Raw genomic sequence first — 57,172 nt, forward strand, 5'->3', positions numbered from 1 at the left:
GCCGACAAAATCGCCCTCCACCACGGCTCCATCGACCGCTCCGAACGCGAAAAAACCGAAATCCGCCTCCGCTCCGGCGACATCCTCTGCGTCGTCTGCACCGGCAGCCTCGACCTCGGCGTCGACTTCTCCCCCGTCGAACAAGTCATCCAAATCGGCGGCCCCAAAGGCATCGCCCGCCTCCTCCAGCGCGCCGGGCGCAGCGGCCACCAGCCCGGTGCCACCAGCCGCATCTTCTGCGTCCCCGCCCACGCCATGGAACTCGTCGAATTCGCCGCCATCCGCGACGCCATCAGCCTCGGCCAAATCGAATCACGCGACCCCCTCACCGCCCCCCTCGACCTCCTCGCCCAGCACCTCGTCACCCTCGCCCTTGGCGGCGGTTTTACCGAACCCGAAACCCTCGCCGAAATCCGCAGCACCCACGCCTACCGCCACCTCAGCGACCGCGACTGGCAATGGACCCTCGACTTCGTCGTCCGCGGCGGCAACGCCCTGCGCGCCTACCCTCAATTCAAACGCGTCCAAAAAAACACCGACGGCCTCCACCTCGTCACCGAACCCCACATCGCCCGCTTCCACCGCATGTCCGTCGGCACCATCACCAGCGACGCCATGATCACCGTCAAACTCCAAAACGGTGCCTACCTCGGCAGCCTCGAAGAATCCTTCATCGCCCGGCTCAAACCCGGCGACCCCTTCTCCTTCGCCGGCCACCGCGTCGAACTCGTCCGCGTTCGCGACATGGCCGCCATCGTGCGCCGTTCCCAAAAAGCCTCCCGCCTCGTCCCCCAGTGGATGGGCGGACACATGCCCCTCTCCTCCCAGCTCGCCACCGCCGTCCGCGCCAAACTCGCCGAAGCCCGCCTCGGCCACTTCCACGGACCCGAAATGACCTCCGTCAAACCCGTCCTCGAACTCCAGGCCCGCGACTCCCTCATCCCCAATCCCGACGAACTCCTCATCGAATCCGCCCACACCCGCGAAGGCCACCACTACTTCATCTACCCCTTCGCCGGTCGACTCGCCCACGAAGGCCTCGCCTCCCTCACCGCCTTCCGCCTCAGCCGCGATGCCCCCCGTTCCATCACCCTCACCATGAACGACTACGGCTTCTGCATGACCACCCCCACCCCCGTCGAACTCGACCCATCCGGCTGGCAAAACCTCCTCTCACCCGACCACCTCCTTGATGACCTCCTCGCCTGCCTCAACTCCGGCGAACTCACCAAACGCAAATTCCGCGAAATCGCCCGCATCGCCGGCCTCATCTTTCAAGGCTACCCCGGAGCCAGCAAAAGCACCCGCCAGATCCAAGCCTCCAGCGGCCTCTTCTTCGACGTCTTCACCCGCTACGACCCCGACAACCTCCTCCTCAACCAGGCCCGCCGCGAAGTCCTCCAATACCAGCTCGACGAACACCGCCTTACCCAAACCCTGCGCGCCATCCAGACCATGAAAGTCATCCCCATCCCCACCGAACGCCTCACCCCCCTCTCCTTCCCCTTGTGGACCATGTGGATCCAAGGTCAAGTCAGCACCGAAGCCTGGTCCGACCGCGTCCGCCGCATGGCCGAACAACTCGAATCCACTTCATAAAACTCAATCTCAAATCTCAAATTTGAAATCTTTATCCATCACTTGGGCGAACGAAACCCTCCATCTTTTCCCCGAGCGCGCCCTCTGGTGGCCCCGCCAATCCACCCTCTTCATCACCGACCCCCACTTCGGCAAAGCCGCCACCTTCCGCCACGCCGGCATCCCCATCTGCGAATCCTCCCACGACGCCGACCTCCTCCGCCTCACTCACATCCTCAACCAAACCAACGCCCAACACCTCATCATCCTCGGCGACTTCCTCCACGCCCGCACCGGCAACAACCCCACCCCCCTTGCCGCCCTCCCCCAATGGCGCGCCACCTGTCCCGGCCTCCCCATCCCCCTCATCCCCGGCAATCACGACCGCCACGCCGGTCCCCCCGCCCAATCCCTCAACATCGAACTCGTCCACGGCCCCTGGCCCCTCCCTCCCTTCACCTGCTGCCACGAGCCCGAATCCCTCCCCGACCACTTCACCCTTGCCGGTCACCTCCATCCCGCCCATCGTCTCAGCACCAATAACAGCAGCCTCACCGCCCCCTGTTTTCATCTAAGTCAAAACCTCCTGATTCTCCCCGCCTTCGGCACCTTCACCGGCACCAGCCGCATCCACCCCAAACCCGGCGACAAGATCTACCTCGTCGGCCCCACCGAAGTCCTCCAAATCCCCACCCGCTAACTCCTTCCCAAGGAAAGGCGATCTCCAGATCGCCTCTATCTATCGGGCCACGGATGTCTCATCGGTCTCTCTTCATCAGTCCATCGGACCACCGACGTTCCGTCGGTCTCAGAGCCCCACTTCCCCAACGTGACAAAACCGTCGACCACCCCCCATTGACCGTAGCCCAGTCACCCCCTCATTAAAGGTTCGCCAACGCCAACCTTCCCCATACCATGGTCATCGACCTCAGCTCCAAGCTGCACCACCCGGTCTCCCGCCAGCTCTACAAAGCCGCCGCCCCCCTCGTCGAACGCAGCCTCCACATCCGCGGCTTCAACGACCTCTACGAACGCACCCGGCTATCCGTCAACGCCCAGCCCGACACCCCCGCCCCCTTCGCCTGGTTCACCGCAGCCCTCCAGCAACTCAAAGTCCGCTGCGACCTCGACACCCCAAAAAACTTCACCATCCCCCAAGGCCCCCTCATCGTCGTCTCCAACCACCCCTTCGGCCTCCTCGACCCCCTCATCCTCGGTCACTACCTCTCGCAGCACCGCCCCGACCTGCGCATCATGACCAACTTCCTCCTCAACGAACTCGAAGACATCCGGCCCCTCATCGTCCCCGTCGACCCCTTCCACCACCCCGACAGCCCCCAGCGCAACCTCCGCCCCATCAAAGAATGCCTGCGCCATCTCAAAAAAAACCACGGCGCCCTCGCCATCTTCCCCAGCGGCGAAGTCGCCCACTACCAACCCGGCCACGGCATCCAGGAATGCCCCTGGAGTGATCACGTCGGCGCCCTCGCCCGACGCTCCGAAGCCGCCGTTCTCCCCGTTTATTTCAAAGGCCGCAACAGCGTCCTTTTCCAAACCGCCGGCATCCTTCATCCCCGCCTGCGCACCAGCCTTCTCCTTCGCGAACTCTTCGACCGCAGCCGCCACCCTGTCACCATGCGCATCGGCCGCCCCATCCCCTACTCCCGACTCAAACACTTCGACAACGACACCTCCCTCACCCGCTACCTCCGCCTCCAAACCCTCGTCCTCGGCCAACCCAACCTCCCCAAAAAATCCGCCCCCTCCGTCGCCTTCTCAACCCCTTCTCCCTCACCCAACACCCCCAGCACCCTCACCCGCGAAGTCGCCGCCCTCCCCCCACCCCTCGCCCAGCAGGGCCACCTCGCCGTCCACATCGCCACCGCCTCACAAATCCCCCACCTCCTCCAGGAAATCGGTCGCTGCCGCGAACTCACCTTCCGCACCGTCGGCGAAGGCACCGGCAACGCCATTGACCTCGACCGCTTCGATCCCCACTACCTCCACCTCTTCCTCTGGGACCACCAAAACCAGACCCTCGCCGGAGCCTACCGCATCGGCCGCTGCGACCAACTCCTCCGCGCCCACGGCAAAAAAGGCCTCTACACCCACACCCTCTTCAAATACAAAAACGCCTTCACCGACGGACTCCACAACGCCCTCGAACTCGGTCGCTCCTTCATTCTCCCCACCTATCAACGCAACCCCGCCGCCCTCCCCCTCCTCTGGAAAGGCGTCTTCACCTGGATCTCCCAACATCCCCAATACCGACGCCTCTTCGGCCCCGTCACCATCAGCCAGGACTACCAGCAGCTCTCCAAACGCCTCATGGTCTCCTTCCTCACCCACCACCGCGCCGACCCCACCCTCACCCCCCACATCCGCCCAAGAAAACCCTTCCACAAAAAAGGCAGCAAAAAACTCCTGCGCGAATTCATCTCCGCCGACCTCCGCGAAGTCGACGATTTCTCCGCCGTCATCGCCAGTCTTGAAGCCGACGGCAAAGGCCTCCCCATCCTCCTCAAACACTACCTCCGTCTCAACGGCACCCTCCTCAGCTTCAACGTCGACAAATCCTTCTCCAACTGCCTCGACGGCCTCATCCACGTCGACCTCCTCAACGTCGAACCCCGCCTCATCACCAAATACCTCGGCCCCACCGCCGCCACCCAATACCTTGCTCATCATCAATCCCCCATCTAAGAACATCTGAGTTCGTCTGCGCCCATCTGAGTCAAAAGACCCACCAACCGAAACCAACGCCCTCCGCGTGACGAATCAAGAAAGTGACACCCATTCACCCATCTTGACCCCGTCACCACCACCATGACCACCCGCACCCTCGGCAAAACCGGCCCCACCGTCTCCACCCTCGGCCTCGGCTGCATGGGCATGACCGACCACTACGGCCCCGCCGACCGCACCACCAGCCTCGCCACCCTCCACGCCGCCATCGACGCCGGCATCACCCTGCTCGACACCGCCGACTTCTACGGCGCCGGCCACAACGAACTCCTCCTCCGCGAAATCCTCGCCACCACCCCACGCGAAAAACTCATCATCAGCGGCAAATTCGGCGCCATGCGCGACCCCTCCGGCGGCTGGGGCCCCATCGACGCCCGCCCCGCCTTCATGCGCCACTCCCTCGCCCAATCCCTCCAGCGCCTCAACATTGACCATATCGACATCTACCGCCCCGTCCGCCTCGACCCCAACGTCCCCATCGAAGAGACCATCACCGCCCTCGCCACCATGGTCAAAAAAGGCTACATCCGCCACATCGGCCTCTCCGAAGTCAGCGCCGACACCATCCGCCGCGCCCACGCCATCCATCCCATCTGCGACGTCCAGCTCGAATACTCCCTCCTCACCCGGGGTGCCGAAGACACCATCATCCCCACCTGCCGCGAACTCGGCATCGGCATCACCGCCTACGGCACCCTCTCCCGCGGCCTCCTCAGCGGCCACTTCGACCCCACCGCCCTCACACCGCGCGACTTCCGCAGCGTCAGCCCGAGATTCCGCGCCGCCAATCTCGAAAAAAACCTCCAGCTCGTCGAATCCCTCCGCCCCCTTGCCGAGCAACACAACGCCACCATCGCCCAGCTTGCCATCGCCTGGGTCCTCGCCAGCGGCGACGACATCATCCCCATCATCGGCGCCCGCACCCCCACCCAACTGCAAGAAATCCTCGGCTCCCTCACCCTCCCTCTAAGCTGGACCGACCTCCCCGACATCGAGCAAGCCATCCCCAAAAACGCCGCCTCCGGCGAACGCTACCCCCTCGCCATGCTCCGCGACATGGACAGCGAACGCCCCACTCCCCAGGGTTAGAATCACAAACACCTTCCCTAACAAAGGCACCTACACTCCCGCCAATCGTTCCTTGATCGCTTCCCTCACAATTTTCGAATACGAATTCTTGGCAGGAAGATTCTGCGGCGAAGAAAATGCCAGCGCGAGTTGATCATGCGTTGTCGTGAACGAAGATCCCTGCACCAGAGGAAAAGGGGAAACGCTCGACGATTCGTCTATGGAATAGTCTTGAAAGGTAATCGACCCCGGCTGCAACGCATACTCCGCAAGTTTGTTCCCCAACCGCTCATAAATTCTCCTTAGCACCGGAGTTGGACAGATAAAAAACAATCCCTTTTTGCATTGCTCTTCCACCCGCAGAAGATGCCCTTTGGTGATCAACTGCGGGAGAATGCGTTTGTTGACATTCTCCCAATTGAAGTTGGACGACTTCCCCTCCAACGGCGCCGCAAACCCCTCGATCCCACTCCCCTGATGCAGCGATTGTAACTCCCAACTCTGTCTCCGATAGCTTCCTGTCGTATCAATGGTTTGCACCTCAACCGCAACAAACTCCAGCAACTCTCCCCCACCATCAACATGGGCGATGATCCAATCAAAAGAGTAGGTTGAACCGCGCGACTGAACCTTAAGTTCCTTGCCCAGCCGCTGACCAAAAGGAATAGCGGCACCACCCGAAGGCAACCCACCGGTCAGATTCGTCACCATTGGAACAGTCGGCCCGAATGCCGTCAAACAAACCTGCCACAACACCTGATACTCATTCGCGTAAAGTCGCTGCGGACAACAAATGACAGCCGACTTGTCTTTAGAAGCCGAGGCCGTGCACAACCCTGATGCCATCCCGTCACTAAAATTTTTTCTGCATGGCAACGAAATGAAAGGGCACTTCCGACTTCGAACTGCAGCTCCGAACCCTTCAGCCGTTGGCGAGACACCAAAAAGCTCATTTACTTTAAGCGGCACAACTGCTTTTCCCCCTCACTTCAAGATGAGACTTCATCGTTTCGGCAATCGCCCTGGCCAACAACACCGGCACGGCATTGCCAACTTGCTCAAACTGAGATCCCCGGTTGCCCTTAAACCTGTAGTAGTCCGGGAAACTTTGAATCCGCGCCGCTTCACGCACAGAAAACGCACGCGCCTGGTCTGGATGGAAGACCGCCCCCCAATGAGGGTCGCACTTGGTCAACATCGTGCACGCCAGCGAATCCCAAGCCAGCCTTCCATACCGCTTGGTATGGTCAGACCTCCGGGCCTTTTTCATCCCTTCCGGCAACAACTCAAACGGAATATTGGTCCAGGCACCCCCGGCAGGGATATGCCTCAATCGCTCTAAATTGATTGGCGAAAGTTTGTTCGACGTATGATTGAACAACTTCTCAGTTCCCATTCGTAGTTCAGCCGCATACTTGCTGATCTCACGGCGTTTCCCATACGGCATCTCCTCAGCACCGCCACCCGCCTCAATCATCGGCAAATCCGAAATCGCATCCCTGAGCGTCACCGCAGGCTCCAGCATCAAAGAATCCAACGGTCTCAATCGGGTGGTCAGCGTTGAACCTCCGGTGAAGTTCGCCAGTGCCTCATGAAAATGAGTGGGCTCCGGGTGCACCAAACCGGGCGATAGCGACGCAAGAAAAATCAAACGGAAGCGATTCTGCGGCACACCAAAATGCGCCGCCAACATGATCCGACAACTCGTCTTATAACCCCGATCAGTCAGCTCCCGCAAAATCGTTTCTACCACACGCCCTCCGCCAAGCGAAAGCATCCCAGGCACGTTCTCAATCAACAGAGTTCTCGGAGCAAATTCGTCAACAAACCTCAGGTAATGCCGAAACATCGAGTTGCGGGGATCATCAAGTATCCGGTCCGGCGCATAAATGGAAAAGCCCTGACACGGTGGACCGCCCAAAATACAATCCAACTCTCCTTTCTGTAACCCAAGCTTGTGCCGCACACTCTCAGGGTCCTGGTTTTCAATCGGACCGTGCGTGGCCCAAGTATCCCGATGATTCAGTCGAAACGTTTCGACAGCGTTCTCGTTAAAATCATTGGAATATAGACAATTGAACCCCGCCTGGCGAAAGCCCTCGGTAATTCCACCGGCACCAGCAAACAGATCAATTGTATTCAAGTCTCCCATATCTAGATTTCAATCCTGACACGCCCTCGTCCAAAAACAATCGATTGTTGTTCATTTGAATACTTTTTACCGACATCTTTGACTTGGAACAAAGTGACACTATCTAAACGACATCCCGATTCACACCATAAAATTCACCGAGAATTGCCTACCCTTCCCCCACCCGCAACACCGCCCCCGTGTCCGCGCTCGTCACCATCGCCGCATAACGCTCCAACCACCCACCCCGCACCTTCGGCTCCGGCTTCTTCCACGCCAATCTCCTCCGCTCCAACTCCCCCTCCTCCACACACAGCCTAATTCCCCGCGCCGGAATATCGATCTCAATCAAATCCCCTGCTTCCACCAACGCAATCGGCCCGCCCGCCGCCGCCTCCGGCGACACATGACCAATCGCACCCCCACGCGTCGCTCCCGAGAACCGACCGTCCGTGATCAGCGCCACCGATTCCGCCAAACCCCGACCCGCAATCGCCGATGTCGGTGCCAGCATCTCCTGCATCCCCGGTCCCCCACGCGGCCCCTCATACCGAATGATGACCACATCCCCCGCCTTCACCTTCCCCACCAAAATCCCCACGCTTGCTTCTTCCTGCGACTCAAAAATCACCGCCGGACCCGTAAACTTCATCATCGTCTCAGCCACTCCCGCCGCCTTCACCACACAACCTTGCGGCGCCAGATTCCCAAACAACACCGCCAAACCACCCCTCGGCGAATGCGCATTCTCTATCGACCGGATCACATCCGCATCCCTCACCTCCGCCCCCTCAATCACCTCACCCAACGTCTTTCCCGACACGGTCTTCGCATTCAAATGCAACACCCCCTCCTTCCGACTCACCTCCCTCAAAATCGCCGAAATTCCCCCGGCCCGGTCGATGTCCTCCATGTGATATTTCCCCGAAGGTGCCACCTTGCATAAATGCGGCACCCGCTCCGCAATCGCGTTAAAATCCTCCATCGACAAGCGCACCCCCGCCTCGTGCGCCACCGCCAGCGAATGCAAAATCGTGTTCGATGATCCCCCATCGCCATGTCCAAAGCCAATGCGTTATCAAACGCCTCGCGGGTTAAGATATCCGAAGGCCGCACGTTCTCCCGCACCAATCTCACCACCGCCCGACCCGCCTCTTCAAACAATCGGTCCCGACCCGCATCCGTCGCTAAAATCGACCCGTTTCCCGGCAACGCCAACCCCAGCGCCTCGCACAAACAGTTCATCGAATTCGCCGTGAACATCCCCGAACACGAACCACAAGTCGGACACGCATTCATCTCAATCTCCCGCAGCTTCCCCTCATCGATTCTGTTCGCCGACAACTGCCCCACCGCCTCAAACACCGACGCCAGATCAAGCGCCTTCCCCGTCACCGGATCCACCCCCGCCTTCATCGGCCCCCCCGAAACAAACACCGCCGGAATGTTCACCCGCGCCACCGCCATCATCATGCCCGGCACAATCTTGTCGCAATTCGGAATGCACACCACCCCGTCAAAACAATGCGCCCGCAACATCGTCTCCACCGAATCCGCAATCAACTCACGCGACGCCAAAGAATACTTCATCCCCCCATGCCCCATCGCAATCCCATCATCCACGCCGATCGTGTTGAACTCAAACGGCACCCCGCCCGCTGCCCTCACCGCCGCCCTCACCTTCCTGCCCACCACGTCCAGGTGAGCATGACCAGGAATGATCTGCACAAACGAATTCGCAATCGCAATGAACGGCTTGTCAAAATCCTCATCCGACTCAATCACCCCCGTCGCACGCAACAAACTCCGATGCGGAGCCCGCTGACTCCCCTTCTTGATGGTATCACTGTTCAACTTTTTCATCCCCCATCCTCCCTGAAAATCGACCATAACAAAAATACCCATCTGGTCGCGATATGATACTTTTTCAGTATGGACTACTCCCTGCGCGAACTTGAATGTTTCACCGCCGTCGCCGAAGAACTTTCCTTCACCCGCGCCGCCCGTCGACTTAACCTTGCCCAACCTCCGCTATCCCGGCACATCCGCACCCTCGAAGAAAAACTCGGAACCCAACTCTTCGACCGCGAATCCCGCACCGTCACCATCACCACCGCCGGCAACCTCTTCTATGAAGAAACCCGCGGCATCCTCCCCCAACTCACCCGCGCCGCCGAACTCGCCCGCCGCGCCGCCCAAGGCGAAACCGCCCGCCTCCGACTCGGCTTCGTCAGCGCCGTGCTCAATGCCGACCTCGTCGACACCTTCCGCCGTTTCCGCGAGACCCACCCCAGCACCCAAATCATCCTCCACGACATCCCCCCCTCCGAACAACTCCGCGCCATCGCCCAGGGCAAACTCGACGGCGGTTTCATCGGCCTCCCTCCCAACACCCCCTCCCCCGGCATCCAGTTCATCACTTGGCACAAGGAACCCCTCATCGCCCTCGTCCCCTCAGGTCATCCCCTCACCACTCACAAACGCCTCGCCCTCGCCGACCTCGCCAAAGAAAACTTCATCGCCGTCGCCGCCTCCGCCGCCCCGGCCTTCAGCACCTTCGTTCAAGAAAAATGCCGCAAAGCCGGCTTCCGCCCACGCATCATCCTCGAATCCCCACGCGCCCAAGCCGTTGCCGTCATGGTCGCCGCCGGCTCCGGCATCGCCCTCCTCCCCCAATCCATCGCCCACCTCATGGGCCCCGCTGTCATCGCCATCCCCCTTAAAGAAAAACCCACCATCGCCCACGTCTTCGCCCATCGAACCGGAAAGGCCGCTCAGCCCATGCAGCACTTTCTCAAGGCGCTCGGTTAAATTTGTGCCATGACTTCATCCAACAAACAGCGCCGCCATGCCCAGTCACTACTCGACCGACCGCAAGATCAACTGCGACCAATTCGTCGACCTTCTGCAACGTTCCACCCTTGCAGAACGACGCCCTGTCGACGACCCGGCATGCATCCAAGCCATGCTTGATCACGCCGACTTGCTGTGCACCGCGTGGGACGACGACCGATTGATCGGCATCGCACGCTCCGTCACCGATTTCCACTTTTGCTGTTACCTATCGGATCTCGCCGTGGACAAAAACTATCAACGAACTGGCATCGGCAAACAACTCATCCGACTGACCATGTCAATGCTCGGTCCCAAAGCCAAGTTGATCCTGCTATCAGCCCCACAAGCCACCGGCTACTATCCCAAAATTGGCTTCCAATCTCATCCGTCCGCCTGGATCATCGAATCAACCCGACCCTTGTGATAAAACTCATGATCGAAGGGTCTTCCGGGCTTTTGGAGTGCGACGATCTTCGGCGCTTTGGACTCGCCTGGATGGCAACCGGTAAGAGATAGACCGTGTCCACATCTCACCAAACTTCAAAAGCAGTGCCGAGCACCGCACTCCACACCAGCCAGCGATCAAAACACCCATCCAGTTCCTCCTTGACCCTTTCACCTGCCCCCACAACCTTTCCGGGTCATGGCAGCCGCTCCACCAACTACCGCCCCAATCCTTACTCTTTCCGGCGGCACCCAGCTCAGCAAAACTCTGGAGCTCGACCAACCCTTTCATATCGGCTCCGCCCGCGGTGCCCAGTTCCGCATTCCTCACCCCTCCCTCCAACCCCAACACGCCACCCTCACTTGGAACGGACGCTTCACCCGCATCGAAAGCGCTGAACCCAACGCTCCCATCGTCCTCCACGGTCAGCCGCTCAAGGCTCCCACCAATCTCCGCAGCGGCGACATCATCCGCGTCGGTGATTTCGAATTCCATTACCACGCCCCCAAAACTTCTTCCGCCAACGCCGCCGACTCATCCTCCGGACTCACTGTTCCCCTGCGCGGCAAAACAGTCAGCGAGATCCCCCTCGAATCCGGCCTCACCTTCGGTAGCGGTTCGGAAGCCCACGTCCATCTCGACGACGACACCCTCCTCCCCATTCACGCCGTCCTCGAAAAGGCTCCCGATGGCTACACCCTGATCGACAAAGGTGGTTCCGGCCTCCTCGCCAACGGCCGCTACTTCGAACGCCACCCCCTGCTCATCGGCGACCGCATCGACTTCGGCCCGGAATACGCCTTCACCTGCGAAGGCTGGGCCCTCCGCCGCATCCCCCTGCAAAACGGCTGCGCCCTCACCGCTCAAAACATCCACGTCAAAAGCGCCGCCCGCCACCTCCTTCACAATGCCGGATTCGCCGCTGCCGCTGGAGAATTCATCGGCATCATCGGCCCTTCCGGTGCCGGCAAAACTACCCTTCTGCGCACCCTCTGCGGCCTCACCCCCCTCACCGAAGGAACCATCCAGCTCAATCAAACCCGCACCTCCAGCCTCGAAGATCCCGCCCGCTACTTCGGCTACGTCCCCCAAAAAGAAATCATCCACCTCGAACTCACCGGTCGCCAGGCCCTTCGCTACGCCGCCGCCCTCCGCCTCCCCGCCCGCGCCCCCCAACTCGAAATCGACAAACTGATTGCCCGCCTCGCCCGCCAGCTAGGTCTTAGCGACCACCTCGACACCCCGGCCAAACGACTTTCCGGCGGCCAGTTGAAACGGCTTAGCGTCGCCGTCGAAATGCTCAGCCGGCCCCCGCTGTTGCTCCTCGACGAACCCACTTCCGGACTCGACCCCGAATCCGAAGCCCAGCTGATGCGCCAGTTGCGCGACCTCACCGCCACCGGCTGCACGGTCATCTGCGCCACCCACTTGATGGAAAATGTCCATCTCATGGACAGCGTGGAGATCCTCAGCGCCTCCGTTCAGCATGGCGAAGCCGGCACCACCGTCTTTCGTGGTCGACCCAGCGCTGCGCGCGATTTTTTCAAAGCCAAAGACCTCACCGCCATCTATCCCCGACTTCAAGAGCGCAAACCCTCCCAGTGGCGCAGCGACTACGAAACCCACACCCAGCAATCCGCCACCGCCCCCAAACCTCCCGCTGAACCGGTTGCTCCCCCACCCCGACCCAGCCATCGCCGCCGCCCTGCCCTGCCCATCCTTTTGCACCGCCAGTGGGACATTCTTCGTTCCGACACCAAAAACCTCCTCCTTCTCCTCGGCCAGCCCCTATTGATCGGCCTCTTGCTCGCCCTCGCCGCAGGCACCTCCCCCGACCAAGTCGCCACCCAACTCTTCCTCGCCTGCATCGCCACCTTCTGGATGGCCTGTGGCAACGCCGCCCCTGAAATCGTTAGAGAAAGGGCCATCTTCGAACGCGAACGCTTCGCCGGGCTGCGCATCCACCATTACCTCAGCGCCAAATTCCTCTGGCTCAGCGCCACCTCCCTCGCCCAATCCCTCCTCTTATATACCATCCTCAAACTTTTCGGTGGCATCGCCGGCTCTGTCCTCTGGCAGCTCACCGCCCTCGCCGCCACCACCCTCGCCGCCACCGGCATCGGCCTGCTCATCTCCTCCTGGTCACGCAACGTTTTGCAAGCCGTCCTTCTCGTCCCGGTTTTCACCATCCCCCAAATTCTCTTTTCCGGTTATGTCTTCAAACTCGAAGACTGGCATGATCGACCCGCCCCCCGGGTCCTCAGCCGCACCTTCCCCGGCTTCGCCTCCCAACGGCTCGTCGACACCAGCCTTCTCTGGCAACAACCCATCGGCAACTACGACGAACTCGACCAGGCCGGTCATCTCACCTCCTACGAAAACCTCGCCACCGCCCTGCGCCCCACCCGTTCCTGGCTCGGAATCCAACCCGACGCCCCCTATCAATTTGAAGAATCCCAACTCTACAGTGCCGTCCGGGGCCTGCCCATGCGCACTCGCGAAGGCACTTGGAATCCCGAAAGTCCCGTCAAGTTCCGCCTCGGCGCCACTTATGCATGGAGCCATCCCGCCATCCACGCCATCATCATTCTGCTCCTCTGGACCACCCTCACCTGCCTCGGTTCCTACTTCTTCCTCCGTCAGCAAAGGGAATAAAATAGTAGAAGGTCCGTCCCGGGCCTTGCATTCATCCAACCCCCAAGGCTCGGGACGAGCCTTCTACTTTCAGAGGGACCGCGAAGTTGCACTTCGCTTCATGATTTATCCTTTATCCTTTCCTCAAAATCCCACCACCCGGCCCTTCCGCCCTTCAAACCACACCGACCCCTCGTAACCAACACCCCTCGCCACTGCCATCGCCTCCGCAAAATTCGCTCCCACTTCTTCCGGCTTGTGGGCATCCGAGTTGATCAACAACGGCACCCCCGCCTCAAAAGCCAGTTCCACAAACCCCACCGCCGGATACAACTCCTGGGCATCCTTACGCAATCCCGCGGTATTGATCTCATACGCGGTGCCCGTATCCGCCAGCGCCTGCACCACCGGCTCATAGAAGCGCCGCAAATCGCCCTCCGGTCGATGCCCGAACTTCTTCGGCAGATCCGGGTGCCCGACAAAATCAAACAATCGCGAGCGGATCATTTTCTCATACACCTCAAAATACCGCGACCACACCTCCTCCACCCCACACTCCGCAAACTTCGACAAATGTTTCGGATTGTCCACATCCCACCCCGGAGCCAGGTAATGCACACTGCCAATCAAGTAATCAAAATTCGCTTTCGTCGACAGTTCCTCAATCCACGCCTCCCCTCCCTCAAGAAAATCCACCTCCAGCCCTAACCGGATCGGCAAATCGGGAAATTCCGCCCTCGCCTCGTCCACCATTTCCAGATACCGGGGAAAATCCTCCCACCCCATGCGCCAGTCATCAAAATACTCCCGCATCGGACTATGATCCGACAGCCCCAGTTCCGGTAACCCCAACCGTTTCGCCGCCTCCGCATAATCGCGTGGAAGTCCCTCAGCATGATGGCAAAGCGGCGTATGGGTGTGGTAGTCCGGCGGCATAAAGTGAAAAAGTTTAAAAAAATCTTGAACGTCCAACCCTCATTCGGCTAGTTTGAGGCACATGATCAAGAAAATATCGCTTCTTTTAGGTTTGATCGCAGCCCTGCCTGCGAGCTCTTTCGCTTGGGTTGGTGGCCCCTTTGACGGAGGCACCCACGGTCAGCTTCTTGATGATCGCGGCATTTATCAGGCCGCTTTCCGCATGAAAAATGGTTCAGGTTTCATGCAGTTCGGCGTGAATGTTGATCTTGGTCCCTCGATCAACACGGCAACCACCGGTTCGAGCACCGCGCTTTCCACCACGATCGGCAGTTATCTCAACCGTTCCATCGTCTACTACAAAGGAGTTACTTTCTTTGGCAATGCCACCGGATTTGTTGATCATGCAACCAGAAGCGTTTCCGGTTTCACCAACGCACAGAGTGAAGTGACATTGAGCGCCAGCACCACGGGCGATGATGGAGATCTTTCCGCCACCAACTCAATCGTTTCCAACGGTCTTGGGTTGACCGCCAACATTGCCTGGACAGCTGATATAACGAGCACTCACCCCGAGTTGACGTTTGAGGGCACCGGAGAATTGGTCATTATTAACCCCTCCGCCGAACAGGTCATTTACCAGGGGATTGTCTCAATCATTGAAGATTACACTCCACCACCAAACTCTTCTCTTGGGGACCTTATTGGAGATCTCGTGAACCAACTTGGCACTCTTCAGGACGCAGTTCCCAGTGCCGACGGTGTCTATCAAAACAGTGAGAAAGTCGATATCACTGTTTACGGTGCTCGGAAATTTTTCCTCACCCGGCGCTAGTTTAGCTGTGCCTTCTTGATCGATCATTTATACCGCACAGGGAAACCTGTGCGGCATTTTTATACCTGTATCGTTACTTGTTAGAACCTCAATTCATGCGTTCGCCAAACAGAAAAGGGGTTACCCTCGTCGAAATCCTCATGGTTGTCACCCTCATTGGAGTTCTGGTGACCTTGGCAATTCCAAGTTACTCTTGGCTTCGTGAACGTGCCGGATTTGCCGGTTGCGTCTCGCGGATGCGCATTTTGCATATTGGATTCACCACCTACATGCAAGAGAATGACATGATCTGGCCGCAACTCCCCCAAGGTCCAGGGACCAAGTTCGCTGATGAAAGCGCAGAGTGGGAATTTTGGTATAACAAACTCAAGGATCATGGTGTTGATCGCACGCAATGGATTTGTCCAAGCGATCAATTTGCCAATTCAGGGAGCAAAGAAGACGAGAAGGACAAATACAAAAGTTCCTACGTTCCCACGGCTTTCGATGAATTTCCCAACACCGCTTTTCGCTGGAAACAGCCTTGGGTCATTGAGCGCGGCGGATTTCATTACAAGGACCAGGGAGCCAACCTGCTCATGCCTGATGGCACTATCACACAAGGTCCTGCAATTCCTTCAGGACTCTAACGGCTCAAAAATTTCGCCCGCAAAAACTCGTCCACCTTGCTCAGTGGCAGACAGTTGATGATGTCCTCCCGCGTCAGCCAGCCTTTTCTGGCGGCGCGGATGCCATAAAAAATGTCCTGCAATCCACGCGGGCTGTGGGCATCGGGATTGATGGAGCACTTCACGCCTTTCTCCTTCGCCAGCTTCCACCAACGCCAGTCCATGTCCAAGCGCCAGGGACTCGCATTCAGCTCAATGATCGTTCCCGTCGCTGCAGCCGCTTCAATCACCGCCGCGATGTCCACCGCATAGGGCGGACGTTGCAAAAGCAGACGCCCGCTGACATGACCAAGCATGGTCACATATGGATTCTCCATCGCCTTGATGATGCGTTTGGTCATCTCCGCTTCGGGCAGGGTGAACGACGCATGAACCGATGCCACCACGTAGTCCAATTGTGACAGCACCTCATCGTCAAAATCCAGGCTGCCGTCCTTCAAAATGTCCACTTCACTACCCGCGAAAATCTTGAAATGCCCCCCGTCATAAGTCGCATTCAACGCCCGAATCTCCTCCACCTGCTTCAACAAGCGCACCGCATCCAGTCCATTCGCCTGGAAAGAGGATTTGCTGTGATCCGCAATGCCCAAATACTGCAACCCCAGCTCCTGCGCCTCCTCCGCCATCGCTTCCAATGAAGCCACGCCATCACTCCAGGTGGTATGATTGTGAAACACCCCACGCAGATTACTCAGCTCCACCAACTTGGGCAAAGGCTGCTTTTCCGCCAGTTGAATCTCGCCGCTGTTCTCGCGCAGTTCCGGTTCAATCCACGACAGGCCTAGTGCGCGATAGATGTCCCCTTCTTCCATCACCTCCGGCTCCACCGTATTCGATCCCTCGACGGGCTTCAGCCCATACTCATTCAGCGAAAGCCCCCGATCCAAGGCTCGCTGACGCAAGGTCACATTGTGCTCCTTGCTGCCGGTGAAATACTGCAGTGCAAAAGGAAACTGCGCATTGCTCACCGCCCGCAGATCACACTGCAACCCATTTCTTAAGAGCACACTCGCCTTGGTTTCGCCCTGACCCAGTATCGATTGCACTTGCGGTATCCCCACAAAATCTTCGATCACCAATTTCGGTTCCCGCGTCGCCACCAAAAAATCCAGGTCATGCACCGTCTCCTTGCCGCGTCGGTAACTGCCAGCCACACTCACCCGCGTGATCTCCGGGTGCAGTCGAAGCATCCCCAAGATTTCCTCCGCCAAAGGCGCAACTTGATCGCCTCGAAACTCTTGAGCGTGCGTTTCACGAAATGCCAGCGACTCCAGTAGCTTCACCACCGTTTTTGACCCAAATCCGGCGAGCTTCGCCACTTCACCGCTCTCACAAACTCGCTTTAGATCCGCCACCGATGAAATCCCAAAAGTTTCATGCAACACCTTGATCTTCTTCGGCCCCAATCCCTGCACTTCAAACAACTCAAAAAAATCGTCACTAAATCCCTCCCGTAACTTGTCATAAAATCCCAGTCCTCCGGTGGTCGCCATCTCATGCAGCTTGTCCCGCAACGCCTCTCCCAAACCTTTGATGCCCGCCAGCTCATTCTTTTCCGCCAGTTGCATGATTGGCCCTGGAAAATTCTCCACCACCTCCGCTCCTGTCCGATACGCTCTAATCTTAAACGGATTCTCCTCCTTAAGTTCCATCAACAAGGCGATGCGTTCAAAGATGGTTACGGCTTCCGTGGCAGTCATATTAAAACTGTGAACGATGGTTAGATACTGTCCAACAACAAGTAACGTCGATTCCCACTCATTTGACCGATGATCGATCCGTTGCCATCTCATGGTCAAATCGAGTGATTCTTTTTGAGCGCCACCACCAAAATCGTTCAATATTATAGCAAAATCGTCATTTTCGAATTGGAATCCATTCTAAAAGTCCACATTCTCACGCGAAACTTCAATTTTCTATTGCGATTTCATGGATTAATGAGAGAATCAACCTCCCAACCCTCAATTTTCAGGAGGAACACCCAATATGACAGAAAAACTGGACGGCGCTCAGGCGCTTATCAAAACGCTCGACAAACTCGGCATTGAGTATGTTTTCGGTTACTCCGGCGGTGCCGCGATTCCGATTTTCGATGCCCTCGAAACCGTGAAGACGAACATGAAGTTCGTCCTCGTGCGCCACGAGCAGGGTGCAGTCCACATGGCCGACGGTTACGCCCGCGCCACCGGTCGTCCGGCCGCTGTTTTGGTGACCTCCGGCCCCGGTGCCGGCAATACCGTGACCGGCATCATGACCGCGCAGATGGATTCGGTGCCCATGATCATCATCACCGGTCAGGCCGTTTCATGGATGCTCGGCAAAGACGCTTTCCAGGAAGCCGACATCTTCAACATCACGGCTCCCGTGGTGAAGCACAGCTATCTGGTGAAGAACACCAACGACATTCCTCGTTTTGCCCGCGAAGCCTATCACATCGCCACCACCGGTCGTCCCGGCCCGGTGTTGATTGATATTCCGAAGGACATGAGCCAGGGACCCTTCACCGGTTCCATGGACGAGCCAATGGACCTTCCCGGTTACCACCCCGAAGAGTCTTTCAAGATCAACAAGAAGTCCGTCGAAGAAGCCGCCAAGCTCATTGCACTCTCCAAGCGTCCCGTGATTCTCGTGGGCCAGGGGGCCATGATCGCCCGTGCCGACAAAGAGTTGATGGAGCTTGCGGAAACCTTGAATGCCCCGGTGACATCCACCCTGCTCGGCAAAGGCGTGTTCCCTGAGACCCATCGCCTCAGCCTCGGCATGCTCGGCATGCACGGCACCGCTTATGCCAACAAAGCCATGTGCGAAACCGACTGTATCATCAACATCGGCTCCCGATTTGATGACCGCATCATCGGCAAAGCGACCGAGTTCGGCAAGAAAGCGAGCATCATTCACTTCGACATCGACGAGTCGGAAGCCAACAAAATGATCCAGGCGGACGTCTTCATCAAAGGCGATGCCAAAGCCGCTCTCAAAGAGTTGCTTCCTCTGATCACCCCTCTGGAGACCAAGGCTTGGAACGAACAGCTCGACGGCTACAAGAAGAAATTCCCGCTCTCCTACAAAAAGCAGGGTGGTCTGCGCATGCAGCAGGTCATCGACGAGCTTTACCAGCTCACCGAAGGCAAGGCCATCGTCTCCACCGACGTGGGTCAGCATCAGATGTGGGCCGCCCAGTTCTACAAAAACGACAAAAGCTTCCATTGGCTCAGCTCCGGCGGTGCCGGCACCATGGGCTTCGGTTTCCCCGCTGCCATTGGCGCTCAACTCGGTTGCCCGGATGCCACCGTGATCTCCATCAGCGGCGACGGCGGATTCCAAATGACCTTGTTTGAACTGGCGACCGCCGCCATTCTCAAACTGCCCATCAAGATCCTCGTGCTCAACAACCACTACCTTGGCATGGTGCGTCAGTGGCAGGAGTTGTTCTTCGAAAACCGCGAAAGCGGCGTGGATCTCATCGGCAACCCTGACTTCATCAAGCTTGCCGCCGCCTATGGCATCAAGGGTTTCCACATTGGCCGTCCCGCCGATGTCGGTCGCGTCCTCCAGCAGGCCCTCGACTACAATGACGGCCCCTGCCTCATCGAAGCCGAGTGCATCAAGCATGAAAACGTCTATCCCATGATCCCCGCCGGGGCCGCTTTGGAAGACATGCTCACCGAAGCTCCGAAATACAAAATGGACAAACCCACCGGTTCGACCTAGTCCCCCTTCACGCCGTTGCCACCCGGACAATCTGTGATAGAATTTTCATCATGAGCACCGCCACTCTTTTCGCTGAAGCACTTAGCCTCGCTGAAGATGACCGTGTGCGCCTGATTGAACTTCTGAACGAAAGTCTGGGTGCCCCCTCCCATACCGAGAACGCCAATGACATCGAAAAGACCCAGTCTGACGAAGCTCGGCAACGGTTCGAGGCATACTCAAGTGGCGAGATCGAGGCCGTGGACGGCAGGCAGTTGATGAATGATCTCCTCGCTCGTTATCATTGAGTAGATGTTAGTTCGCTACCTTCTTCCAGCGAAAATCGAGTTGCTACAGGCACAAGAGTATTATGACCACCAACAGCCGGGATTGGGCCGCGAATTTCTCCTCGAAATCGAAGCCGCAGTTCAAAGGATCATCCAGCACCCTCAAGCATGGCGCAAACTGACTCCTGAAATCCGCGGCTGTCCCATCGAGCGTTTTCCCTATCGAATCATCTACCACTCCAACCCAGACGAATTGCTCATTCTCTCCATCTTTCATCTCCACCGTCAGCCCAACAGCTGGAAGACCAACCTCTCCTAACTTCAACTTTTCACTCTCCCTCCCCATGTCCCGCGAAATCATTACCGCCGATAAGAAACCAGCCCCGAAAGCTGACATCATGAAAGTGCACACCCTCAGCATGTTCGTGAGCAACAAACCTGGTGTCCTCGGCCGCATCTGCCAGGTGTTCAGCCGCCGTGGATTTAACATCGACTCCCTCGTGGTCTCCCAAGGTCGCGACCCTGAATTCTCCCGCATGACCGTGGGCATCAGCGGCCATCCTGAAGGTCTTCATCAGATCATCATGCAGTGCAACAAACTGATCGACGTCATCCACTGTTTCGAGCACGACGACCGCGATTCCGTGACCCGCGAGATGATCCTCATCAAACTCCAGGCCGGCCCTGCCGATCGCACCGAAATCCTCCAGATCGTCAAACACTACAACGGCAAAACCGTGGACCTGCACGAAGAGTCCCTCATCGTCATGGTGCATGGCAACACCGACAAGGTGGACGCCGCCGTGCGCATGCTGAGCAAATTTGAGATCGTGGAAACCGTGCGCACCGGCAAAGTGGTGATGGCGCGCGGCACGACGGATACCTGATATTAAAAAGTAGAAGGCTCGGCCCGAGCCTTTCAGTGGATTTGAAAGGCCCGGGACGGGCCTTCTACTTTTTCCCCGCTCAATACCGTCGCAGCACCGTATCAACCGGTGCGCGACTGTCGTCTGGCAACGGCGAGTCCAAGGTATAATGCAACCCCCGGCTTTCATGTCGGCGCTCGGCGCAGTCAACAATCAGCGACGCCGTTTCAACCAGATTGCGCAGCTCCAGCACCTCGCTGCTGATCCGGAAGTTCCAGTAAAACTCCTGCACCTCGCGCTTCAAATTACGCAATCGCGCCGCCGCACGCTGCAACCGTTTCCGAGTGCGCACGATCGACACGTAGTCCCACATCAACCGGCGAATCTCATCCCAGTTGTGATAGATCACCACCAGCTCATCAATGTTCTGGGCATCGCCGCTCTGCCACACGGGGATCGCATATTCCTGCCCGTTGGTTTTGCCCATCGGAAACTTCAGCAACAACAGCTCCACCGCCCGATGAGCCACCACCACACACTCCAATAGTGAATTGCTGGCCAGCCGGTTCGCTCCATGCAATCCCGTGCAGCCGACCTCACCCACCGCACACAAACCGCGCAGCGACGTCGCCCCGTTCACATCCGTCCGCACGCCACCACACTGATAATGCGCTGCTGGAACCACCGGTATCGGCTCCCTTGTGATGTCGATGCCCACCGCCAGACAGGTCTGATAGATGTTCGGGAAATGTTTGATGACAAAATCCGCCGGTTTGGAAGTGATGTCCAAATACACACAAGGCGCCCCCGTGCGTTTGATCTCATGGTCAATCGCCCTCGCCACGATATCCCTCGGAGCCAGCGAACCACGTGGATCATACTTCTGCATGAACTCCTCCCCATTCCCATCCACCAAAACCGCTCCTTCACCCCGCATCGCCTCGGTGATCAGATACGAACGCTGCTTGGGATGATACAGACAGGTCGGATGAAACTGGATGAACTCCATGTTCGCAATCGCCGCCCCCGCCCGCCAGGCCATCGCCACGCCATCGCCCGTGGCCACTTTCGGATTCGTCGTATACAGATAAACCCGACCGCAACCGCCTGTGGCAAGAATGACCCGGTCACTGCGCAAGGTCAGCACCTCGCCACTGACCTCGTCCAGCACATACAATCCCAGCACCCGATCCTCCGCCACACCGCCGAGCTTCGCTGTGGTGATCAAATCAATCGCATAATGATGCTCCAATAAAGTGATGTTCTTTTCCGCACGCGCCGCCCGGATCAGCTTGTCGGTCACTTCCTTTCCCGTCGCATCGTGATGATGCAACACCCGCCTGCGGGTATGACCACCTTCCCTGGTCAAATCAAACTCCAGATGCGCCCCGGGTTCTTCGCGACGATCAAACTCCACGCCCATCGCCACCAGTTCATCAATGCGCGCCGGCCCCTCTTTCACAATCACCCGCACCGCGTCCTCCTTGCACAAGCCCGCCCCGGCAATCAGCGTGTCCTGCACGTGCTGATCAAACGAATCCTCTTCACTCTGCACACAGGCAATCCCCCCCTGCGCCCACGAGGAATTGGAATCCTCCACCTCACGCTTGGTCACCACGGCCACACGACCATGGCGGGCCGCCTTCAGCGCAGCCGACAATCCACCCGCACCACTACCCACGACAACAAAGTCGTATTCAATCATCGTCGTTTTTCGTGGTAAATGAGCCCCGATGCAAGCCTGCTCTTTCATCATCGCAAAAATCGCCAACCCGCACCCCCTCAACAACCTGCATTTCCCCCTGCTAAGCGCTTGCAATGCGGCGTGTGGAAGGCATTTTGCGCGTTCCCGTCATGGCCGCGCCCTCCCTCCTCATCTATCTCGATGGCAACATCGTTCCCGAATCTGAAGCCAAGATCAGTGTGTTCGACCACGGATTGCTTTATGGCGACGGAGTTTTTGAAGGCATCCGCTTTTACAACGGCCGCGTCTTTCGTCTCACTGAACATCTTGAGCGGCTCTACGAATCCTCGCGCTCCATCCTGTTGAACGTTCCATTGAATTTCGAGGAAATGGAAAAAGCCGTGCTCGACACCATCGCCGCCAACAATCTACGCGACGGATACATTCGCCTGTTGATCACCCGCGGCGTTGGCCCACTTGGCCTCAATCCCTACCAATGTCCCAAAGCCAGCGTCGTGGTCATCGCCTCCAGCATCTCGCTCTATCCGCAGGAAAAATATGACCTCGGTCTTACCATGGTCACCTGCGCCACACGTCGCCCCAGCCCGGCAGCCCTCAGTCCCCAGGTCAAATCGTTGAATTACCTCAACAACATCATGGCAAAAATCGAAGCCATCCAGGGTGGCGGTGAAGAAGGCGTGATGCTCAATGAACAAGGATTTGTGGCCGAATGCACCGGCGACAATATCTTTATTCTCAAACGTGGCGAGGTGCTCACTCCACCAATTGCCGCCGGCGGTCTGGATGGCATCACCCGCCGCGTCGCCATCGAACTGCTCGCCGAGCTGGGCGTGCCCCTTCGTGAAGTCAATCTGACCCGTCACGACATCTTCACCGCTGAAGAATGTTTCCTCACCGGCACCGCCGCCGAGGTGATTGCCGGCGTCATGCTCGATCGCCGCCCCATCGGAACCGGCAAGCCTGGACCTCTGACCAAACAGCTCGTTGAGAAATTCAAAGCCTTGGCCAACTCCACAGGCACCCCCATTACGTATCCTTAGATGTAATGATGAATTTCAAATACTGAATTTTGAGTTCCATTCAGAAATTCAGATCTCAAAGTTTAGAACTCCCTCGTTCCTATGAAGTGTGACATGTGCGACAGCGACGCCACGGTTTTTCTTACCCAGATCATTGATGGAAAGATGACCCAGGTGAACCTGTGCGACAAATGCTCCAAGGACAAGGGCGTCACCGATCCCACCGGATTCCAACTGGCGGATTTCCTCCTCGGAGCCGCTCAGAAAAAACCCAAACAAGTGTCCCACCAGCAGGACGACGAAGGACTGGCCTGCCCTTCCTGCGGATTCACCCGCGCCCATCTCAAAAAAATCGGACGCATGGGGTGCCCCGATTGCTACCGCGTTTTTGCCGACGATCTCGAAAGCATGCTGCGGGCCATGCACAAAGGCACCCGCCACATCGGCAAGGCTCCCGTTAAACAAGCCGTTGCTCCCCCTGAACCCTCTGCTCCCGCCAAGACAACGCCCTCATCCGAGGTGCGCACCCTCGTTGCCCCGCCCGTGCCGCCTCCCGCCAGTCCTGCCAATTTAAAACGAAAGCTTGCCGATCTCAAATCCGCCATCGACAAAGCCGTGGCCGATGAGCGTTACGAAGACGCCGCCAAATTGCGCGACCAGATGCGCGATATCGAGTCGAAGATTGCGTGATCCTTTCTGGGGAGCACACGCATCCTGCGTGTCGTATTTCGCATCTTGCGGAATACCCGAACGTCTGACTGCCCCAATGGGCAATCTATTCCCGAAACTCCTAGGCGCTTCGCGTCCGTGTTTTCGGCGGGACGCCAAAAACGACACGCAGGATGCGTGTGCTCCCCATTTTTAAAGCTCCCCCTACGCAAACAACTGCGTCACCGCCTTCGCCTTTACTAACTCGCGCGGCTGGTTGAGGTGATTGTAAACAATGGACTCCGGATCAATGCCAAACGCATGATAAATCGTCGCCAGCAACTCGCCGGGATGCACCGGATCTTCCAGCGGCGAGGACGCCGTTGCATCGGATTTGCCATGCACGTATCCACGCTTGATCCCCGCCCCCGCAATGATGCTGGTATAGCAATACGGCCAATGATCGCGCCCATCCGCGCTGTTGCCATTGCCACTGGTGCTCACGCCTTTTTCCGGGCTGCGACCAAATTCCCCCACCGCCACCACCAGCGTTTCCTCCAGCAATCCGCGGCTGTCGAGATCCTCAAACAACGCACTCAGCCCTTGGTCGAGCATCGGACCGCTCTGATCCTTCATGCGTTTGGTCAGTCCCACGTGATGGTCCCAAGAATGATTGTCCGAGTTGGCCACTTTCGGCCAGATGACCTCCACCACCCGCGTTCCGGCTTCGATCAAACGTCGCGCCAAAAGGCAGCTCTGCCCAAAGGTATTGCGACCATAACTGTCTCGCACGCGGTCGGTTTCGCGATCCAGCGCAAAAGCATCACGCGCACGACCACTGGCGATCAGGTTCAATGCCCGATCATAATAATCATCCAAACTCATGTCCTTCACCGCCGCTTCGATGATCGGCATCTGATCATTGATTGCATTGCGCAACCTCGCACGACGCTGCAAACGCACGCTGAACAAATCGGGGCGAAGCTGCAAATCATCGATCTTTATGCGCGTCATTTTGTCCATCTCCATGTCGTCGCCATCGGGATACAACGTGTAGGGATCAAAACTTTTGCCGAGGAATCCCGCCGTGCCGCCCTTACCAATGACGTTGCTCTCCTGCAACGGGCGCGGCATCATTACAAATGGCAGCATCGGTTCATCCATCGGCTTCAAGCGAATGATGTTGGAGCCAAAATTGGGAAAGTCTTTCGCGTTGGGCGGCTCCAGCTGACCGGACGGACTCACCTTGTCCGTCGTGTATCCGGTCATGATTTGGTAAATCGCCGCCGTGTGGTTAAACAACCCATTCGGCGTGTAGCTCATGCTCCGAATGGTGGTGAATTTGTCATTCACCTTGGCCAAGTTGGGCAAAATCTCGGTAAAATGCACGCCCGGGATCTTGGTGGGGATGCTCTTGAAGGCACTGCGCACCTTGTCCGGCACGTTCTCTTTCGGGTCCCACAAATCGATATGGCTCGGTCCACCTTGCAGGTAGATCATGATCATGTTCTTCGCCTTGCCCCAACCCGGTCCGCCCGCGTGACCCACACTGGCCGCCTGCGCCCGAAAAACCTGGTTCAACGTCATGCCGATCATGCCCGCGCCGCCGACGCGGAGAAAATCCCGACGGGAATTGCCCAGATGACGATCACAAAGGTCTTTGCCAATTTGGCCAGGAATGCGGAACATGGTGGTGAATCCTCCGATGGATGGATGAATGAATTATAGAGCGGAACAACGCCCGAGCTTGATTCTACAGGGTATGAAACGCCTGAAGAAAGGGAAAAATTTCATTCCGCTCAAATTTGCCTGTGCCTGTTACGGCTCGGCCACAAGGAACTGAATCTCCTTCGCCACATGTCCGTCCGCATAAAGGATGTTCACCCTCACATCGCGAAAATGATGAAAGCCTTCCTTGTCTCCGATCACCGGGATGCGCGTGCTGTTCCGAATGAAACCCATGAATTCCAAGCTCGCGACGTTCTGACCGTTGATCAGATGATTCCACATGTAGCTGGTTCCAGTGGTTTCGAAGAGGTTCTTGTGGTCCGCTTTGCAGCAAAAAACTTCATCCCCGTCCTCGGTGTAGGCGTCGTAGGTGTTGTCGATCACCGCGACATCGTCATCCTTGCTGGACCGTCCTGCTTCCAAGGTAGGGAGAAAATTGTTGTTCTCGGCTAAATGCAAGTTCACCGCCGCCCCCAATTGACGCAGGTTGCCGATGCAGTGTGAGGATCGCGCCTGATGCAGCACCCGCTGACTGACAGGAACCGCAAGCGCCGCCAGCACCCCGATGATGCTGACCACCACCAGAAGCTCCAGCAAGGTGAAGGCGTTGACGTAAGAACGGTAAATTTTCATACGCCACACACACTCGTCAATAAATCAAAATGCCCGGCCAGGAAGAGCCCGCAGCCGTTGTTGCATCTCTTCGAGCAGCGGTGCCAGATCGAGCTTGGTCTCCGCATTCGCCTCCTCGTAATAGGCCCCCAGGCCCTTTTCGACCAAATTCTGAAATACTTTTTCGTCCTCCGCTTTTAATCTTTCCATGTTCTGACCATCCACATCGTTGCGCCGCAAATCCGCCCGGGCCCGATCGACAATCCTCGCCCGTTCCTTGGCAGTCATCTGGTTGAACGCCTTCATGATCGACTTAAAATGCTCCTCGACCGTGCTCTCCAGGAAGAAGCTTTTTTCCTCCGACGTCAGTGAATTGAAGAACTGCTGATTGGCCTCATCATAATTTTCACGAAGAAGCCGACGCTGCTCGAAATCCAGCATGTTCACCTGCGCGACAATGTCTTTGAGGTGTTTCTCGCGGGTCGCGATATCGCCATCATCGACGTTTTCCCAAGGCGCATTCTCCATCAACGCCGCCACTTTCTCGGGCGTCGAAGTGTGCGCTTGCGTGAGTTTGACCACACCAGCAACCACCGTCCAGATGACGGCAATGGCGATGAGTCCGAAAATGAGGGGGCGTGAGTTCATTTCATGGCAGGGCAAAGCAAGGCAAAGCATGGCACGTGGACGCCCACGCGAACCAACAAATCATATCAACCAAGGTTACTTACGGATCAGGCGGCGCTTGAGGATGGAGGCAAAAGCTCCCGCCTCTTCGTTACCAAGCAGCAAATTTAACGTAAAGTAGACCGCTGCCGCAATGGAAATGGTTCCGCCTAGGTAGATGCCACGCATCCAAAGCGAAAATTGGTCCCAATCCGCCAAAACCGTAACCTTCGCCACCCAGCAAACGCCCGCCATGGCCGCCGCCGAGATGAGAAGCTTCATCATCGCGATGAACAACTGCTTGTCATGAAGTCCGCCCGCCGAACGACGCATAAAGAAAAACAGCAGGCAGAAATTCAGCGCCGCTGTGATGCTGGTGGAAAGCGCGAGGTATTCATGACCAAGCCGCCAGCGGATCACAAACAAATAGTTCAATCCCACGCTGAGCAACACACAGGCAAGGCTCACAAACATCGGAATGTAACGACGATCAATCGCATAAAACGCCGGCTGCAACACCTTCAACGCCGCATAAAACAACAAGCCCAAGGCATAAGCCTGCAAGGCAATGGCGCACATCGGAATCAGCATCGGGTTGGTGGCCGCAGCGCCGTGACCGTAAATGATCGACATGATCGGTTCCGCCAGCATGATCAACCCGACCGCACTGGGCAGGCTCAGCAGGGACACAAAACGCAAATTCTTTGACAAGGTGCCACGAAACTCTGCCGACACCCCATCGGTCGCCAGCCTCGCCAATGCCGGCAACGACACGGTGGCCAATCCGACCCCAAACAATCCAAGCGGGAGTTGCATCAACCGAAAGGCATTGTTCAAGGCCGTCACCGATCCGTCCAATTCCACGTAGGAGGCAAACATCGTATTAAACAGCACATTGACCTGCACCACGCTGCCACTGATGACTGCCGGGCCCATGATCTTGAGGATGTTCCGAACCCCGGAATCGCGCCAGTTGAAGTCCGGGAAAAAATGAAATCCAACTTTCTTCAGCGAGGGCAGCAGGATCAGCAACTGACACAGCCCGCCGATCAAGGTGCCGATGGCGAAACCGATGATCGCCACTCGCCCAAACTCAGGATCCAGCCACCAGCCAATCGCGCCGCCAGTGACCATGCTCCCCAAATTGAAAAAGGTCGACGACATCGCCGGCATGAAGAACACCTTGCGCGCGTTGAGCATCCCCATGACCAGTGCCGCCAGCGACACCAGCAGAATGAACGGATACATGATGCGAGCGAGCAGGATGGTGAAATGGTATTTCTCCGGATCGTCCGTATGCCACCCGTGGGCCAGCAGGTAAATGATGACCGGGGCAAAGATCACCCCCAGCAGACTGACCACGCTCATGAACACCGCCGTGAGGGTCGCCATCTTTCGCGCCAGTCCCCAGGCCGAGTCATCTCCTTCGGCCTTCATCTTTTTCGAAAACACCGTGACAAACGCCGTCGACAACGCGCCTTCCGCAAACAGGTCACGCAGCATGTTCGGCGCCTTGAAGGCCATGATGAAACAGTCGAGCCACTTCACATTGGCGGTGCCGCCGAACAAGGAATTCAGCACCACCTCCCGCACCAGCCCGAGGACGCGGCTGCACAGAATGGCGATGGTTACCAAGCCAAACGCTTTTGCGGTGGACCTGGCCTCCGCCTGATTGTCAGCCGGAATCGCGACGGGTTTTGCTTGGTCGGGTTCAGATTCAGGATCAGGGCGTGACATGGATGGGAAATTTCAGAGGGGAGCACACGCATCCTGCGTGTCGTTCTCCGCATCTTGCGGAGAACCCGGACGTTTGCACGTCATCTGTCGAACAAAAAAATCCACCGAGCTCATGTTGTTCGTCAAGATCACCTACTTGATCGTCGCAGCCCGACGCAACCGGTCCATCATCGCCACGCCAAGTCCGCGTTCAGGAAGCGGCTCAGAAATGATCTCATCGGCGCCGCATTCATCCAAAGCCCGCAACGCATAAAAAAAACGCACCGCTGCTTCAGGAAGTTTGCCTTTGCCGGGACTGAGAATCTGCATCTGCTTCCACTCCACCAAATCCGTGTAACCATCCTCCGGCTCGCCACGGTAGCTAAGCAACGCGTAGGTTTTGTCCGGATCAGGCAAAAAGTCGTTCGGCGAATCCAAAATACGCAACGGCGTGCGCGGTGCATAATGCGACGCCAGCATGCCAGGGGCTTCCGGTTTTTCGTCTGCCTTGAGCTTGTCGATCGAAACCGGCTTGCCATACGCCTTCAAATCTTCCGCCGTGATCGGACCAGGGCGCAAAATGATCAGACGTGGTTTGGGCGATGCCGCCTCCACTTTCACAATCGTGCTTTCCAATCCGAAATGGCACGCCCCACCGTCCACGATCAAAGGAATGCGGCCATCCAGCTCTGACAGCACCGCTGCCGCCGAAGTGGGGCTGATGGAGCCAAAACGATTGGCGCTCGGTGCCGCGAGCGGCTTTTCAAGCGTGCGGGCCACTCGGTTGAACACGAGATTTTGACTGGCCCGCACCGCTACTGTCGGCAACCCGGCGGTGACGATGTCCGGCACACATGCTTTTTTGGGAAGGATCAACGTCAACGGACCTGGCCAAAAACGCTCGATGAGACGTTTGACGGTCGGTGCAATGTCTTCAGGAATATCCGCGACCATGTCCAGATCCTTCTTGTGAGGCACATGAACGATCAGCGGATCAAAGGTCGGCCGTTCCTTGGCGGCGAAGATTTTGGCCACGGCATCGGCATTCAACGCATCGGCGGCCAGTCCGTAGACGGTCTCCGTTGGCAGGGCGACGACTTCTCCAGCCGCAAGCAATTTGACGGCATCGTTGACGGCGAGTTTGAGGAGGTCGGGGAGGTCGGTAGTGAGAGTTTCAGTGATCATGCTGCGGCTTTGGCGGCTTCCTGCAGGACGTGTTCGGGAGCAATGCCGCGCAGTTCGCAGATGCGAAGGATGGTTTCTTCAATGAGGTTGTTCGGGCAGGACGCCCCGGCGGTAATGCCGACAATGATGGGATCGGGACTGGCGAGTTTTTCTGAATAACTGGTCTTTTCCGCCTTTTGATGAAGGTCGAAATGGATGATCTCAGTGAAGCTTTTCAGACACTCCGCCGTGCGGATGAAAAAGGTGGGCAGCTCCTTTTCGCCGATCTCCACGAGATGCGCCGTGTTCGAGCTGTTGTAGCCGCCAACGACCATGAGGACGTCCATTGGCTTTTCCAGCATGTCAAAAAGCGAGTCCTGGCGTTCCTGGGTGGCTCCACAAATGGTGTCGAACACCTGGAAATTTTTCGGGGCCAGTTCCTCTCCATCGCGATCGATCACCGCCTGACGCACCTGTCGCTGAATTTCTTCGGTCTCCGACTTGAGCATGGTGGTCTGGTTCGCAACCCCCACGCGTTGGAGGTGCAGATCCGGATCAAATCCGTCCGAAACCGACTCCCCATTAAAACGCGCCAAAAATTCTTCCCGGTTTCCGCCTTCGCGAATGTAGCGGCAGACGTAGTCGACATCGTCCAGCGTCAGCACCACCAAATAATGTCCGTTGCCCTGATCGCCCAGCGCACGCGAAGCGGTCGCTCGGGTTTCTTCATGACTGGACTTGCCGTGAATGATGGAGGTGAAGGCTTGTTTGGCGTAGCTGCGAACGCGTTTCCAAACATTCATCACATCGCCACAGGTGGTGTCGACGACGAGACAACCCCGCTCCTTGATGATGTTCATCAGGCGCGTCTCGGCACCAAATGCCGGCACAATGACGACATCCTGCGGACTCAGCGTGGAAATGGTGCGTTCCTGCTCCGCCATGGGAATGCTGATGATGCCCATCGCGTCAAGCTGGCGGTTGACCTCGGGATTGTGGATGATCTCGCCGAGGAGATACAGTTTGCGATCCGCAAACACCTGCCGGGCTGCATAGGCAAGATCAATGGCGCGCTCGACACCGTAGCAAAAGCCGAACTCCTTCGCGAGCCGGATGGTGGTGTTGCCCACCGTCAGAAGACCGCCGGTTTTGCGCAGGCTTTCGACCAGTTCGCTGCGGTAATGGCTGATCACCTCCACCTCGACACGTTGCAACCCATCCTCGGTGCGAATGTTGACTCGGCGTTGTTGATCAGGAGGAGGAGCGTTCATGCGGAAGCGTGGCGATTCGTGGATGCGGCGCCAAAGAATTAATACGTGTAAAACTTGCCCATGTCCGCATCCTTGAAGATTTGGGCGCTGGTCATGTAGGACCATGGTGGATCAGGCATCGGTCCATCATTCAACACGGGAAGCGTCTTGCCAATGGTGGCATCTTCAGGATGCGACGAGGCAATGTGGATCGGCGTGCCAGTAGGGATGGTTTCGAAGATTTTCTTCGCCGACTTGATCGGCAGACGCACACAACCGTGGGTGCAGGGGAATGGTTTCACAAAACCCCAGTGCATGCCATACGCGGATTTGAACTCCATCCAATAGGTCATCGGATATCCGGCACCTGGCTGGCTGATGCGACGACGATTCTTGGTTTTCAGGTAGATCGTGTAACGTCCGTGTGGGGTCGGCGTCTTGGCGGTTCCCACGGAACAAGGGGTTGCCAGCAACACTTTGTCTCCCTCGACCAGATAAACGCGCTGGGCACCGGTGCTGAGTTTCAGCTTGAGATTTGAGCGGTTCTTCGGCGGAGTCAGCGGCGGGTCAAAGGAGGTCGAATAACTGGCTTCCGGGCCTTTTTTTGTGGCAACCGTGCAACTTGAGAGGACTAGCCCGGCCCCCAGAAGGGGCAGGTGCAGGAGGGTAATCAAAGAACGGGAGTTCATCATGTGGTGGTATCGCTAACACACGGAGCGCAATTCTCCAGCAGTTTGTCGCGGAGGGCTCTTTCCTTCAATGCAGGCTGAGAACTGGTCTGGATGCATCACCAGTGAAAGCGCCCATATTGATTCGTTAATCCTCCCATGCGCTTCTTCATCTTCACCCTGTTAACTTTGACGGTTCTTGGCCGCCCTGCCCCTGCTGTGGCTGAACCCCTGCTGGAGAAAATCAATCTCTTCACCGCTGGCGACCACGGCCACCAATTGTATCACATCCCCGGCGTGGTGGTCACCGCCAAAGGCACCGTGCTGGCCTGGTGCGAAGCACGCAAAAGACCTGCAGGCGTCAGCGACTGGGATGACATCCGCATCCTCCTGCGCCGCAGCACCGATGATGGCAAAACCTGGAGCGAAGCAAAAAGCATCGCTGACGTGCCCGGTCCGAAAACCAAAAACCCGCTCTCTTTGCGCATGAGGGACGTCGATCCCAAAGATGTGACCTACAACAATCCGGTCCTCATCGCCGACAAGGACGGCACGGTCCACATGCTGTTCTGCCTCGAATACCAGCGAGTTTTCTACCAGCGCAGCGATGATGACGGTCTCACCTGGAATGCTCCCACGGAAATCTCTGAAACGTTCGAAGCCTTCAAGACCCACTACGACTGGAAAGTTCTCGCCACTGGTCCCAACCACACTATCCAGCTTAAAAAAACCGGGCGTCTGGTGGTTCCTGTATGGCTTTCCACCGGCACCGGCGGCAACGCCCATCGTCCCAGCGTCACCACCACCATCTACAGCGATGACCAGGGCAAAACCTGGAAGGCCGGTGAGATCGCCGTCCCTAACACTGAAGAATGGATCAATCCCAATGAAACCGTCGCCGTTGAACTCGCGGATGGTCGCGTAATGTTGAACGTGCGCAACGAATCCAAAACCCACCGCCGACTGATCACCACCAGCGCCGATGGGGCCACCGGTTGGAGCACGCCGAAATTCGACGATGCCCTGCTCGAACCCATCTGCATGGGCGGCATCGTCCGCTATGAGCACGCAGGAAAGAGTCTCATCCTATTCTCCAATCCCCACAATCTTGCCCGCGCCGATGGCAAAGAAGTCCCTGGCAAAAATCGCGACCGCAAAAACCTCAGCATCAAAGCCAGCGCAGATGAAGGCCAAACCTGGATGCTGAACAAATCCCTCGAGCTCGGTCCCAGCATGTATAGCGACCTGGCTGTGACACCAAACGGCACCATCCTCTGCTTTTATGGCCGCAGCGGAAACATCAAGGGCGAGAATACTTTCGCCGGAGGCCATCTCACCATCGCCCGCTTTAACCTCGAGTGGTTGCAGGCCGAGTAACCTTCAAACACACCATGGACTCCAAGGCCATTCTTTCACACGCCGATCTGTTGCAGCTCAAACGCTGGAACACCCCGACCATTTACAACGGCTGGGAGCAGATCACTCAACGCGACCTCTGCGCCGATGCCTTCAACCTCGAACCCACCCATGACTTCATGCCACAGATGGGGCCGATGGTCGGTTATGCGATCACGGTGGTCATCGAACCTTCCAATCCAGCTCACCGGCAGGTAAACGCCAATGCCTGGAGCGAATATCGCGAATTCGTGGCTTCCATTTCTGGACCCACGATCGTCATCGTTCAGGACCTCGACAAACCTCGCACCATCGGTGCTTTCTGGGGCGAGGTGAATAGCAACATTCATCGTGCCCTCGGCTGCGTTGGCACCATAACCGACGGAGCCATCCGCGATGTGGATGAAATGACCAATGCCGGGTTCAAAGCTCTCGCGCGCCGGCTTTGCGTCGGTCATGCCGCCGTGCATCCCGTTCGCTGGAATGTCGAGGTGGAGGTTTTCGGGAGAAGGGTCAACCCATGCGATCTCATCCACGCGGACAAACATGGATTCATGGTCATCCCACCTGCCGAGCAAGCCGGTTTGTTGGAGGCAGCCCGCTTCATGGATGCCAACGAATGCCAAACCGTGATCGCCGCAGCGCGCAACATCTCGGGGCTCAGCACCAAAGAGATCCTCGCCAACATCAACGCCGCCGGGAAAAAATTTGGCGAAGCCGCACATGCCCAGTTCCACCGCGACGGCGAATGGTGACAGCAAAACTTCATTGATTGCCTTCATGAAATCTTTACTCGCAAGTCTCTTCCTTTCCTGCACCGCCGCTTTCGCCGCTTCGATTGACGCCGACCTCTGTGTCTACGGCGGCACCAGCGGCGGGGGGTCCGCAGCCGTTCAAGCCGCCCGCATGGGCAAATCCGTCGTGCTGATCGAACCCGGCAAACACCTTGGCGGCATGACCGCCGGTGGACTCAGTGCCGTGGACATCGGCGACCCACGTTCTGTTGGAGGTTTTGCCCGCGAGTATTTCACCCAACTGGCCGCCACCACCGGCGTCACCCTCGCCTGGGACAAACCCTTTCAATCCAAAGCTGGAGGACCTGCCACCGGCGGCGCTTATGCCATCGAGCCCCATCAAGCAGAGAAGTTGTTCATCAAGATGGCGGCGGAAGCAGGTGTCCGGGTCCATTTTGATGCGCGACTAACTTCCGTCACCAAGGACGGTCCTCGCATCACAAGCATCACCACCGAAGACGGCGATGTCTTCACCGCCAAGATGTTTATTGATGCCACTTATGAAGGCGATCAGATGGCCAAAGCAGGCGTCAGTTACACCCTCATGCGCGAAGGCAACGCCAAATATGGCGAACGTTACAACGGCATTTATTACGAAGCCAAATACCAACCGCGCACCGGTCATCTCCAGCCTGGGCCCAATGGCAGGGTGAAAGGTGGTCAGGGTGTTTGGGATCGCGACTTTCCCCTCGATCCCTATGTTATCAAGGGCGATCCAAACAGCGGGTTGCTGCCACTTATTCAGGAAGGTGATCCCGGCGTCGTTGGTAATCCGGCTCCCGGTGTGCAAGCCTATTGTTTCCGGCTTTGTTTGAGCAGCCATCCCGACAACCAACTCCCCATCACTCCCCCACCCAACTACAACGCCGCACGGTATGAGATCGTCGTGCGCTTCATCGAAGCCTGTCTGGCCAATGGCGATGACATGGACCTGCGCTGGTTTTCCAAATACGACGCTTTGCCTAACGACAAATGGGATTTCAACACCGCGACCTTCGGCGGCAACCTTCCTGGCGCCAGTCACGAATGGCCGGAGGCCAGTTATGCCCGGCGTGTCGAGATCGCCAAGGAACATGAATACTATCATCGCGGACTGCTGCATTTTCTCGCCACCGATCCGCGCGTCCCACAAAAAGTGCGCGACGAGATGCGCCGCTTCGGATTGCCCAAAGATGAGTTCATCGACAACGGCGGCTGGCCGCATCAAATTTATGTGCGTGAAGCGCGCCGCATGGTCAGCGATTTCGTGCTGACCGAACATCACACCTTTGGTCGAGAGATCGCCCCAAAATCTATCGGCCTCGGCAGTTATGGCACCGACACCCATGAAATCCGCCGCATCGTCAAAGACGGTGTCGTCACCCGCGAAGGCAAATCCGGCAGTGGTCGTGGCGGGTTTAGCCCTTATCAAATTGGCTATGACGCCATCGTCCCCAAAGCAGCCGAATGCGAAAACCTATTGGTGACATTTGCCCTGTCGGCCAGCCACACCGCCTTCAGCAGCCTCCGCATGGAACCCGTCTTTATGGTCACCAGCCAATCCGCCGCCACCGCTGCGGTGCTGGCAATGGAAGAACATCTTTCCGTGCAAAAGCTGGACTATTCGAAACTCAAAGCAAGGCTGCTGGCCGACGGTCAGGTTTTGCAGTTTCCGTGAGTGCTGAATTCTCCCGATATCAGTTGCTCAATGCCCAGCCATTCAATGATAGCAACGACAAGGAGCTGGTATTGTAGGCGAGAACGCTCTCGCGCTGATTCGTGTGGGGATCCGGAACATCGAAACTGAACGGCTGTCAGGTGCCGTTTGCACCTCTACCAGCGGGGGCGAGCGTCGATCACTGGATTGGCGGTTGAATACGGTAAATCATCGAAACAGGGCGGCTGGCAGGGATTGCCACGACGCGACTTGTTCTGCTTCTTTATTATTCTGATACAGTTTCCAAGCCACAACATACAATGCGATTCCCAAGATGGTAGGCGCAACGATTGCCAGGAGAATAGAAATTGGGTGGCAATCAAAATATCGACTCGACTCGGGATCATAACTTACTGGGATACGGCTCCCAACTTCATATCCGCAAGACGAACCTTCACCAGTAAATTGAAAATCCTCAGAGCGGTGAGTTCCTGCAATTATTGGATAGTGCATCAAAATTCCTTCCGCATCGTTCCGGCTTTTGACATCTTTGATAACTCCTACGCATTGTTCCCACCGGGATCGCTTCTGCCACCAAAATAGGGTCGAAACCCCGCAAAAGAGGAGGAAGCTTCCACCGGTAAATGCTACCAGAGGCCATATCAGCGATGAGTTCATTTCTTTGCAGAACGTATAGCTCATCCACGGCGCGGTTGGAAGCCTGAATTCAAACTGGCGCGTTACCCGCCGTTGGATGGAGCGGTTTGTCGACTCTTATCTTTCAACTTGATCACGTGCGAGTTCAGCTTCAACGGTCCCCCACGCAACAGTCACCGGTGACGAGAGACGCGAGGTCGCGAGTGAGTTCTGCGGCGGCGTGATGACGCAGCAATGGAGCTCCTTGCCCTGCGTAGAATAAGCCATCCTCCGCAGTCTTGAATGGGCGGGTGAGTTCGCCCTGAATCGGGTAGCCAAGATGGGTCAAGTCTCCTGCTTCCAATTCTTCGAGGGTAGAAGTGACGATAAAACGCGCCAGCCGCCCCGTGACGCGGTCGCTCAAACGGGTATGTCGGGCGGAGGGGTCAAAAAGCTTTCGTTTGTGAGTGGGGTGCGCGCCAGATTCTTTGCAGGCTAGAAATGCGGTGCCGACCTGAACTGCGGAGGCACCAAGTGACAAGGCCGCAGCGACTCCTTTTGCATCGGCGATGCCGCCTGCGGCGACGACCGGAATTTCTACTGATTCAACGATTTGTCGCACGAGTGCCAGTGTGCCGTGCAACGAATCATCGGCGGATCGAAGAAATGACGGACGATGCCCGCCAGCTTCGAATCCGGTGGCAAGCAAAATGTCCACACCGGCGTTTTCGATGGCAAGGGCTTCATCGAGCGTGGTGGCGGCCCCCATGGTGATGATGCCAAGCTTCCGGCATTGGTTGAGAATTTCCTGCGAGGGAATACCGAAAACGAAACTGAAAACAGGCGGACGCGCTTGGAGGATGGCCTCCGCCTGCCGTTCAAAATCCACGGAATGGCAACCCGCGAAAACCGGCGGAGCGACGTGATTTCTGCGATAGATTGGCTCCAGTTTTGAAACCTCGCGCTCGAAGGCGGTTGCATCGGCTTCCTTGGATCTTTTGTCCTCGCTATCAACCCACAGGTTCATCACGAATGAGCCGTCGGTTTCCTTGCGGATGGCATTCGTGACCTGAATGATCTCCTCTGGCTCCAACAAATGCGCTCCGTAGGAACCCATACCGCCGGCGTTGGTGACGGTGGCAGCGAGTTTCACAGTGGAAAGGCCGCCGCCGAAGGGGCCTTGGATGATGGGTAGCACCAAACCAAGGCGGGCAGTAAGATTTGATTTCATGAGGTGAATCGGTCTCGGATGACGACTTCGCTGTCTGAAAGACGTTCCCCGCGCGGCCATACGGGTTTTGTTTGTTTGCCGATGGCCAGGATGAAACTCAGTGCGTGGCCTTCGGGAAGGCGGATCAGTTTCGACACCGCCTCCGCATCAAAGCCAATCATCGGGCAGGAATCGTATCCCATGTCGCGTGCGGCGAGCATCAGAGTCATGCCAGCGAAACCGGTCGAGCGCATGGCCTCGTCGCGGATGAGGAGAGGTTTTCCATCGTAAAAGGGAGTAAGGGCGGGAACCAGAATGTCCTGCACCTCCTGCGGGGCGTGCGCCCAATAGCGCTGCGGGTTCTTCAAGTGAGCGTTGAGATCGGCGCACAGGATGATGAGCAGTGAGGCATCGGTCACCTGCGATTGATCCCATGCAACGGCGCGGATTTTTTTGCGGAGTTCCGGATCGCGCACCAGAACGAAACGATAATTCTGCATGTTGAAAGAGGAAGGGGCGAGTTTGGCCAGCGCGATGAGGCGGGCGATCTCCTCTTCCGATAGTTGGTGCGCCGGGTCGAAATGTTTGACGGAGCGGCGGGGTTCGATGGTTTCGGTTGCGGGCATGGGGGGGGCATTTGGGCTGTTAATCATCGCCGCCAAAATCAGTCGCTAGTTACTTTTGTAAACCTCATATCTTGCGGTAACCAGAGAATCGGGTTACCATTTGGAAACTTTCTCTCCTGCCATGGTGCCGCTCCGAAAAAACAAGGTTGTTCCGCCCCCTGATGCCTGCCCACTACGCGAGTGCCTCGGCATTATCGGAGGTGCTTGGACCCCCGGCATCATTTGGTATCTCGGGCATTCTTCCAGAACCTTCAGCGAGCTGAAGGGCGACCTCAAAGGGGTCACCGCGAAAGTGCTTTCCGCACGGTTGAAGAAGCTCGCGCATGATGGCGTGGTTCTTCGGACGGTAAAACCCACTTCACCACCGACCGTTGAATATTCGCTGACCGACTTGGGTTGCGAACTAAAGCCAGCTATTGCGGCAATTGTTGCGGTTGGGCATCGACTGAAGCAACGGCGAATCGATGGATGAACTCATGCCATTATTTTCCACCAAGGAAGAGGTCACAGCGGCAGCGACATTCTTTTGCGGAACGCTTCGGATCAGGCGACGGCGAGCGCAAGACGTTGCTGACACGACAGATAGCCTTCGAGCCGTTGCCTGCATCCGTTTTGTTCGCCCTTGTGTGGCTGTTCACCATATCTTCCACCATGGTTTGCTCCCTCGAAAGCCTGCCAAAACAATGGAATCAGCATCAAATCTCGGCTCATCCGGTAGGTCGTTGCCTGGGCCACCCTCAAGAGAGTATCCAAAAAAATGGAAAAGGGCTACCTCTCCCAGCTCCAGCGGGCGAAATGGTAAAGGATACGGCTCGTCATCATCTGAATCGACCTTCCGCTGCCCTGACCAGTAAGGTGCCTCGAAGGGAAGATGCTCGCCAATGTCCTCCAAAACCTTCGAGTCAGGCGAGAGGCTGAGTGATCTGGTGAGCTTGCCGCTCGACCAGATAGCGAATGCGAACCAATCGACAACGCTGTGCATGGCGAGGAAATAAATGTCTCGTCCTCTGGCCGCAGATAAATAAGTCGCAGGCAACTTCGATGGATAGTCGATTCCTAGCTGGGAAGCCGCAACAACGGAAACGCCGGGATAGCAACCGGCAAAGACCTGCTTACGTGGAGGGCAAGTGTAAGACAGATATCCATCGGCGTCAGGAACCAGCTTCATGCCTGGGAAAAGCTCCATCGCCAGCTTGCTGGATGCCTCACGGTCAAGCTGAGGGCTCGCGGAAAACACATCAACGAGCTTCGTGCCACTATCGACATATGCAATCATCCATGTCTTAGCTCCCATAGTATCGGCGTGCGGTGTGTTGGTTGGGCGAACGTCGAGGCGACTCACAGCTGGAAGCCGTTTTGTCCGCCGTCATGTTCGGCTTGTCGGTCGTCCCTGGTGTGAACGACAATCGTTCCTGCCATCTTGTCATGCCATCCCTGCTTTCGGGCATCAAACGCAACCCAAAAATAGCCCAATCCAAGAGGGATTGCTCCCACAAAGTAGCCAATATATCTGATAATCCACTGCTTCAGGATGGGCTTCTCTCCGGTTTTCGCATCAACGATTTTTGCATGAATAACCATCTTTCCGGGAGTGGCCTGCTTCTGCATCCAGAACGCTAGAATTGCGACAAGCGGGACGATCCACGTAATGAAAAAATCCGCTGGTCCGGCAATAAACCGTGTTTGGTTCAGATCGAAGTATTCCCACCCGTAGATCAGAATCAAGAGTGGATAGGTAGCGAGGCACAGCAAAATGGTGTCGATGACGGTCGCGCCAAAACGACTCCAGAAGCCCATGTAGTTGTATGTTTCAGTTTTCATTTCTTTGCCGGACGATTAAGAGGTGGCAGGCGAAGCCTTGCCACCCTCGGCTTGTTCTGCAAATTGTTGGTTGGGAAGGATACGCCGCTCCTCAAATTCTGCCCACTCCCAGATGTAGTCAGCGAGGTCTCGGGACTGATCGGGAATCGCTACCGAGGCATAGGTCCGTCCATCTAGCTCCGATGGGTTCGCGTCACCTTCGTGGCATCCGCCCCGAGTTACGCCTTTGCGCTGAATGCAGAAATTCATGAACTGGCCGGTGAGCTCCGTCCAGGTCTCACCTATCCGCTGCTCAACGAAGAATGTCGATGCCATGGTATTTCAGCAGAACAGTCGGTTAATATGACGTTTTGAAGAATAATATCACCCTATATCCTTCAAATTTGAAGATTTTTCGAGAGTTGATCCGATTTCGTATGCAAAATAACACGGATTTTCGGGTGTTATTTTTCAATTTTGGAGATTTACGCGAGAATTGAGGTGTTATTTTACAGGTCAAATAACAAAATTTTTGATAGCGCGCCCCTTTGATTATGGGCTACGACGAAATCGTGAACGCCTCAATCAGAACAAAGTGCAAAGGCGCTTCTGCGGAGCGATTCGAAAACGACAAGAAACCATTTTTGAGGGGGGACTGGTATAAGATTGATTGGGTTGTGGTAGCGAAAGACGCGCGAGTTTGGAGGGATTGAGGGGAACTGAGTGATGACCGACGAAACGTCGGTGGTCCGACGATGGAGGGGTGGCCGACGATACGTCGGCAGTCCATGGAGGTCGGGGCGAGGATCGGGAATTTGTGGTGGCGGCGATCACTGGGGCGCAAGACATCTTCTTGCGGGAACGTTGCAGTGTTATCTATGAAGCACGGTTTTTTTATTTTGGTGGTTTGGGTGGGGATGATGGGCGTGGGCGCGGTTCTGGCAGAGGAGGCCAAGGCAAACGCTGTTGTGCTTTTTGATGGCAAAACACTGGGCGACTGGAAGGCTCATGATGCTGGAGGCAGCGGAGAGGTTGCGGTGAAGGACGGCGAACTGCGCATCGGGCGGGGCGAAAGCATCACCGGGGCGGTTTATCAAAAGGCGGCGGAACTGCCGGTTTCGGATTATGAAATTTCGCTGGAAGCGAAACGACTGGATGGCTTGGACTTTTTTGTGGGACTGACGTTTCCGGTCGGAGATTTGAAAACCTGCGCGACGCTGGTGATGGGCGGCTGGGGCGGCAGCGTGACGGGGCTTTCGAGCATTGATGACATGGATGCGTCGGAAAACTCCACGGGGCATTATCGACGTTATGAGGACAACAAATGGTATGCCGTGCGCGTGCAGGTGACTTCGGAAACCATCAAGGTTTTTTGCGACGACGAAATGATCATCAACGCCGACATCAAGGGCAAAAAGGTGGGGCTGCGTTACGGGTCCATTGAGGAATTTGCGCCTCTTTCCCTGACCACTTACCAAACCGAGGCGGCGATCCGGAACATCAAACTACGTCCACTGGAAAAAAAGTAGGCTGAGGCGTTCTTTGCTGGCGCGGCTATTGCTTTTCCATCTGTCCCGCGGGCGAAGGCTGCGGAGTCATTATGGACGCCTGGTTGATCGCCATTGCTTTTTTCTTTGGACTGGTGGTGCAGCAGCTCGGGCTGCCGCCACTGGTGGGGTTTCTTGTCGCCGGATTTGTGCTCAAGGGTCTGGGCTGGAGCGGTGGCGAGATGCTGCAAACCATCTCCGATCTCGGAGTGACGTTGATGCTGTTCTCCATTGGACTGAAACTTCGCCTGAAGAGCTTGTTGCGACCGGAAATCTGGCTAGGCACCTCGCTGCACACCCTGATCACGGCGGGTTTGTTTGCGTCGATCTTTCTGGGGCTTGGCATTTTGGGCTTGCCGATGTTTGGTTCATTGAACTGGGGCACGGCGTTGCTGCTGGCGTTTGCATTGAGTTTTTCCAGCACCGTGTTTGCCGTCAAGACGCTGGAAGGTTCCGGCGACATGGGCGCGTTGCACGGACGGGTGGCAGTGGGGATTTTGGTGATGCAGGATTTGCTCGCCGTGCTGTTTCTAACGGCTTCTACCGGCAAAATCCCGTCCTGGTGGGCGGTGGGCCTGCTTGTTGCCTTGCTCGCTTTGAGACCATTTCTCGGCTGGGTGATGACGCGCTGTGGTCACGGGGAACTGATTGCCCTGTGCGGACTTTTTCTTGCCCTAGTGCTGGGCGCGAAAGGGTTTGAATCGGTGGGGTTGAAGGCGGATCTCGGAGCTTTGTTTGTGGGGGTGTTGGTGGGGCAGTTTGCCAAGGCGAAAGAATTGTCAAAATCGCTGATCGGCATCACTGACCTGCTGCTGGTGGGATTTTTCCTCAGCATTGGGCTCGAAGGATTGCCGGAATGGCGTGGGGTGCTGGTGGCCCTGTTGATCGTGCTGTTGCTGCCATTCAAGATTGCGCTGTTCTTTGCCTTGCTGACGCGTTGCCATTTGAGGGCGCGCACGGCGTGGATGGGCGGATTGACCTTGGGATCTTACAGTGAGTTTGGGTTGATCGTGATGGCGCTGGCGGTGGGCAAGAACTGGATGCCGGCTGAGTGGCTGGTGGTGGTGGCGATTGCGCTTTCGTTGAGCATCCTGCTAGCCGCACCTTTGAACCGAAAGGCCGAGTTGTTTTATGACCGGCTCAGCGACTGGCTGCATCGCTTTGAAACGACGGGGCAGCATCCCGATGATCTGCCGGTGACGCTGAACGGGGAGCAGATTGCGATCTTCGGCATGGGACGCGTGGGTTTGTCGGCCTACCAGGTGATGAGCAACCGTTTTTCGGGAAAAGTGATCGGTTTTGATCGTGATCCCGCGCAGGTGGAAATTCACCGGGAGGCCGGACGGAATGTGGTGCTGGCGGATGCGACGGACTCCGATTTCTGGCATCGGGTGCAGTTCAAGGATCAGATTGAACTGGTCGTGCTGGCAATGCCCAAACACAGCGCCAACCTGCATGCCGCCGAGACGCTGAAACGCAATGACTATCAGGGAGTGGTCGCGGCCACTGCGAAGTTTGATGACGAGATGAAGGAGCTTCGCGCGCTGGGATTGGATACGGTTTTCAACCTCTACAACGAAGCCGGTGCGGGTTTTGCCCAGCACGTGAGCAAGGTATTTAGTCAGCAGCGTCCTGATTTGGTGGTGCCTTTGAAGTCAAAGGATTGACCCGAGACATCTCCCTTTCAAGGGTTGGGAGAGGGCTCTGCGGAACCTGACTTGGTTTCATTCACGATGATGTCCGCGAACAGGGTGATGAAGTCCTGATTGGGATTGCATACATCGATCTCACCCTCAAAGCGGCCCACCTTGATGGCTTTCAATGTGAACTTGATGTCGATGCTTTCGTTCGGTTGGAGCTCGCTGCCAAAACTCCAACTTTTCAAGACAAACACCGACATGGAGTCGGAGGGAGTGGGCTGCACATTGACCACCTGAAAGCCCTTCAGAAAGTCGTTGTTGATGTCAACGCTGTCGAGCACGACCGGCTCTGGATGGGGGTTGGTGGCGGTGATGACGAGATCCACCACCCCATTCATCTCGACCTCGTTGGGAGCATTCATCGTCACCATGAGGGTGGGCTCCTCCCTGAGAAGGAAATACCATATCCCCACGATGCCCAAGATGACGAAAACAGCGGAAACCGCCGCGCATCCAACGAGTCCTTTTTTCTTCGTCATATGGGTGGTTCAGCAAAAACGCATCAAACCCCGGCCTTGCGGATGACCTCGACGGTTTTTTCGAGTCCGGTTTTGGCGACGGTCAGGTGGTCTTGCTCCCAATACTTCGGATTGTAGAGTTCGAGGGAAACGCAGCCTTTGAATCCGGTGGCCTTGAGGTCTTTAAGAATCGCGGGGAGTGGCAAAACGCCATCGCCGGGATAAACGCGGTCGGCATCTTTCATCTCGTCAATCACCGGAGCGGCGGGCGCATCGGCAAATTGGATGATGGCAATGTTGTCGCCCTTCAGGTGTTTCAATGCCTCAAATCCACCGCCGCTGATGTGCATGTGGAAGGTGTCTGGAATGACCATGGCCTTGGGGTGATTGGAATCCAGCGCAATGCCCATGGCCTGTCCGAAGGTTTTGATCGGCTGGAATTTTACGAAGACCAGGGCAGGACGGAGGTTAAATTCGTTGATGCCGATTTCGATGAGGTCGCGATAACGGGCGGCCACCCATTTTTGGTCCCAATCCTCGCCAGCGGTGTTGCCGATGACCTGGACGTGCTCGCAACCGACATCGGCCGCCATGCGCATGCGGCGGCGGGTATCCACCAGGGAGGCGTCGAAGGCTTCCTGGGTGGGAGGCAGGGCGTTCCAGAGTCCGATCATGCTGGGAACAAACAAACCCAGATCTTTGATTTTTTTGCCGAGATCCTTGAGATTGCCGCCTTCTTTTTCGTAGGCTTCCAGTTCACGATCCCAGGGTTCAATCGCATCATACCCGGCCTCAGCGGCGAATTTGACTTTGTCGTCCAGAGTGGCGGGCCGGATGGTGGCGGTGTCGAGACAGATTGGCCAGGGACTGACGCCTTTTTGATAACGAAGTGCCGACCCAGTGGCATCGGTTGGAGCCTTGGTTTCTGCAGCGGCAGATTTGGTGGCAGTGCCGATTCCGACAGCGGCGCTGGCGGCGAAGGTGAGAAAGTTTCTGCGTTCCATGATGGGATGAATTTGAAGGACAAAGATACGCAACGACGATGCAACTATTGCGCTGGTCGCTGCCTTTTGTTTTGTTGTGCGGTGTTGCCAGCCAATTAAAGACCCGGTGGTTTTTCGCCGATCGAACGCCCCCGGTTGACTTTCTCCTGTTCCGCCTCAATCGCGGGATCGTAGGGATAACCGCCTGAGACCACAATGTTGCCATCGGTCTGCACGGCCAGCTGCGGACGTTCGGCGTCGGTTTCGCGATGATAGTTACGCCGGAAGATTTTACCCTGGCTGTCGATGACGACATGCGAATAGATTCGCGGCACGGTCATGAACAGCACATGCATTTTGTTTTCCCTGTCGACCGTCACCTGTGGATCAGTCACCATGATGGCGCTGCCGAGGGAAAAGGTGGAAATGTTGGCTCCGCTGCGGTCATCGAGCAACCGCACATACAGGTAGGTGCGATCGATGTCACGCATGGAGGTAAGGGTGTATCGCCTGACCTGACCGGCGCTGGGCAGTCCCAGTGGAACGCCAAAACTCTGTTCCCAGAACGCCTTGGCACCGGTGAAGTTGGCGCGGGCGCGGTTGGAGCTGTAATATTGCTGGCTGGGGGCGTGGTAAACGGTGGCGGCGATGAAGTAGTTGCCGTATTCCGAAAAACTGTATCCCTTCGAAATGGCAACCTTGCGCGAGATGGTGGTGCCGCTCTTGAAAATGATTGGATCGGCCCCGTCCATGCTGATGGTCGGTCCTTGGTGACCGCGTGGATCGGTGATGTTGAATCCCAGCCAAGGCCCGCCGCGTGGACCGCCCATGACGACGTCTGCTCCTGAGCGGTTGGTGATGGTGACGGTGGCTTCAATGCCCTCATAAATGAGATAGGTCTCTTTGTTGAGGGTGACATTGGTCTGAAACTGGGCCTGGATCTGGGACGGGCTGGCAAACAGGCAGGCGGCCAAACACAAACACAGCAGCAGTGGTTGGAGGGAGGGAACGCGGATCATGTGGGTATAGAAAATAAGGCAAAAGTCGGGAAGACAGAAGACAAAAGAATGATGCAGCGCCGATTTTGGCGGAGTTTTTGCCATTCAAGGTTCCAAACGGGACGGTTAGGCCGTGGAATCAGGGCTGCGCAGGGGCAGGTGCGGTGTCGCTCGCGGTGCGGAATCCACGGGTCGATGAAGTGGTTTCGGGAGTGTCAGGATAGGTGCGGTCGGTGAGGATGCTGCCTAGCTTTTGTAGCGCAAAGTGACCGCCACGAACAATCGGAACCTTGAAGTCCGGGAAGTCCGGATGACTCGCCCAAGTGCCGGTCCATTCCTCCACGTTGCCGCCCATGCCAATGACTCCGTAGGGGCTGACGTCCAGTTTGATTTCGTTGACGGGAGCCCAGAGGTTTGATCCGTCGATGTTTCCACCCGTGGTTTCTTTTGGCAGATAATCGAGCCCGAGATTGGCGTTTTTGGCGTCGGCGTTGTTGCCCCAGGGATACATGCGACGATCGGTGCCGCGGGCGGCTTTCTCCCATTCCTCCTCGGTGGGAAGACGGCGGCCCTTCCACTGCGCATAAGCGTAGGCATCCCACCAGTCGACACCGAATACCGGCGTGTTGAGATCCACGCGCTGGTTGTTGAACAACACGCCGGTGGTGGCCGCCGTGTAACATGGATCCCAGAGGGCGGGTTGATGGGTGGTTTTGGATGGGGGTTGATCGGGATGGTTGAAACGTTTCGCCGCCGATGGATCAGCCGCGAGTGCTGCCAGGAACTCGGCATACTGGCCAATGGTCACTTCGTGGGTGTCGATCCAAAAGGCAGGCAACGTGCGCCGGTCGTTTTTCTGGAAGCCGAACGGACCGGCAGGAATTGCCGTCATCACCTGCTGCACGGGCGGCGCGGAACCGTTTGCCTCCACTTTGCCCCGCACAAAAATGCCCACGATCAGGCCGATGATGATCAGCGCGGTGAGAACGTATATCCAAATGGGAATGGTGGCCGACTGGCTGGCCTGGATGTCCTGGGCCTCTTTGGTGTCGGCACGTTTCAACAAACTGCGCTCACGAAACTCCTCCTGGAAATCATGGGCGCGTTCACGCAACTCCTCCCAGTCCTCCAGATCGTTGCCGAGATCGTCAAGCAGATGGCGGGACCTGGGGCCGTCAGCGACCGGACGCAGCAGGGCGATGAAACGTTTGGTGTCGGAGGCAAAGTCCCGAGGAATCGCTGCGGCAGGTCGGAAAACGTTGACGATGCTGGGATTGTTCTCGCTGTCGATGAAGATGTCGCGCGCTGTGAGCATGCGATAGTGATAACCGCGCTGGGTGGCGTAGCTCATCGCATCCGACACCCCGGCGACAAGATCGGCGAGAATCTTTTCGTTGAATTTGCGACCACTGGCCTGCCATTGCTGAAGGGTGCGGCCATGCGGAAGCTCCCGGGTGTAGAACTGGTAGGGACCGGACTGCACCGACTCATAAAGTGGCGCGATCCGGTGATGGCTGATGGAGGCTTTGATGCGTTGCCGTTCGAGAAAATCCACCAGCGTGTCCTTGTCATTGGCAAACTCCGGCTTCAGCAGCACCAACGCCACTTCGCGGGCCACCCCTTGCTGAAGGGCACGGTAGGTTTCGGTGGTGCGTTCGTTGTAGAAACGTTCCTGGATCACGTAACTGCCCAACACCGTCCCGGGTTTTAAGATCGGCGGTTCCTCCTCCTCGACACTTTCCAAAGCAACGGACACGGGGGGCAGTTCGGGGGTGGCCATCATCGGCGGCCCGGGTTCGGGCGTTGGCTCCGGTTTGGATTGAGCCAGCAACGGACTCAACATTGGCGCAGGTGCAGGAGCGGGCGCAGGTGCGGGAGGCACAACTACTCGGTCCGGCGACAACCATGGCGCTGGTGGAGGTGATGTCGGTGGAACAATGGCGGCGACTGGAGGCTTCGACACCAATGGCACGAAGCGAATTTCAGGCTCGCCGTCGTCACCCGGGAACAAGGCACGAATTTTCTCAATCAGCAGCCGCTCGTCGATAGGTTCCATCAACACCGGATCGTCGCCGATGAATTCCCTAAACGCACTAACATCAGCCCGACAGGTAAACACTGCATGGAGCTCGGGAAACTTTTCACGGATGGCATCTCGGAGATCAAATCCAGTAAATTCCCCCAGCAACCCTTCGGCCACCAGCACATCGAGCTGTGGCAGCTTTTGAGCAATCTCCACCGCGTCTTCAGCACTCGCGCTCTCATGGACCACGGCGAACTCTGTGCGCAACAGGGTGCTCCGCACGATCCGGGTCTTTTCGGAGGGATCTACGTAGAGGATTACCATTGGCCGTGGCTGTTCACTTGGGGAAGAGAGCATTGTCCAGGCCAGCCGGAGGGGCGCTGCGGGGGGGGAAGTCCTGCAAGGTGGGCGGATGGGATTGTTCGCCGGAGAGTTTGTTCTGATAGAAAAGTTTCACAATGTATCCATGGAATGATCGGTTGCCGAGGTTGCGCAATTCTTCGGGAGTAGGGGCTGCAAGGTCATAAGTGATTTCCAAAATTTCGCCTTCGGGTGCGGTCCAGTCGATCGGATCGCTCGCCCATCTTTGTTGTGGAGCTTCCGCGCGCACTTGTTCGATACGTTCGCCATCGTTCACCTGCTCAAAAAGAAACACGTGAATGTCCATTTGTCCTGGATCGATCACCGCCCCGGGAGCGGCGACGATGGGAACGCGCACCGTCACCCGTTCACCTCCACTTTCATGCGGCGTGCGCAGGACCTCACAGTCGCCAAGCTGGATGGGACTGGAGTTCACCGGAGTCGAAGGCATCGGAATACTCTCCATCTTATTCTTCGCCATCATGTAGTAGCCGCCTGCCTGGGCCTCGCCCATGGCAAGAATCGCACGCCACAAGGCTTTCGCCTTGTCCACGAGACCCATGGCCTCATAGGTCAGGGCCATTTCGCTGAGGATTTCTGGATGCTGCGGTTCACGCAGATCGGCAGCGCGCAGCGATTCGAGCGCAGTGGCGGTGTCTCCAGCCTCGCGGGCGAGACGCGCAACCTTTACGCCCTCAACGATTTGAGGATTTTTCAGCTCGCGACCGGGGGGAAGCGACGTCGGAGGCATCGCCGGCACCCGAGGCGGAGTGATCGAAGCCGCTGGTTGGGGAAAGGGAGCAGCTGGAGGAAGAATCGATGACTCACGCGCGATTGAACTCGATGTCAGCTCTGGCGGCACGCTGGGAAGGGTGAAAACGGGTTCTGGCTCTGGCGCAATGACGGTGTTGTCGGGAGCCATAGCGCGAGGCACGGAGCCTGTTTTGCCATCCTGCTGGCCGACCGCCCAAATCACGCCCACCGTGCAAACGGTCGCCAGACTGCACAGAATCACCTGCGCCACGAGCTGGGCTCGTTCGCTTTCGGCGCTGAGGATCGTGGCAGTTTTGCTCATGGGGCCATTTTATTCTAAAAAAACATCCTAGGGGTCTGGAGCAATTGTGTCAATGGCTCAAGGCATCGGCGGAGCCGTCATTTGACGCCGCACACTTCCGAAAATTCATCCCAAACCGAGCGCCTCCACCTCTTCCTCCCCCCAACCGAGGTAGTGGCCAAGCTCATGCAGCCAGGTGATACGCACTTCGCGACGATATCTGCGGACATTGCCGCCTACATGTTCCCAAATGCTGTCCAAAAACAGCCGGATGCACGGCATCTCATCCGGAGCGCCCGGGAGGGGATCGAGCCGGCTAAACCCCTCAAACAACCCCAAAATATCCTCTTCCAAAGTGTCGTCTCCCTCCAGCGCCTCAGCCAAATCTTCAAAGCTGACCGCGCACTCCTCCGCCGCTTCCCGCACCTCCGGGGGCAGACGTTCAAGAGCGCGCTGCACTTCGGTTTTTGCCAGTCGCAGGAGTCGTGGATGCATCAAGTCATGCTAGCAGCACCACGTGTCTGCACAACCAGCCGAATCATGTCTGGAGCCCTCCATTTGAAGCGAAAAATTGCTGGTCGTTCGCCCATTCCCGGGGCAGGATGTCCACCGCGCGCGCCATCACTCTGTTTCTATTTTCCGAACCCGCACATGAAGCTCGTCAGCCATTTGCCCAAACAGTCCTTCTGGCTCTACCTCGGCCCAGGACTCAATGTGCTGTTGGTGCTGCTCATCTTTTTGCTGCTGAGTTCCAGCTTCGTTGTTCAAAGCGGCATTGGCGTCGCCCTTCCGCACAGCGGTTCACGACTCAGCAGCTTCGAACGGGCCCGAATCATCACCGTCACCACCAGCGCCTCCCAAACCTTTTACCTCGACGGGGAACCGGTCGACATCTTCACGCTGCGGTCCGGCTTGCAAGCCAAGGAGGATGGCAGTCGCCGCGCCATTCTGCACATCGACAAGATGGCTCCGTTCGACTGGGTGCAAAAGGCCATGAATGTTGCTTTGGAACTCGGTTATGAAGTCGGCTACGCCACCGACCCAACCCCCCAGTAGAGTCGCGCGATAAACTGATCGAATTTCGCATGCCTCCTAAAGTCTCCAGCTCCCTGCCATTGATCTTTGACTGGACGCCAGCGCGCGGTCGGTTCGGTCGGCTGATGCTGGCACTGCTCATCGTGATCGTTGGCATCGCGGCCTTTTTTTACGTGTTCAGGGTTGTCTATCCACAATCTGAACGCTTCACGCCTGTTCCTCATCAGGTCGTCATGTTCGACGCTGGCAATCCCGCCACCACCGCCATCATGAATCGGGTTCGCGACGTCGACTATCTGCTGCTCCCCACCCGCAATCACCAGGACAACTCCCCTTCCCTGCAACGTCTGGCCCCCGTTTTTCGTCCCAGCTTTGAAGGGCACCAGCTCGTTCTCCAGGATCTTCCTCATCGTCCCTTCACCGCGCCTCCTCCCCGGCTCATCGACGTCGACGCCCCGGTGCTGCCGCCGCTTGACCTCAGCGAACTCAAAGAGTTGCCTCCCCAGATCAGTTCCTCAGGCAAGGCCAAAACACGCACTCCCCGTCTGCGCATGAAATTCCACGGACTGGCCGAGGCACGACTCCCGCGCACCCTCCCCGACCTTTCCGAAGTTCCCCTCACCGACCCCAGCACCTGCCGCTTCAAAATCGCCGTCGCTCCCGATGGACGCATCACCTTCGCCCTGCCACTGACCAATCCTGATCAAGCCGCCGCCGCCAGCCTGCTGACAGAACGCGTTCGCCGTCTTCGTTTTGCCGCCCTGCCTCAGACCCCGGAAGCAACAACCCAACACACATCTTCCGCAACACAGTGGGGTGAGATCTCGTTTGAATGGAGTGATGCACCATGATTCAGGTTTCTCTTTCCACGCTTCTCCTCATCGGGATGGCCGTCGGCATTGCCCTGCTGGGAATCGTGTGGATCGCCGCCGTCGTGCGCCAGCGTCGTTTCGAAAAACGCGCGCGCGAGGACCTCGTTTCCTGTCGGATCTGCGGCAACATTTACGAGAATCTGCAAAAACAAAACCTTACGGCCTGTCCCAAATGCGGCTCCCTCAACGAAGCGCTCAAACCCAAGCCGATTTAGGATCTCATTCTGATTTTCATTCCGTCACCGCTTCCGCCGATGTTTGACCTCCAAATCAACGGCTACGCAGGGGCCGATTTCAACAGCGACCAGCTCAACGCCGACGCGCTCCACCATGCCTGTCAATGCCTCGAACAGGACGGCGTCTTCGGCATCCTGGCCACCATCATCACCGATGACTTGGATGCCATGTGCCGCCGGCTGCGCAATCTGGTCCAACTGATCAGCCAGGATCCCCTCGCCCAAAAAATCATCGCTGGCATCCACATTGAAGGCCCGTTCATCAGCCCCGAACCGGGCTACGTGGGTGCCCATCCCGCCCGCTTCGTCAAACCCGCCCATCCTGACGACGCCAAGCGCCTCTTGGAAGCTGCCGGTGACCTCGCCCTTCTCGTCACCCTCGCGCCTGAACTCGACACAGGCTTCACCACCACCCAATGGCTCACCTCCCAAGGCATTTGCGTTGCTGCGGGCCATTGCAATCCGACTCTCGACATCCTCAATGCTGCCTGCGACCACGGCCTGCGCATGTTCACCCATCTCGGGAACGGCTGCCCCAAAGATCTGCACCGGCATGACAACATCATCCAACGCGCCCTCTCCCTCCACGAGAGACTGTGGATTTGCTTTATCGCAGACGGAGTCCACATCGAACCCTTCGCCCTCAAAAACTATCTTCGCGCTGCGGGCATTGATCGCAGCATTCTGGTCACCGACGCTATCAGCGCTGCCCGCCTCGGTCCAGGCCGCCACACTCTTGGCTCGTGGGAACTCGACATCGGTGAAGACCTCGTTGCCCGCTCTCCCGACAACAGCCACTTCGTTGGCAGCACCATCACCTGGCCGCGCATGCAAACCTTTGCCCTCGATCAGCTTTGCCTCGACGAAACCCAGCTCCATCAATTGACCTTCAAAAACCCGCTGACTGCCCTCGGTGTCGCCGGGTGAAGCAAGAAGGCTCATTGATTCGGATCGCAGTTCGGCGCATAGCGCGGTGGACTGCTGCGGCTTGCCGCAGCTTTTTCAGAACCGGCCTGCCGGTTCGTATCAACTATTGCAAACGCTGCCAAATCGTCTCCTGCCACAGCGCAGCAGGCTGCCCCCCTACAGCTGCGGCAGGCCGCAGCACTCCGTGACGAGTGCGTCGTAGTCCAAGAAAAAAATGTCCGCGCGGTCCTTTATGTCCGAACTCATTCGTCGTCTTTTCGAACGGAGTCACTGTAGATGCAATACTGCGGCCAAGATCTCCACCCAACCATCCATCAAACTTAAAGGAATCAACACAATGAGAGTCATGGTTATCATCAAAGCGACGAAAGAATCCGAAGACGGAGTGATGCCCGACGAAGACCTGCTTGCCCAAATGGGCGGCTTCGATGAGGACCTGGTGAACGCTGGAGTGCTGATGTCTGGAGATGGACTGAAACCCAGCAGCCATGGCAAACGCGTGAAGTTCTCGAACGGAGAAAAGAGCGTCATCGATGGCCCCTTTGAAAACACCCAAAGTCTCGTGTCTGGATTCTGGATCTGGAAGGTGGAATCCATGGACGAAGCCGTGGAATGGGTGCGGCGCTGCCCCGATCCGATGCCCGGAGGCCAGGCCGAAATCGAGATTCGCCCCTTCTATGAAATGGAAGATTTTGGCGAAGAACTCACCCCGGAACTACGCGCCCAGGAAGACCGCCTGCGCAGCGAAATCGAGCGTCAGTTTGGCTCGTGAGCCGATGCCGGAGCGTTACGGCATTCTCTTGGCGAACGATTGATTGCTTGTTTTTCATCCCGTCGAAATTGGATTGACCAACAATAGGTTTTTCGTCAAGCTGCCGAACATGCATGTTCACAATGCAACCTCGCGTCGGACGTTTTTGGGAATGCTGGCCGGAGGCGTGGCAGGCTCGCTTCGTGCATCAGACACTGAATCGGCGGTGAGATTGGGACTGCGGCGGGCAGCGGACTTTTTTCGGACCCAAGTGGCCACGCATGGAGGTTATGTCTATTATTACAGTCCGGATCTGCAGGAGAGGTGGGGAGAAGGGAAAGCGACGAATGATCAAATCTGGGTTCAGGAACCCGGGACGCCTCGCGTGGGCATGGCTTTTCTGAAGGCATTTGAAGCGACCGGCGAATCCAGTTATTTGCAGACAGCGCAAGAAGCCGCACAGGCGTTGCTTTACGGCCAGTTAGAATCGGGCGGATGGACCAATGCGATTGATTTCGACTCGAATGGTTCGCAGGTATCCGCCTATCGCAATGGGAAAGGCAAGGCGAAGGGGAAAAATTTCTCGACTCTGGATGACGGCATCACCCAGGCAACCTTGAGGTTTTTGATGAGGGTCGAGAAGGCGTCGTCGGGCAAAGTGGAGGGGTTGAAGGAGGCACTGGATGTCGCTTTGAATGCCTTGTTGGCGGCTCAGTTTCCCAACGGCGGATTTCCACAGGGTTGGATGGCACCAGTGGAAAAGCGTCCGGTGGTGAAGGCACAATATCCCGACTATGACTGGCGCACGGAAAACAGAATCAAAAACTACTGGGAGCATTACACCTTGAATGACGGCGTGTGCGGACAGGTCGCGGCAACTCTGGAGGACGTGGTAACCGTGCGCGGTGACATGCGCGGCAGGCAATCTCTGATAAGACTGGGGGAGTTTCTTCTGCTCGCCCAAATGCCTGAACCACAGCCAGGATGGGCGCAACAATATGATGCGGAGATGCGACCAATCTGGGCACGAAAGTTCGAACCTCCCGCGATTGCGGGTCGTGAAACCGAGGACGCCATGTTAACGTTAATCCGCATTGCCAAACTCACTCGCGAAGCGCGTTTCGTGGCGCCGATTCCCGCTGCACGAGCTTACTTGCAAAAGTCATTGCTTCCTGACGGAAGGCTGTCGCGATACTATGAGTTGAAGACGAACCGTCCTCTCTACATGACGGAGGACTATCAACTCACGCATGATGCCAGAGATCTGCCGAAACACTATGGCTGGCAAAACGATTCGAAGCTGGCAGAGATCGATGATGCAATGGCCGCCTTGCGTCCAAATCATGCCGGGGTGAAAACTTTGCCTGATCAAGCTGAAGTGGGGCGTGTCCTGTCCGCCATGGATGGAGAAGGACGCTGGATCAGTCGATACGAAGGCGGCATGTTGGTAGGCCAGCCGAAATTCAAACAAGGTCAGCCATTTATCTCCAGCGCAGTGTTTTCGGACAATGTAGAACTGCTGTGCCGGTTTTTACTGCGTTAAGCTGGCAGGAAGAAATACGGACAGCCGTTGTTATCTAAAGGTGACCTGGGCAATTCGTCGGCGCGGGGCTCACTCCTGAACCGCGCGCTCAAAAAGACCGCAGGCGCAGCGAACTTGATGGACAAGAAAAAGTGATAGGACCTCACGCAACCCAGTATTCTTCCAACGCCCGATCAATCTCCTTTCGATAATAAGTATCACCCGGATCATCCTTTATAAACAGAAGATACTCGCGAACCACGGATCTTTGCGGGCCAGACAAAGCCGCAAACTGCGCCAGGCCAAGCTCGTCCAGCCTGGTTAGAAAAAATGCAAGACTCATATCAAGCTCCCCCTTGAGATCCGCCACCATCAAAGCAGGAAGGTGAAATCTCACCCCGAAAGCATCAAAAAAGCACAGGCTGGCACGATTGAGCTGTTTCACCTCCAGCCGCTCCCAATCCTTCTTTTCATCCATCGCACGATGCTGCCCAATAACCTCCGGGCTCGCGTAGTCGTCGAGCGCGATGCCCTGCAACAAGCCCACTCCGCCACCCAGCTCGACGCCTTTGAATGCCTCGCGCACCCGCCCGATCAATTGCTCTGCCATGGCCGTGCGCACCCTACTGAACTTCGCCTCCCGGATGATCACTTGATCATATCCACGGGCTCGCATTTCGTCGATCTCAGCTTGAGTTGTGCGTTTCATGGGCGTCAAAATCGACGAATTTGACGCAGGACGAGGCTGGCGGCACAAAAAATGATCATTAATCGGCAAGTCCCAATTCCCGACCGATGTCCGGGGTATAATCCGAACGAGATTGGAGATATCCAATGAACGAAAGAATGCGGTTAAGGGCACCACTGTCCTTGTGCGCCACGTTGAGAAAGTCTTCAGGGGGACCTGAGGGCGTGGGCACGTATTCCTCGGACGTGGTGCGGTAATGTTCTTTTCCGCCCATGGGATCAAGAAGATCAATCAACCGGGTGGCGTCCGCTTCAACGGCCACGGCCACCATGGGATCAACCGACCATTGGGAATGTCGTTCACCCACTTTTTTCCGGAAATTTTTGAGCCACAAAATCTGTTCCTTGGCCGGGGGTGTGGCGAATTGGTTGAGGGGAGCATTCATCAGGGGGATCGGTGGGAGTATGACGTATTGCATGAGGTGGGGATGGCTGTTCTCCCTTGGTTACCCAAAGAGGTTCCGATTGTTACAAACTTCCCGAACTTTGTGTTCGATGACGCGCTTTCGGGTTTGCAGAGCGGGGATAGCCTTGTCACTATATAGGGAATGCAACATGGTTCGGATGGACATTTCCCTAACACGAGCTGGACGCTGATTGAGCGTTTGAAGGACGAAAGTGAGGAGGTGTCCCGTCGCGCCCTGGAGGATTTGTGCACCCAATATCACTATCCCCTCTATTGTTACATTCGGCGGCGCGGATTCGATCATCACGATGGCGAGGACGCCTTGCATGACTTCCTCGCCAAGCTGTTGCGGTTGGATTCTTTCAAACAAGCAAAAGCTCAAAAAGGCCGCCTTCGCTCTTTTTTGGCGACCTCTCTGTATCGTTTCCTCATCAACTGGAAACGGGACAGACGCCACGAATTGAGGGCCGCCAATCTGGCCATCGACGTCGCCCACCTCGAAGATCGCTACCAACGCGAGAACTTCTCTGAAGCAGACACCCCTGAAAGGATCTTCGACCGCAAATGGAGCCAGGAACTTCTGAATCGGGTGCTTGCCGTGCTGGAACAACGCTACAGCACAAAGAAGAAGCTGGCGCTGTTCCAAAAATTGCAGCCGGTGCTGATGGATGGTGGTTCGCTGAAGGGCGAGGATGCGGCCTTTTTCAGCCAAAAGCTCAACATGTCCGAAACCGCCATTCGTGTGGCATTGAGCCGGATGCTGAAAGATTATCGTGACACGCTGGAGGAAGAAGTTCTGCAAACCGTTGACAATAAAGAAGATGTGAAAAACGAAATCGCGTCTTTGATTGCGGTTTTCCGCAAGGACTGAATCAAATTTTTCGGCTTGGCTTTCTCATCGTGCGGTGTTCCGTAACCTCCATGGCATTGCCTCGATTTTTTGTTTCCCCAGCTTCGTGGAGCGAAGGGCCTCTGATGCTTGAAGGGAATGAGGCGCACCATTGCGCCTCGGTCATGCGTCGTGGAGTTGGCGATGAACTGACGGTGTTTGACGGCGCGGGTCGCTCGGCGAGAACGCGCATCACCCATGCTTCGCCAAAGCGGGTCGAGCTTGAAGTGTTGGAGTCCGCGCAGGCCGATCCGCCACCGGTGCAGATCTCCCTGCTGCAAGCCATTCCCAAGGGAGGCAACATGGAACTGATCATCGAAAAAGCCGTGGAACTGGGCGTGCAACACATTCATCCAGTCATGACCGCCCACACCGTGGTGAAACTGAAGGACGGCGAGATTGAAAAAAAACAGGCCAAATGGCAACGCATGGCATTGGAAGCCTGCAAGCAATGCGGACAAAACTGGCTTCCTCAAGTTCATGCGCCGATGGCATTTGAATCATGCTGGCCTTCGCTGCCCCAACACGATCTTCGCTTGATCGCCGCCTTGCAGACCGATTCCTTGAGCCTTAAATCGGTCATCAGAAACCAGCCCACCGCTCCAGCAAGCGTGCTGGTAGCCATTGGACCCGAAGGCGATTTCAGCGACGCCGAATATGTTCTCTCACGATCTCAAGGCTGCCAGCCTATCAC

55 protein-coding genes and 1 pseudogene (2 of these 56 running past the window's edge) are annotated in these 57,172 nt (G+C 56.9%); 29 read left to right on the plus strand and 27 right to left on the minus strand.

The window, feature by feature from the left end:
• The 4 genes from FEM03_RS04380 to FEM03_RS04395 form a co-directional block, all read left to right on the plus strand.
• Positions 1-1,599: the 3' portion of a ligase-associated DNA damage response DEXH box helicase gene (locus tag FEM03_RS04380; protein WP_138084972.1), read on the plus strand. The gene continues 885 nt to the left of window position 1, outside the view; the window shows 1,599 of its 2,484 coding nt (coding positions 886-2,484); its start codon lies beyond the left edge, outside the window; it ends in the stop codon at positions 1,597-1,599.
• A 22-nt stretch (positions 1,600-1,621) separates the two neighbouring features.
• Complete coding sequence (pdeM, locus tag FEM03_RS04385) at positions 1,622-2,278, plus strand: ligase-associated DNA damage response endonuclease PdeM (RefSeq protein ID WP_166442621.1); 657 nt, start codon at positions 1,622-1,624, stop codon at positions 2,276-2,278.
• Between the two features lie 215 nt (positions 2,279-2,493).
• Positions 2,494-4,281: a bifunctional lysophospholipid acyltransferase family protein/GNAT family N-acetyltransferase gene (locus FEM03_RS04390; protein ID WP_138084974.1), complete on the plus strand. Its 1,788-nt coding sequence runs from the start codon at positions 2,494-2,496 to the stop codon at positions 4,279-4,281.
• 123 nt (positions 4,282-4,404) lie between these two features.
• Positions 4,405-5,412, plus strand: a complete 1,008-nt coding sequence (locus FEM03_RS04395) for an aldo/keto reductase (RefSeq protein ID WP_138084975.1) — start codon at positions 4,405-4,407, stop codon at positions 5,410-5,412.
• Positions 5,413-5,442: 30 nt separating this feature from the next.
• Here FEM03_RS04395 and FEM03_RS04400 read toward each other — a convergent pair whose 3' ends face one another.
• The 3 genes and pseudogenes from FEM03_RS04400 to ilvD form a co-directional block, all read right to left on the minus strand.
• Positions 5,443-6,237 (minus strand): NotI family restriction endonuclease, encoded by a 795-nt coding sequence (locus FEM03_RS04400; protein ID WP_240772666.1) that lies wholly within the window; start codon positions 6,235-6,237, stop codon positions 5,443-5,445.
• Between the two features lie 112 nt (positions 6,238-6,349).
• Positions 6,350-7,543 (minus strand): DNA cytosine methyltransferase, encoded by a 1,194-nt coding sequence (locus FEM03_RS04405; protein ID WP_138084977.1) that lies wholly within the window; start codon positions 7,541-7,543, stop codon positions 6,350-6,352.
• 148 nt (positions 7,544-7,691) lie between these two features.
• Positions 7,692-9,385: pseudogene (gene ilvD, locus FEM03_RS25815) on the minus strand (dihydroxy-acid dehydratase).
• A gap of 69 nt (positions 9,386-9,454) precedes the next feature.
• On the opposite strand from ilvD, the gene FEM03_RS04415 reads away from it, so the two are divergent.
• From FEM03_RS04415 to FEM03_RS04425, 3 genes are all read left to right on the plus strand, one after another.
• Positions 9,455-10,333 carry a LysR substrate-binding domain-containing protein gene (locus FEM03_RS04415; protein WP_138084978.1) on the plus strand — a complete coding sequence of 293 codons (879 nt, stop codon included), beginning with the start codon at positions 9,455-9,457 and terminating at the stop codon, positions 10,331-10,333.
• 37 nt (positions 10,334-10,370) lie between these two features.
• On the plus strand, positions 10,371-10,781 hold the full coding sequence (locus FEM03_RS04420) for a GNAT family N-acetyltransferase (protein ID WP_138084979.1): 411 nt from the start codon (positions 10,371-10,373) through the stop codon (positions 10,779-10,781).
• A 219-nt stretch (positions 10,782-11,000) separates the two neighbouring features.
• A complete protein-coding gene (locus tag FEM03_RS04425) occupies positions 11,001-13,457 on the plus strand; it encodes an ATP-binding cassette domain-containing protein (protein ID WP_138084980.1) in 2,457 nt (818 codons plus the stop codon).
• A 123-nt stretch (positions 13,458-13,580) separates the two neighbouring features.
• Here FEM03_RS04425 and FEM03_RS04430 read toward each other — a convergent pair whose 3' ends face one another.
• The gene (locus FEM03_RS04430) at positions 13,581-14,372 is read right to left on the minus strand and encodes a histidinol-phosphatase HisJ family protein (RefSeq protein WP_138084981.1); all 792 of its coding nucleotides are present in this window, start codon (positions 14,370-14,372) and stop codon (positions 13,581-13,583) included.
• 61 nt (positions 14,373-14,433) lie between these two features.
• On the opposite strand from FEM03_RS04430, the gene FEM03_RS04435 reads away from it, so the two are divergent.
• On the plus strand, positions 14,434-15,186 hold the full coding sequence (locus tag FEM03_RS04435; protein ID WP_138084982.1) for a hypothetical protein: 753 nt from the start codon (positions 14,434-14,436) through the stop codon (positions 15,184-15,186).
• A 95-nt stretch (positions 15,187-15,281) separates the two neighbouring features.
• Positions 15,282-15,815, plus strand: a complete 534-nt coding sequence (locus FEM03_RS04440; protein ID WP_276609644.1) for a type II secretion system protein — start codon at positions 15,282-15,284, stop codon at positions 15,813-15,815.
• Here FEM03_RS04440 and polX read toward each other — a convergent pair.
• Complete coding sequence (gene polX / locus FEM03_RS04445; RefSeq protein ID WP_138084984.1) at positions 15,812-17,554, minus strand: DNA polymerase/3'-5' exonuclease PolX; 1,743 nt, start codon at positions 17,552-17,554, stop codon at positions 15,812-15,814. The genes FEM03_RS04440 and polX overlap by 4 nt on opposite strands.
• Positions 17,555-17,840: 286 nt before the next feature.
• Between polX and ilvB the strand changes: the two genes are divergently transcribed.
• From ilvB to ilvN, 4 genes are read left to right on the plus strand one after another with little or no spacing between them, the layout of a single operon-like run.
• The gene (gene ilvB, locus FEM03_RS04450) at positions 17,841-19,565 is read left to right on the plus strand and encodes a biosynthetic-type acetolactate synthase large subunit (RefSeq protein ID WP_138084985.1); all 1,725 of its coding nucleotides are present in this window, start codon (positions 17,841-17,843) and stop codon (positions 19,563-19,565) included.
• A gap of 50 nt (positions 19,566-19,615) precedes the next feature.
• A complete protein-coding gene (locus FEM03_RS04455) occupies positions 19,616-19,852 on the plus strand; it encodes an addiction module protein (RefSeq protein ID WP_138084986.1) in 237 nt (78 codons plus the stop codon).
• Between the two features lie 4 nt (positions 19,853-19,856).
• Positions 19,857-20,150, plus strand: coding sequence for a type II toxin-antitoxin system RelE/ParE family toxin (locus FEM03_RS04460; RefSeq protein WP_138084987.1), 294 nt, complete (start codon positions 19,857-19,859; stop codon positions 20,148-20,150).
• Positions 20,151-20,175: 25 nt separating this feature from the next.
• Positions 20,176-20,718, plus strand: a complete 543-nt coding sequence (gene ilvN, locus FEM03_RS04465; RefSeq protein WP_206170869.1) for an acetolactate synthase small subunit — start codon at positions 20,176-20,178, stop codon at positions 20,716-20,718.
• Between the two features lie 79 nt (positions 20,719-20,797).
• On the opposite strand, the gene nadB is transcribed toward ilvN, so the two are convergent.
• Positions 20,798-22,402: an L-aspartate oxidase gene (gene nadB / locus FEM03_RS04470; protein ID WP_138084988.1), complete on the minus strand. Its 1,605-nt coding sequence runs from the start codon at positions 22,400-22,402 to the stop codon at positions 20,798-20,800.
• A 149-nt stretch (positions 22,403-22,551) separates the two neighbouring features.
• Between nadB and ilvE the strand changes: the two genes are divergently transcribed.
• Both ilvE and FEM03_RS04480 read left to right on the plus strand, forming a co-directional pair.
• The gene (gene ilvE, locus FEM03_RS04475) at positions 22,552-23,442 is read left to right on the plus strand and encodes a branched-chain-amino-acid transaminase (protein WP_138084989.1); all 891 of its coding nucleotides are present in this window, start codon (positions 22,552-22,554) and stop codon (positions 23,440-23,442) included.
• A gap of 81 nt (positions 23,443-23,523) precedes the next feature.
• Positions 23,524-24,111 (plus strand): UvrB/UvrC motif-containing protein, encoded by a 588-nt coding sequence (locus FEM03_RS04480; RefSeq protein WP_138084990.1) that lies wholly within the window; start codon positions 23,524-23,526, stop codon positions 24,109-24,111.
• 183 nt (positions 24,112-24,294) lie between these two features.
• Here the strand turns inward: FEM03_RS04480 and FEM03_RS04485 are convergent, their stop codons facing one another.
• The 7 genes from FEM03_RS04485 to FEM03_RS04515 form a co-directional block, all read right to left on the minus strand.
• Positions 24,295-25,758 (minus strand): DUF1501 domain-containing protein, encoded by a 1,464-nt coding sequence (locus tag FEM03_RS04485; protein WP_138084991.1) that lies wholly within the window; start codon positions 25,756-25,758, stop codon positions 24,295-24,297.
• A 129-nt stretch (positions 25,759-25,887) separates the two neighbouring features.
• The gene (locus tag FEM03_RS04490; RefSeq protein WP_138084992.1) at positions 25,888-26,430 is read right to left on the minus strand and encodes a type II secretion system protein; all 543 of its coding nucleotides are present in this window, start codon (positions 26,428-26,430) and stop codon (positions 25,888-25,890) included.
• Positions 26,431-26,454: 24 nt separating this feature from the next.
• Positions 26,455-27,057 (minus strand): hypothetical protein, encoded by a 603-nt coding sequence (locus FEM03_RS04495; RefSeq protein ID WP_138084993.1) that lies wholly within the window; start codon positions 27,055-27,057, stop codon positions 26,455-26,457.
• 75 nt (positions 27,058-27,132) lie between these two features.
• Positions 27,133-28,812, minus strand: coding sequence for a murein biosynthesis integral membrane protein MurJ (gene murJ, locus FEM03_RS04500; protein WP_138084994.1), 1,680 nt, complete (start codon positions 28,810-28,812; stop codon positions 27,133-27,135).
• A 132-nt stretch (positions 28,813-28,944) separates the two neighbouring features.
• The gene (locus FEM03_RS04505; protein ID WP_138084995.1) at positions 28,945-29,976 is read right to left on the minus strand and encodes an L-threonylcarbamoyladenylate synthase; all 1,032 of its coding nucleotides are present in this window, start codon (positions 29,974-29,976) and stop codon (positions 28,945-28,947) included.
• Positions 29,973-31,226: a 4-hydroxy-3-methylbut-2-enyl diphosphate reductase gene (locus FEM03_RS04510; protein WP_138084996.1), complete on the minus strand. Its 1,254-nt coding sequence runs from the start codon at positions 31,224-31,226 to the stop codon at positions 29,973-29,975. Before FEM03_RS04510 ends, FEM03_RS04505 begins: the two co-directional genes overlap by 4 nt.
• Before the next feature lie 38 nt (positions 31,227-31,264).
• Positions 31,265-31,897, minus strand: coding sequence for a L,D-transpeptidase (locus tag FEM03_RS04515; RefSeq protein ID WP_138084997.1), 633 nt, complete (start codon positions 31,895-31,897; stop codon positions 31,265-31,267).
• Between the two features lie 135 nt (positions 31,898-32,032).
• Here FEM03_RS04515 and FEM03_RS04520 point away from each other — a divergent pair, with 135 nt between their 5' ends.
• Genes FEM03_RS04520 through FEM03_RS04530 form a run of 3 tightly spaced genes read left to right on the plus strand, consistent with a single transcriptional unit; the run spans position 32,033 to position 35,719 of the window.
• The gene (locus tag FEM03_RS04520; RefSeq protein ID WP_138084998.1) at positions 32,033-33,250 is read left to right on the plus strand and encodes a sialidase family protein; all 1,218 of its coding nucleotides are present in this window, start codon (positions 32,033-32,035) and stop codon (positions 33,248-33,250) included.
• Positions 33,251-33,264: 14 nt separating this feature from the next.
• Positions 33,265-34,023, plus strand: a complete 759-nt coding sequence (locus tag FEM03_RS04525; RefSeq protein WP_138084999.1) for an RraA family protein — start codon at positions 33,265-33,267, stop codon at positions 34,021-34,023.
• Positions 34,024-34,048: 25 nt separating this feature from the next.
• The gene (locus FEM03_RS04530) at positions 34,049-35,719 is read left to right on the plus strand and encodes an FAD-dependent oxidoreductase (RefSeq protein WP_138085143.1); all 1,671 of its coding nucleotides are present in this window, start codon (positions 34,049-34,051) and stop codon (positions 35,717-35,719) included.
• Between the two features lie 207 nt (positions 35,720-35,926).
• Here FEM03_RS04530 and FEM03_RS04535 read toward each other — a convergent pair whose 3' ends face one another.
• The 3 genes from FEM03_RS04535 to FEM03_RS04545 all read right to left on the minus strand — a co-directional run bounded on the left by FEM03_RS04535 (position 35,927) and on the right by FEM03_RS04545 (position 38,170).
• Positions 35,927-36,400 carry a DUF3592 domain-containing protein gene (locus tag FEM03_RS04535; RefSeq protein ID WP_138085000.1) on the minus strand — a complete coding sequence of 158 codons (474 nt, stop codon included), beginning with the start codon at positions 36,398-36,400 and terminating at the stop codon, positions 35,927-35,929.
• 106 nt (positions 36,401-36,506) lie between these two features.
• The gene (locus FEM03_RS04540; protein ID WP_138085001.1) at positions 36,507-37,565 is read right to left on the minus strand and encodes an NAD(P)H-dependent flavin oxidoreductase; all 1,059 of its coding nucleotides are present in this window, start codon (positions 37,563-37,565) and stop codon (positions 36,507-36,509) included.
• Positions 37,562-38,170 (minus strand): nitroreductase family protein, encoded by a 609-nt coding sequence (locus FEM03_RS04545; RefSeq protein ID WP_138085002.1) that lies wholly within the window; start codon positions 38,168-38,170, stop codon positions 37,562-37,564. The genes FEM03_RS04540 and FEM03_RS04545 overlap by 4 nt, the downstream gene beginning before the upstream one ends.
• A gap of 121 nt (positions 38,171-38,291) precedes the next feature.
• Between FEM03_RS04545 and FEM03_RS04550 the strand changes: the two genes are divergently transcribed.
• On the plus strand, positions 38,292-38,642 hold the full coding sequence (locus FEM03_RS04550) for a winged helix-turn-helix transcriptional regulator (RefSeq protein WP_138085003.1): 351 nt from the start codon (positions 38,292-38,294) through the stop codon (positions 38,640-38,642).
• A gap of 162 nt (positions 38,643-38,804) precedes the next feature.
• On the opposite strand, the gene FEM03_RS04555 is transcribed toward FEM03_RS04550, so the two are convergent.
• The 3 genes from FEM03_RS04555 to FEM03_RS04565 all read right to left on the minus strand — a co-directional run bounded on the left by FEM03_RS04555 (position 38,805) and on the right by FEM03_RS04565 (position 40,306).
• Positions 38,805-39,446, minus strand: a complete 642-nt coding sequence (locus FEM03_RS04555; protein WP_206170870.1) for a DUF6928 family protein — start codon at positions 39,444-39,446, stop codon at positions 38,805-38,807.
• Between the two features lie 62 nt (positions 39,447-39,508).
• Positions 39,509-39,991, minus strand: a complete 483-nt coding sequence (locus FEM03_RS04560) for an RDD family protein (protein WP_138085004.1) — start codon at positions 39,989-39,991, stop codon at positions 39,509-39,511.
• Between the two features lie 15 nt (positions 39,992-40,006).
• A complete protein-coding gene (locus tag FEM03_RS04565) occupies positions 40,007-40,306 on the minus strand; it encodes a hypothetical protein (protein ID WP_138085005.1) in 300 nt (99 codons plus the stop codon).
• Positions 40,307-40,848: 542 nt separating this feature from the next.
• Between FEM03_RS04565 and FEM03_RS04570 the strand changes: the two genes are divergently transcribed.
• Positions 40,849-41,499, plus strand: a complete 651-nt coding sequence (locus FEM03_RS04570; protein WP_166442624.1) for a 3-keto-disaccharide hydrolase — start codon at positions 40,849-40,851, stop codon at positions 41,497-41,499.
• 71 nt (positions 41,500-41,570) lie between these two features.
• Positions 41,571-43,184: a cation:proton antiporter family protein gene (locus FEM03_RS04575; RefSeq protein ID WP_138085007.1), complete on the plus strand. Its 1,614-nt coding sequence runs from the start codon at positions 41,571-41,573 to the stop codon at positions 43,182-43,184.
• A gap of 17 nt (positions 43,185-43,201) precedes the next feature.
• Here the strand turns inward: FEM03_RS04575 and FEM03_RS04580 are convergent, their stop codons facing one another.
• From FEM03_RS04580 to FEM03_RS04605, 6 genes are all read right to left on the minus strand, one after another.
• Complete coding sequence (locus tag FEM03_RS04580) at positions 43,202-43,696, minus strand: hypothetical protein (RefSeq protein WP_138085008.1); 495 nt, start codon at positions 43,694-43,696, stop codon at positions 43,202-43,204.
• Between the two features lie 23 nt (positions 43,697-43,719).
• Positions 43,720-44,679, minus strand: coding sequence for a sugar phosphate isomerase/epimerase family protein (locus FEM03_RS04585; RefSeq protein WP_138085009.1), 960 nt, complete (start codon positions 44,677-44,679; stop codon positions 43,720-43,722).
• A gap of 95 nt (positions 44,680-44,774) precedes the next feature.
• Positions 44,775-45,677: a hypothetical protein gene (locus FEM03_RS04590; RefSeq protein ID WP_138085010.1), complete on the minus strand. Its 903-nt coding sequence runs from the start codon at positions 45,675-45,677 to the stop codon at positions 44,775-44,777.
• A gap of 118 nt (positions 45,678-45,795) precedes the next feature.
• Complete coding sequence (locus tag FEM03_RS04595; RefSeq protein WP_206170871.1) at positions 45,796-47,946, minus strand: SUMF1/EgtB/PvdO family nonheme iron enzyme; 2,151 nt, start codon at positions 47,944-47,946, stop codon at positions 45,796-45,798.
• Positions 47,947-48,016: 70 nt separating this feature from the next.
• Positions 48,017-49,114, minus strand: coding sequence for a tetratricopeptide repeat protein (locus tag FEM03_RS04600; protein WP_138085012.1), 1,098 nt, complete (start codon positions 49,112-49,114; stop codon positions 48,017-48,019).
• A gap of 105 nt (positions 49,115-49,219) precedes the next feature.
• Positions 49,220-49,588, minus strand: a complete 369-nt coding sequence (locus FEM03_RS04605; RefSeq protein ID WP_138085013.1) for a metallopeptidase family protein — start codon at positions 49,586-49,588, stop codon at positions 49,220-49,222.
• A gap of 156 nt (positions 49,589-49,744) precedes the next feature.
• On the opposite strand from FEM03_RS04605, the gene FEM03_RS04610 reads away from it, so the two are divergent.
• From FEM03_RS04610 to FEM03_RS04635, 6 genes are all read left to right on the plus strand, one after another.
• Positions 49,745-50,149 carry a biopolymer transporter ExbD gene (locus FEM03_RS04610; protein WP_166442626.1) on the plus strand — a complete coding sequence of 135 codons (405 nt, stop codon included), beginning with the start codon at positions 49,745-49,747 and terminating at the stop codon, positions 50,147-50,149.
• A gap of 29 nt (positions 50,150-50,178) precedes the next feature.
• Positions 50,179-50,979, plus strand: a complete 801-nt coding sequence (locus tag FEM03_RS04615; RefSeq protein ID WP_138085015.1) for a hypothetical protein — start codon at positions 50,179-50,181, stop codon at positions 50,977-50,979.
• Positions 50,976-51,215 carry an FmdB family zinc ribbon protein gene (locus tag FEM03_RS04620; protein ID WP_138085016.1) on the plus strand — a complete coding sequence of 80 codons (240 nt, stop codon included), beginning with the start codon at positions 50,976-50,978 and terminating at the stop codon, positions 51,213-51,215. The genes FEM03_RS04615 and FEM03_RS04620 overlap by 4 nt, the downstream gene beginning before the upstream one ends.
• Before the next feature lie 39 nt (positions 51,216-51,254).
• Positions 51,255-52,163, plus strand: coding sequence for an N-acetylglucosamine-6-phosphate deacetylase (locus tag FEM03_RS04625; protein ID WP_138085017.1), 909 nt, complete (start codon positions 51,255-51,257; stop codon positions 52,161-52,163).
• 337 nt (positions 52,164-52,500) lie between these two features.
• Positions 52,501-52,935, plus strand: coding sequence for a YciI family protein (locus tag FEM03_RS04630; protein WP_138085145.1), 435 nt, complete (start codon positions 52,501-52,503; stop codon positions 52,933-52,935).
• Positions 52,936-53,044: 109 nt separating this feature from the next.
• A complete protein-coding gene (locus FEM03_RS04635) occupies positions 53,045-54,457 on the plus strand; it encodes a pectate lyase (protein ID WP_138085018.1) in 1,413 nt (470 codons plus the stop codon).
• Between the two features lie 142 nt (positions 54,458-54,599).
• On the opposite strand, the gene FEM03_RS04640 is transcribed toward FEM03_RS04635, so the two are convergent.
• Both FEM03_RS04640 and FEM03_RS04645 read right to left on the minus strand, forming a co-directional pair.
• The gene (locus FEM03_RS04640; RefSeq protein ID WP_206170873.1) at positions 54,600-55,214 is read right to left on the minus strand and encodes a DUF6714 family protein; all 615 of its coding nucleotides are present in this window, start codon (positions 55,212-55,214) and stop codon (positions 54,600-54,602) included.
• Positions 55,204-55,569: a hypothetical protein gene (locus tag FEM03_RS04645; RefSeq protein ID WP_138085020.1), complete on the minus strand. Its 366-nt coding sequence runs from the start codon at positions 55,567-55,569 to the stop codon at positions 55,204-55,206. Before FEM03_RS04645 ends, FEM03_RS04640 begins: the two co-directional genes overlap by 11 nt.
• A 162-nt stretch (positions 55,570-55,731) precedes the next feature.
• On the opposite strand from FEM03_RS04645, the gene FEM03_RS04650 reads away from it, so the two are divergent.
• Complete coding sequence (locus tag FEM03_RS04650; RefSeq protein WP_138085021.1) at positions 55,732-56,460, plus strand: RNA polymerase sigma factor; 729 nt, start codon at positions 55,732-55,734, stop codon at positions 56,458-56,460.
• 50 nt (positions 56,461-56,510) lie between these two features.
• Positions 56,511-57,172: the 5' portion of a 16S rRNA (uracil(1498)-N(3))-methyltransferase gene (locus FEM03_RS04655; RefSeq protein ID WP_138085022.1), read on the plus strand. It continues 91 nt past the right edge of the window; 662 of the gene's 753 nt are visible here — the first part of the coding sequence; its start codon is at positions 56,511-56,513; the stop codon falls past the right edge of the window.

It is taken from the genome of Phragmitibacter flavus (assembly GCF_005780165.1).
Taxonomy (GTDB): domain Bacteria; phylum Verrucomicrobiota; class Verrucomicrobiia; order Verrucomicrobiales; family Verrucomicrobiaceae; genus Phragmitibacter; species Phragmitibacter flavus.

Coding starts and splice junctions, on each gene's coding strand:
- FEM03_RS04390 (WP_138084974.1), top strand. CDS start 2,494: ATGGTCATCGACCTCAGCTCCAAGCTGCACCACCCGGTCTCCCGCCAG.
- FEM03_RS04395 (WP_138084975.1), top strand. CDS start 4,405: ATGACCACCCGCACCCTCGGCAAAACCGGCCCCACCGTCTCCACCCTC.
- FEM03_RS04400 (WP_240772666.1), bottom strand. CDS start 6,237: ATGGCATCAGGGTTGTGCACGGCCTCGGCTTCTAAAGACAAGTCGGCT.
- FEM03_RS04405 (WP_138084977.1), bottom strand. CDS start 7,543: ATGGGAGACTTGAATACAATTGATCTGTTTGCTGGTGCCGGTGGAATT.
- FEM03_RS04415 (WP_138084978.1), top strand. CDS start 9,455: ATGGACTACTCCCTGCGCGAACTTGAATGTTTCACCGCCGTCGCCGAA.
- FEM03_RS04420 (WP_138084979.1), top strand. CDS start 10,371: ATGCCCAGTCACTACTCGACCGACCGCAAGATCAACTGCGACCAATTC.
- FEM03_RS04425 (WP_138084980.1), top strand. CDS start 11,001: ATGGCAGCCGCTCCACCAACTACCGCCCCAATCCTTACTCTTTCCGGC.
- FEM03_RS04430 (WP_138084981.1), bottom strand. CDS start 14,372: ATGCCGCCGGACTACCACACCCATACGCCGCTTTGCCATCATGCTGAG.
- FEM03_RS04435 (WP_138084982.1), top strand. CDS start 14,434: ATGATCAAGAAAATATCGCTTCTTTTAGGTTTGATCGCAGCCCTGCCT.
- FEM03_RS04440 (WP_276609644.1), top strand. CDS start 15,282: ATGCGTTCGCCAAACAGAAAAGGGGTTACCCTCGTCGAAATCCTCATG.
- polX (WP_138084984.1), bottom strand. CDS start 17,554: ATGACTGCCACGGAAGCCGTAACCATCTTTGAACGCATCGCCTTGTTG.
- ilvB (WP_138084985.1), top strand. CDS start 17,841: ATGACAGAAAAACTGGACGGCGCTCAGGCGCTTATCAAAACGCTCGAC.
- FEM03_RS04455 (WP_138084986.1), top strand. CDS start 19,616: ATGAGCACCGCCACTCTTTTCGCTGAAGCACTTAGCCTCGCTGAAGAT.
- FEM03_RS04460 (WP_138084987.1), top strand. CDS start 19,857: ATGTTAGTTCGCTACCTTCTTCCAGCGAAAATCGAGTTGCTACAGGCA.
- ilvN (WP_206170869.1), top strand. CDS start 20,176: ATGTCCCGCGAAATCATTACCGCCGATAAGAAACCAGCCCCGAAAGCT.
- nadB (WP_138084988.1), bottom strand. CDS start 22,402: ATGATTGAATACGACTTTGTTGTCGTGGGTAGTGGTGCGGGTGGATTG.
- ilvE (WP_138084989.1), top strand. CDS start 22,552: ATGGCCGCGCCCTCCCTCCTCATCTATCTCGATGGCAACATCGTTCCC.
- FEM03_RS04480 (WP_138084990.1), top strand. CDS start 23,524: ATGAAGTGTGACATGTGCGACAGCGACGCCACGGTTTTTCTTACCCAG.
- FEM03_RS04485 (WP_138084991.1), bottom strand. CDS start 25,758: ATGTTCCGCATTCCTGGCCAAATTGGCAAAGACCTTTGTGATCGTCAT.
- FEM03_RS04490 (WP_138084992.1), bottom strand. CDS start 26,430: ATGAAAATTTACCGTTCTTACGTCAACGCCTTCACCTTGCTGGAGCTT.
- FEM03_RS04495 (WP_138084993.1), bottom strand. CDS start 27,057: ATGAACTCACGCCCCCTCATTTTCGGACTCATCGCCATTGCCGTCATC.
- murJ (WP_138084994.1), bottom strand. CDS start 28,812: ATGTCACGCCCTGATCCTGAATCTGAACCCGACCAAGCAAAACCCGTC.
- FEM03_RS04505 (WP_138084995.1), bottom strand. CDS start 29,976: ATGATCACTGAAACTCTCACTACCGACCTCCCCGACCTCCTCAAACTC.
- FEM03_RS04510 (WP_138084996.1), bottom strand. CDS start 31,226: ATGAACGCTCCTCCTCCTGATCAACAACGCCGAGTCAACATTCGCACC.
- FEM03_RS04515 (WP_138084997.1), bottom strand. CDS start 31,897: ATGATGAACTCCCGTTCTTTGATTACCCTCCTGCACCTGCCCCTTCTG.
- FEM03_RS04520 (WP_138084998.1), top strand. CDS start 32,033: ATGCGCTTCTTCATCTTCACCCTGTTAACTTTGACGGTTCTTGGCCGC.
- FEM03_RS04525 (WP_138084999.1), top strand. CDS start 33,265: ATGGACTCCAAGGCCATTCTTTCACACGCCGATCTGTTGCAGCTCAAA.
- FEM03_RS04530 (WP_138085143.1), top strand. CDS start 34,049: ATGAAATCTTTACTCGCAAGTCTCTTCCTTTCCTGCACCGCCGCTTTC.
- FEM03_RS04535 (WP_138085000.1), bottom strand. CDS start 36,400: ATGAGCTATACGTTCTGCAAAGAAATGAACTCATCGCTGATATGGCCT.
- FEM03_RS04540 (WP_138085001.1), bottom strand. CDS start 37,565: ATGAAATCAAATCTTACTGCCCGCCTTGGTTTGGTGCTACCCATCATC.
- FEM03_RS04545 (WP_138085002.1), bottom strand. CDS start 38,170: ATGCCCGCAACCGAAACCATCGAACCCCGCCGCTCCGTCAAACATTTC.
- FEM03_RS04550 (WP_138085003.1), top strand. CDS start 38,292: ATGGTGCCGCTCCGAAAAAACAAGGTTGTTCCGCCCCCTGATGCCTGC.
- FEM03_RS04555 (WP_206170870.1), bottom strand. CDS start 39,446: ATGATTGCATATGTCGATAGTGGCACGAAGCTCGTTGATGTGTTTTCC.
- FEM03_RS04560 (WP_138085004.1), bottom strand. CDS start 39,991: ATGAAAACTGAAACATACAACTACATGGGCTTCTGGAGTCGTTTTGGC.
- FEM03_RS04565 (WP_138085005.1), bottom strand. CDS start 40,306: ATGGCATCGACATTCTTCGTTGAGCAGCGGATAGGTGAGACCTGGACG.
- FEM03_RS04570 (WP_166442624.1), top strand. CDS start 40,849: ATGAAGCACGGTTTTTTTATTTTGGTGGTTTGGGTGGGGATGATGGGC.
- FEM03_RS04575 (WP_138085007.1), top strand. CDS start 41,571: ATGGACGCCTGGTTGATCGCCATTGCTTTTTTCTTTGGACTGGTGGTG.
- FEM03_RS04580 (WP_138085008.1), bottom strand. CDS start 43,696: ATGACGAAGAAAAAAGGACTCGTTGGATGCGCGGCGGTTTCCGCTGTT.
- FEM03_RS04585 (WP_138085009.1), bottom strand. CDS start 44,679: ATGGAACGCAGAAACTTTCTCACCTTCGCCGCCAGCGCCGCTGTCGGA.
- FEM03_RS04590 (WP_138085010.1), bottom strand. CDS start 45,677: ATGATCCGCGTTCCCTCCCTCCAACCACTGCTGCTGTGTTTGTGTTTG.
- FEM03_RS04600 (WP_138085012.1), bottom strand. CDS start 49,114: ATGAGCAAAACTGCCACGATCCTCAGCGCCGAAAGCGAACGAGCCCAG.
- FEM03_RS04605 (WP_138085013.1), bottom strand. CDS start 49,588: ATGCATCCACGACTCCTGCGACTGGCAAAAACCGAAGTGCAGCGCGCT.
- FEM03_RS04610 (WP_166442626.1), top strand. CDS start 49,745: ATGAAGCTCGTCAGCCATTTGCCCAAACAGTCCTTCTGGCTCTACCTC.
- FEM03_RS04615 (WP_138085015.1), top strand. CDS start 50,179: ATGCCTCCTAAAGTCTCCAGCTCCCTGCCATTGATCTTTGACTGGACG.
- FEM03_RS04620 (WP_138085016.1), top strand. CDS start 50,976: ATGATTCAGGTTTCTCTTTCCACGCTTCTCCTCATCGGGATGGCCGTC.
- FEM03_RS04625 (WP_138085017.1), top strand. CDS start 51,255: ATGTTTGACCTCCAAATCAACGGCTACGCAGGGGCCGATTTCAACAGC.
- FEM03_RS04630 (WP_138085145.1), top strand. CDS start 52,501: ATGAGAGTCATGGTTATCATCAAAGCGACGAAAGAATCCGAAGACGGA.
- FEM03_RS04635 (WP_138085018.1), top strand. CDS start 53,045: ATGCATGTTCACAATGCAACCTCGCGTCGGACGTTTTTGGGAATGCTG.
- FEM03_RS04645 (WP_138085020.1), bottom strand. CDS start 55,569: ATGAATGCTCCCCTCAACCAATTCGCCACACCCCCGGCCAAGGAACAG.
- FEM03_RS04650 (WP_138085021.1), top strand. CDS start 55,732: ATGCAACATGGTTCGGATGGACATTTCCCTAACACGAGCTGGACGCTG.